Source organism: Empedobacter stercoris (genome assembly GCF_020281205.1).
GTDB lineage: Bacteria > Bacteroidota > Bacteroidia > Flavobacteriales > Weeksellaceae > Empedobacter > Empedobacter stercoris.
The window spans coordinates 1-57671 of the sequence record NZ_JACXZC010000015.1 but is presented as its reverse complement, the minus strand read 5'-3'; the positions used below and the strand labels follow the sequence as shown (position 1 = coordinate 57671).

Below are 57671 nucleotides of genomic sequence, written 5' to 3'. Positions count from 1 at the left end.
AATGATGGAATTCGAATTGATGCTGATGCACGCGATGATTTCTTCGTTGCTACACAAATTGCAAAAGCTGCTAAAGACGGTGGTTTCGATTTGGTATTGACAGGAAAAGAATCAATTGATTACAACGGAGGTTCTGTACCAGGATTAGTTGCAGCAATGTTAGATTACGGTTTTGTAAACGGATGTATCGGTCTTGATGTAGAAGGTTCTTCTGCAAAAGCAGTTCGTGAAATTGACGGCGGAAAAGAAACTGTAGAAGTTGCTTTACCAGCTGTAATCGCAGGGCAAAAAGGTTTGGTAGAAGAATCAGCTTTACGTATTCCTAACATGCGTGGAATTATGCAAGCTCGTACAAAACAAATCAATGTTGTTGCTGCAGAAGCGACAGAAACAAAAGTTGAGGTTGTTGGTTATGTAAAACCTGCTGAAAGAGGTAATGTAACATTAATTGACAAAGACAACGTAGCAGAATTGGTAAGATTATTACACGAAGAAGCTAAAGTAATCTAATTATTCACCTAAAAAGAAATTAAAAAATGGCAATTTTTGTATACGCTGAGTCACACGACGGAAAATATAAAAAAGCAGGATTAGAAGCAGTTTCTTATGCTAAAGCTACTGCAGACGTTGCAGGAGATACTGTAACAGCAATCGTTTTCGGAAATGCTGCTGCTGACGAATTATATCAATATGGAGCATCTAAAGTAGTTAAAGTTGATAATGCAGCTTTAGCAAAATTTGATGCAAATTCTTACGCAAAAGCTTTGGCTGAAGTTGCTCAAGGAGATGTTGTGGTATTACCATCAACAAATGAAGGAGCAACGGTAGCGCCAGTTCTAGCATTCAAAACAGGAGCGTCCTTAGTAACTAACGTAGAAAAAGCACCTACTGCAGTTTCTCCTTTTACAGTTGCACGCAAAGCATTTTCTGGTAAAGGAATCGAAACAGTTGCAGTTTCAGGAAAAGTAGTTGTAACAGTTTTGCAAAATGCTTTTGGAGCTAAAGAAAATGCAGTTTCTGGTTCAGAAGAGTCAGCTACAGTTGCAGTTTCTGATGCAGATGTAAAAGTAAAAGTTGTTTCAACAGAAATGGCTTCTTCTGATAAAATTGATTTGAAAGAAGCGGATATCGTAGTTTCTGCTGGCCGTGGAATGAAAGGTCCAGAAAACTGGGGAATGATCGAAGATTTAGCAAAAGTTTTAGGAGCGGCTACAGCTTCTTCTAAACCAGTTGCAGATATCGGCTGGAGACCTCACGAAGAACACGTAGGACAAACAGGTAAAGCAATTGCACCAAATCTATACATCGCAGTTGGTATTTCAGGTGCAATTCAGCACTTAGCTGGAGTAAACGGGTCTAAAACGATTGTTGTCATTAACAATGATCCAGAAGCACCTTTCTTTAAAGCTGCCGATTACGGAATCGTAGGTGACGCTTTTGAGATTGTACCTAAATTAACAGAAGAGTTAAAAAAATACAAAGGTCAAGCTTAATCATTTTAAAGATTATAAATTCAATCCGAATCATTTAGGTGATTCGGATTTTTTTTATCTATTAAAAAAATATTAAATATTCGTCAGTTTTTCATAGATTTACGCCCAAATGGACAATTTAATTAGATTAAATATTAAGGGAATTTCTTACAGTCAAACTCAAACCGGAGCGTATGCTTTGATTTTAGAGGAAAGTGTAGGAGGAAGAAAGTTGCCGATTATTATTGGGAGCTTCGAGGCACAGTCGATCGCATTAGCTTTAGAGAAAGATATTAATCCACCTCGTCCATTAACACACGATTTGTTTGTCTCGTTAGGAAAAGAATTTCGTTTGAATGTTGATTCAATTTATATTTATAAATTAGAAGATGGCGTTTTTTATTCGAATATTGTTTTTTTGAATGAAGAGGGAGGTCGTGCTGAAATTGATTCGAGAACATCTGATGCAATTGCATTAGCAGTTCGCTTCAATGCACCTATTTATGCCTACGAAAATGTTGTAGAAAAAGCTGGAATTCATTTGGACGTTATTGAAGAAGAAGAAAATATACGTCGCGCAGCAAATAACTTCGAAGATGATTTAGATATCTTAGCAGGTTTGGAAAGTGATTTGTCTGATATCAACGAATATGAAGGTTGGACAAAATCTGAGCTTGAAGCTGAGATGGAAAAAGCTGTGAAAAATGAAGATTACGAATTGGCAGCTCGCCTTCGTGATCAGATAGATAACATGGAAAACTAATAACTATTTCAAATAATTATGTCTGTAAAGCTTAGACTTACAATCATGAGTTTCCTTGAGTTTGCGGTATGGGGAGCATACCTTACTTCGATGGGAAATTACTTAGGATCAGTTGGCTTAGGTCCAAAAATTGGTCTTTTTTACGCGATGCAAGGTATTGTATCAATTTTTATGCCCGCCATTATGGGTATTGTAGCGGATAGGTGGATTCCTGTACAACGTTTGTTGGGATTAAATCATTTATTAGCTGCTATTTTTATGTTTGCAGCAGGTTATTATGGAATGACAGCTGGAAACAATGTAGATTTTACGACGATATTTACACTTTATTCAGTTAGTGTGGCGTTTTTTATGCCAACAATCGCCCTTTCTAACTCTACAGCTTATACAATTTTAAAACAAAATAATTTAGACACAATCAAAGCTTTTCCACCAATCAGAACGTTTGGTACAATTGGGTTTATTGTAGCGATGTTATTTGTTAATTTTTCTGGATTTAAAGACGGTGTTTTTGGGTTTAATTTTTCAAATGATCCTACATTCGTTAGTTTTCAATCCAATTATTTTCAATTCTTTGTTTCAGGAGTTTTAGGAGTTGTATTGTTTCTATTTAGCTTTTTATTGCCAAACTGTCCTATAAACAAAAGTTCAGAAAAACAATCACTTTCAGATGCATTTGGCTTGAAGGCCTTTGCATTATTCAAAGATAGAAAGATGGCAATTTTCTTTATTTTTTCAATGTTGTTAGGGGTTTCATTGCAAATTACCAATGGATATGCAAATCCGTTTATTACAACTTTTAAGGATATTCCAGAGTATGCTAATACATGGGGAGCAAGTAATGCTAATGCATTAATTTCCTTGTCTCAGGTTTCTGAAACGTTGTGTATTCTGTTAATTCCATTCGTATTAAAACGTTTCGGAATTAAAATCGTTATGTTAATGGCAATGGTAGGCTGGGTGTTACGTTTTGGATTATTTGGATTAGGTGATCCAGGACCAGGTGTTTGGATGTTTATTCTATCTATGATTGTTTATGGAATCGCTTTCGATTTCTTTAATGTTTCAGGTTCATTATATGTTGACAAGGAAACAGATGAAGAGATTCGTTCCTCGGCACAAGGAGTTTTTATGATGATGACAAATGGATTTGGGGCAACAATAGGTATGTTGATTGCACAGTATATTGTCAATCATTATGTATACAGCCAAACAGATCTGAATTTGCAATTAGAAGGATGGAGGCATTCTTGGTTTATTTTTGCTGGATATGCTTTAGTTGTAACAATTTTATTTGCAATTGTGTTCAAGTACAAACACAATCCAAACGAATTAGAAGAAGTTAAACACTAAGTTGTAACTTAAGAAATAAAATAAAAAAGCAAGAATGTTAATTCTTGCTTTTTTTTATGGATAAGAGTTTATTATTTTTCAATTCTATTATACGTCACAAACGAATAAGCATAAGGGTGTTTTTCGTCTTTCTTAAAATCTTCTCGTTTTACTTCTTCCCATTCATCCAAATCAATTTCTGGAAAATAAGTGTCACCATCAAATTCATAATGAACCTCTGTTACATATAAAACATCTGTAAATTCCATCGCTTGTTTGTAGATGTTTCCACCGCCAATTATATCAATCTCATCATTTAACTTTCGAGCTTCTTCTAAGGCATTTGTTAAAGAGTTCACTTTTACAATTCCATCTGCATTCCAATTTAAATCTCTTGTGACGACAATATTGGTGCGATTAGGTAAAGGACGTCCAAGTGATTCAAACGTTTTTCTTCCCATAATGATAGGGTGTCCAGTTGTTAAATTTTTGAAATGTTTCAAGTCATTAGGTAAATGCCAAATCAAATTATTTTTTGCGCCAATAACGTTGTTACTTGCTTTTGCTACTACAATGTTTATCATAAGCTTTAAGGTAAAAAAAAGCTATCCTTTTGCGAGGATAGCTTAACAAATATAATAATTTTAAAGAATTATTTCATTTTATTTATTGCTTCTTGTAATTGTTCTACTTGTTTTACAATAGATGCCGATTTCATTGTTTTAGCAGTGTTCGTTTTAATTTGAAGTGCTTTTTCTGCCATCATCTTTATCGCTTGTCCAGCTTGTGGATTTTGCTCTTTCAAATACGGATAGTAACGAGCATACGTTTTTGCAATTTCAGCAGTTGCATCGGGTGTGTCATTATTCATAATCCAATTAAAAGCTTGTTCTGCAACTTTTCCTTTTTCTATATCTTGGAATTTTACGAATTCATACATCGCAGCAGATTCTGAAATTAAAACTGCTTTATCAAATTGATTATTTTTTATCCAAGTCGGAACTAAAGCCATTGCTAAATCAGGTGAATTTTTGATCACTTCGTTTTCAAGATTTGTTGTTATTTCATTAATTTTTGAAGGATTATTTTTTAATATTCCTGTTAATGCAGCACCTTGTACACTGAACGATGGACTTTTAGAAGCTTTTTCAAAAAGTGCTGCTTCATATATCGATGCGTCATTTAACGCATTTAACGCAGCAGATTGTACCAATGTTTTTGGATCGTTGGAAGCCAATTGTTTTAATTTCGAAGTGGCTTTATCTATGATTGTTTTCGATTTTGTATCTAATCTCTGAATGGCATAAATTCGTAACCCATCAAATGAATCGTCTAATGCATTAATCAACGCATCAGCCGCTTTTGGATTAGTTGCTTGTGCATTTGCCATTGCTTCAATCGCTAATAAACGCGTTGTGTAATTTCCTTTTCCAGCTTTGTATTGCGTAATAAAATCTTCAACAGGTTTTTTATCGTCGATATCTGCTAATAAAACTTGATCAGCATTTGGAATAACAACTTCAGGCTTTTGATTTACATCAAATTCAAACACAGTTTCGGCTTTTTTCGGAACCCAAACTTGTTGACGAGTTGTTTTTCCATTTTCAACGATGTCAATTGCGAACGGAAATTCAAACAATTTCGAAGTATCTTGACGAACAACCACTTTTACCTTTTTATTTACTGAAGAATAATCTGATACAAACGTCAATTTTGGATGTCCATTTTCGAAATACCATTGATTAAAAAACCAATTCAAATCACGTCCTGAAACTTCTTCTAAAGCTAAGCGTAATTGTACAGCCTCTGCTTTTCCGTATTCATTGTCTTTTAGGTATTTATTCAATCCATTGAAGAAAGCGTCATCACCTAAGAAATTTCGTAACATATGTAAGATTAACCCTCCTTTATTGTACGAAACACCATCAAACATATCTTCGCGCGAATTGTAGTGAATTCGAACCAATTTTTTTGTTGGTCCATCGCCTTGTTTGTAGCCAAACATTTCGTTGTAGCGATGTTCATCTGCTTTCTCTTTCCCGTATTTATGTTCAAACCACAAATATTCTGAATAGTTTGCAAACGATTCATTAACAGTTAGATTTCCCCAACTTTCAGCCGTTACTAAATCACCAAACCAATGGTGAAATAATTCGTGGGCAATTACATATTCAGCCGTGTTTTCGTCGATTAATTGCCCCGCTTTTTGTTGAACACCATCATGAAACAACGATGCAGTTGTATTTTCCATTGCTCCAGAAACGTACTCGCGAGCGGTCATTTGTGCATATTTGTCCCAAGGATAAGGATAGTTTAGTTTATCAGAAAAGAACTGGATCATTTCTGGCGTATTTCCAAAAATTTGCTTCGCAACATCTTTATATTCAGGCTCTACATAATAATCAACATTGATATTTTTCCATTTATCGTTGATTACTGCATAATCTCCAATTCCGAAAAAGAATAAATAAGGCGCATGTTTTTTATCAAATTTCCAATAATCAGTTTTTGTTCCGTCTGTATTTTTCTTCGAAGATTTCATCGTTCCGTTTGATAATGAAACGTATTTATCAGGATATGTTAAGGTAATTTCTTGCGAAGTTTTTTGATTTGTTTTGTCAATTGTTGGGAACCAACAAGAAGAAGATTCAGTTTCGCCTTGTGTCCAAATCTGAGTTGGATAGTTTGCACGATCTCCCTTAGCATTGATAAAATAAACTCCTTTTGCATCATTTATAGCTGCACTTCCTTCTTGTTTTACTTCATTTGGTCGCGCTGTATAGTTGATGTAAAGAGTGTATTCTTGATCTTTTTTGTATTCTTTGTCTAAATCGATGACTAATTGTAAATCGTCGTATTTGTAATTTAATTTTTTCTTTGTTGCACCATTTACCAAAGCAACTTCGTGAATCAACATTGCTTTTGCATCCAAAGTAACCTTAGAAGTTGAATAGAAATGTGGTTTTAACGTAACCCAAGCTTCACCCAAAACGTGTTCTTTCGCATAATCAAATTTCAAATCTAATTTTGTATGAACAAGGTTATTGATACGTTCTGCTTCTGCACGGTAAATATCGATTTGATTCGTTTGTTTTTCGTTGTAGCTCGGTGGTGGAGTCATGACTTGAGCATGAGTAAGACTTGATATAATAAAGGCTGATGTAAGCCAAAGGATTCGTTTTTTCATCGTAAAATTTTATTTTTATTGGTTGATAAATTTCTCAAAAAGTTACAAAAAAAGCCTCCAAATAGGAGACTTTAAGTATATTTTATGATTATACAGCTACAATCCCTTTGATATGTGGGTGTGCTTGATAATTTTCTAATTCGAAATCTTCGTATTCAAAATCAAAAATGTTTTTTACATTCGGATTTATTTTCATTGTTGGTAATGGATAAGGTTCACGAGTTAATTGTAATTCAACTTGTTCGAAATGATTTTTATAAATATGCGCATCTCCAAATGTGTGAACAAAATCGCCTACTTCTAAATCACAAACCTGCGCTACCATCATCTGTAATAAAGCATAAGATGCAATATTAAATGGTACACCTAAGAAAATATCTGCACTACGCTGATACAATTGCAAAGATAATTTATCGTCATTTACATAAAACTGGAAAAAGGCATGACAAGGTGCCAAAGCCATTTGGTCTAATTCACCAACATTCCAAGCAGAAACTATAATTCGGCGCGAATCTGGATTGTTTTTTATTTGATCAATCGCAACTTTTATTTGATCGACAACTTCTCCGTTTTCTTTTCCCCAAGAACGCCACTGATGTCCATAAACAGGACCTAAATCTCCATTTTCGTCTGCCCATTCGTTCCAAATTCTTACGCCATTATCTGTTAAATATTTGATATTTGTATCACCTTTCAAGAACCACAACAATTCGTAGATAATCGATTTTAAATGTAATTTTTTTGTCGTCACCAAAGGAAATCCTTTCGATAAATCGAAGCGCATTTGGTAACCAAAAATACTTTTCGTTCCTGTTCCTGTTCTATCTTCTTTGAAAGAACCTTCTGCTAAAACCTTTTTACATAAATCTTGATACTGTTGCATTTCTCATTATATTTAACCTTTCAAATTTAAGAATTTTTTTTAGAATGAAGTTTAGCTTGATCTTATCGATTTTAGTGATTTTTATGTTTTTTGCTTCGTATAGCAAATCAGATTTTGGACGAAAAATTGCGCAACATTTTTATTTTCAAACGTTATTCAACGTTGTTTTGGTTGTCGTTTTTGTATCAAAAATCATTCACATCAAGCTAAATTTAATGTCAATGATTTCACTTGTTATCATTGGATGTATGTTGTATATGAGCTTTCCAAATTATTTACAACAATTGAGGAGAAGGATAGGTAAATAGTTACGTATAATTTTTTTATCTTTGCAGTTATGAAAAACGAAGCAGGAATTTTTGGTTTAAGACCAGTAATAGAAGCGATTGAAGCAGGTAAAACAATCGATAAAATTTTTATTCAAAAAGGTTTACAAGGAGAGATTTTTTCAGAATTGAGAAAATTGGTGACTGAGTACGAAATTCCTGTAAGTTATGTGCCTGTAGAAAAACTAAATCGTTTTACAGGAAAAAACCATCAAGGCGTTTATGCGTTTGTTTCTCCAATCGAATTCGATTCAATTGAAAATGTATTGCCTCAAATTTGGGAAAAAGGAAAAACACCATTTATTTTAATTTTAGACCGCGTTTCTGATGTTCGTAATTTTGGAGCTATCGCTCGTACAGCGGAATGTGTTGGTGTAGATGCGATAATTATTCCAACAAAAGGTTCAGCTTCTGTAAATGCAGATGCAGTTAAAACTTCGACAGGAGCGTTATATAATATTCCTGTTTGTAAAGAAGGAAATTTAGTTAATATAATCAAGTATTTACAATCATCAGGAATAACTATTTTTAGTGCTTCAGAAAAATCCGCAGAATACATTTATGATGCAGATTTTGCCGTTCCAGCAGCAGTTGTAATGGGAAGTGAAGAAGATGGAGTCTCGGATTCTATTTTGAAAATTTCAGATAAAATTGTTAAATTGCCTATGGCTGGACAAACAGCATCATTGAATGTTTCTGTTGCGGCTGGTGCAATCTTATACGAAGCTGTTCGTCAAAGAATGTTACAAGATTTATTTTAACGAAAAATATAATTTATGAGCTATTCTACACTTATCGGAATTTTATTGATCGCATTGAGTGCGGCAATGTACTACTTTACAAATTTGGATGTTTCGAGATTATTTTCGGACAAAGAATTTCTAGTTGGAATAACAGGAGGTGCTGGAATTGGATTTATTCTTGGAGGTTTTTTGGGATGGTTGTACAAATATAAATCTGTGAATAAAGCAAATGCTAAAATCGCAGAGGAAGAAAAACGTAAAGTTGCAGAACAAAAAGCGCAAGAAGAAGCGGCAAAAGAGCAAGCTAAATTGGATGCTCAACGCGAAAAAGAAGAATCGGGATTACTATAATTCTAATTTACAACATAAAAAAGCGGTCGAAAATTAATTTTCGACCGCTTTTTTATGTTGTATTTCTTGGTAATAAAAACAAGGAATCAAAATCAATAAAAACAAGGGTTGAATGAGAAATCGTCTGACGTAAAAGAAAACCATTTCACCTGAAGAAAATTGTGTTGAAATAAGGTAATTGTAAATTGGTAAAAGAACGATTAATCCAATAATCATAATAATGATAGAGAATTTAACATAATTCTTTTTCCAGAAAATAAACCAAACAATTAATACTGTTAATAACGTATTAATAAGGTAACGAAACATAAGACTTGCATTTATTTGAGCCATATCCAAATCAGGAAACTTAGAATGTCCAACAAGATGAAAGTATTGAATAAAAGGATCGTAAAACAACGTATCTTCAAATTTTCTGACCAATACTAATCCAAAAACCAATAAAGCTGCAATTCCGTAGCGTAAGTATTTATTTGGCATGTTGTTTATTGTATTTTGTAACGAAAAATTTAATCCAAACAATCCAAAGAACAACAATAGATCCATAAATTATAGCAGGAAATAAATAGTCATGCGCCATTTTTCCGTATTCGTTGTGGTATCTAAATATATAGTTGAGTAACATAATTCTCGAAATATTCATCACAAATAATATGACTAATCCAGCTAAAATAAATAAAATTGTTTGTTTTAAATTGGTATAAAAAGCAACGATAAATGAGACGAAAATAATCAAAATTGAAATTGCATTGCACCCTTCATTAACAATTGAGGCGACTTGTCCATCAACAATCAAGCGCATCCAAGGTTGATTTTCTGCGATGTTTGAGAAAGAAAAGAAACCAAACTTATTTAAGAAAAAAGCGGTGATATCTGAAGTGAATTTTGTAAATGGATCTGGTATATTGTGTGGTAAATATTGATCCAAATATAACTTGTACGCAATGCTTAGAATAATGTAGGTTCCTAAAAATCGTGCAAGGAATAACAACAATGGTTTAAATTCTTTCATTAAGGTTAAATAATTTCAAACAAATATAAATGAAAATCATCATCTTTTGATTAAGTAATGATTAATCAATAAATTTGCTTCACAAGATTTTTAAATAAATGCAAAATTTACATAAACGCGTAGATGTCATTTTTGATAGCGCAATTTCGACAGAAGATAAGTTACAAAAGATTTGTCAATTGTTGAGTGATGAAGTAGACTATTACAATTGGGTTGGGTTTTACTTCAGAAATGGAGATAAGAACGAGTTGAAACTTGGGCCTTATGTTGGTGCAGCAACGGATCATACAATTATACCTTACGGAAAAGGAATTTGTGGTCAAGTAGCTGAATCGAATCAAACATTTGTTGTTCCAGATGTATATGCACAAGATAATTATTTGGCATGTTCTATCGAAACAAAAGCCGAAATAGTAATCCCAATCTTCAAAAATGGTGTAAATATTGGGCAAATTGATATCGATTCGCATACAATAGATCCTTTTACGGAAGAAGATATCAAGTTGTTAGATTATGTTTGTAATCGTGTTTCAGAAATTATTTAATCGATGGTAGAACTTATTTTAAACTATTTTCCAGATTTGACAGAAAAGCAAATCGAGCAATTTTCAAAAGTGGGAGATTTGTACAAAGAATGGAATGATCAAATAAACGTGGTTTCTCGCAAGGATATCGACGCAATTTACACCAATCATATTCTACATTCTTTAGCAATTGCCAAAGTGATGGAATTTGCAGATGGTTCTGATGTGTTGGATGTAGGAACAGGAGGAGGTTTACCGGGGATTCCGTTGGCTATATTATTTCCTAATGTTAATTTTCATTTAGTCGATTCGATTGGTAAAAAAATCAAAGTGGTACAAGGAGTAGCAAAGGGTTTAGGATTAACGAATGTAAAAGCAGAACAAAAACGCGCCGAAGAATTAACAGAAAAGTACGATTTTGTAGTTTCACGTGCGGTTACAGCAATGCCAAGATTTGCAGAATGGATTCGTGGTAAATTCAAGAAAGAAGCGATTAATCCTTTTCCAAATGGCTTGTTATATTTAAAAGGAGGCGATTTAACAGAAGAATTAGCAGATTTTCCAAATGCTGTACTGTTTGATATTCAAAACTTTTTTGAAGAAGAGTTTTTCGAAACAAAAAAAGTAGTTTACTTAGAAAAGAAAGATATTTAATTTAAGTATTTAATAAATAATTAACCGAAATCAGATTAAAAATGATTTCGGTTTTTTTTATGAGTTCAATTATTAGATTTTAAGAAAAAAGTGCATAAAATCGTTATTTTATCCAATACTTTAAGTTCTTTTTAAGAGGTTTTTTCGTCAAAATTCACTATATTTGTTTGTTTTAAAAAGTTAGAGACATATTATGAGTAATAACACATATACGGCGGATAATATCCAAGCGTTAGAAGGAATGGAGCACGTACGTCTTCGTCCATCGATGTACATTGGTGACGTCGGAGTTAGAGGATTACACCACTTAGTTTACGAGGTTGTTGATAACTCTATTGATGAAGCTTTAGCAGGATACTGTGATACAATCAAGGTAACAATTTTAGAGGGAAACTCGATTCGTGTCGAAGATAACGGACGTGGTATTCCAGTCGACTTACATAAAAAAGAAGGAAAATCTGCATTAGAAGTTGTAATGACAAAGATTGGTGCAGGAGGTAAGTTTGATAAAGATACATATAAAGTTTCTGGAGGTTTGCACGGTGTTGGAGTTTCGTGTGTTAATGCACTTTCTAACCATTTATCGGCAGAAGTTTTTAAGAACGGGAAACAATATATTCAAGAATATTCGAAAGGTAAGCCTTTGTATGATGTAAAAGAAGTCGGAACAACTGATAAAAGCGGTACGACTGTTACTTTTACTCCAGATGATACAATTTTCCAAGAGATTAGAGAGTATAACTATGCTACTTTAGCAAATCGTTTACGTGAGTTAGCTTTCTTGAATAAAGGAATTAATATTGTATTAGTTGACGAACGTCAAAAAGATGAAGAAGGAAATCCTTTCTCAGAAACTTTTCATTCAGAAGAAGGATTAAAAGAATTTGTTGAATTTGTTGATGGAAACAGAGAATCTATCATGGATAAAGTCATCTTTATGGAAGGTGAGCGTGATGGAATTCCTGTTGAGGTTGCAATGCGATACAATACGTCATATAACGAAAATGTACATTCGTATGTAAATAATATTAATACACACGAAGGAGGAACGCACTTGTCTGGTTTCCGCCGTGCATTGACGCGTACGCTGAAAAAATACGCTGAAGAAAACTTTAATCTTGCAAAAGAAAAAGTTGAGATTGTAGGTGATGATTTCCGTGAAGGATTAACAGCTGTAATTTCGGTGAAAGTTATGGAACCTCAGTTCGAAGGTCAAACTAAAACGAAATTAGGAAACTCTGAAGTTTCTCCTGCGGTTGATAAAATCGTTGCAGAAATGTTAACAAATTTCTTAGAAGAAAATCCAGCTGAAGCGAAAATAATTGTTGATAAAGTAATTTTAGCAGCAAAAGCGCGTCAAGCAGCTAAGAAAGCTCGTGAAATGGTACAACGTAAGAATCCTATGGGAGGAAGCGGATTACCAGGGAAGTTAGCAGACTGTTCTTCTCGTAAACCAGAAGAATCGGAATTATTCTTAGTCGAGGGTGATTCTGCCGGAGGAACGGCAAAACAAGGACGTGATCGTCATTTTCAAGCAATTTTACCATTACGTGGTAAGATCTTAAATGTTGAAAAAGCGATGGCGCATAAAGTTTTAGATAACGAAGAAATCAAAAATATTTATACAGCTTTAGGGGTAACAATCGGAACTGAAGAAGATTCGAAAGCACTTAATATTGCAAAACTACGTTACCATAAAGTAGTAATTATGACCGATGCCGATGTCGACGGTTCTCACATCGCGACATTAATTTTGACTTTCTTCTTCCGTTACATGAAAGAATTAATTGAAAACGGACATATTTATATTGCAACACCACCTTTATATTTAATTAAAAAAGGAGCTAAAGCAGAATATGCTTGGGACGAAAAAGATCGTGAACGTTTAACGGCTGAATTCTCTACAGATGGTTCAGGAAAAGGTGTAACGATTCAACGATACAAAGGTCTTGGGGAAATGAACGCCGAGCAATTATGGGAAACGACTCTTAATCCAGAACATAGAACGTTACGTAAAGTAACAATTGATAATGCGACAGAAGCAGATCGTGTATTCTCTATGTTGATGGGTGATGATGTACCACCTCGTCGTGAGTTTATCGAGAAAAATGCACACTACGCAAAAATTGATGTTTAATCAGTTTTAAAATAATACAAAAAATAAATCCAGCTTTTTTTAAGGCTGGATTTTTTTTGTTAATAATTTATTTAGAAAATTTAATGAATGTATAGCAAGGAATTGTATAGTTCATATTATCTATGAATAAATAATAGGTACTGAAAAGGTTGTTCTATTGAATTATAAATTGTAAAATCAATTGAATAAGAATAAAAAAATCCAGAAAGTAGAACCTTCTGGATTTGAGAAATATTGTGTAAGAAATCTTAAGCGTAATATTTTGCTTTTAATTCTTTTACCTTAGGATCGTCTAAGAATTCATCATATGTCATATAACGATCGATGATTCCGTTTGGCGTCAACTCGATAATACGATTACATGTTGTTTGAATCAATTCGTGGTCATGAGAGCCCATTAAAATTGTTCCTTTGAAATTAACCAAAGAATTATTTAATGCTGTAATCGATTCTAAGTCTAAGTGACCTGTTGGTTCGTCTAATAATAATACGTTTGCACGTAATAACATCATGCGAGAGAACATACAACGCATTTTTTCACCTCCAGATAAAACAGAAGATTTTTTCAATGCTTCGTCTCCAGAGAATAACATTTTACCTAAGAAACCACGCATAAATTCTTCGTGACGTTCTTCATCAGAATCAGTATATTGACGTAACCAATCAACCAAGTTGATATCTTCTTTGAAGAAATCTGTATTATCTAATGGTAAATACGCTTGTGTTGTTGTAATACCCCAAGAGAAATCACCAGAATCTGGTTGAACTTTACCTGATAGAATTTCGAAGAATTGAGAAACAGCTTTCGAATTACGAGAGAAAACACCAATTTTATCACCTTTTTTCAGGTTGATGTTTGCATCTTTAAATAAAACTTCTCCATCTACAGACGCAGATAAATCGTTCACTTCTAAGATTTGATCTCCAGCTTCGCGTGATTGTTCCCAAATAATTGCAGGGTATCGACGAGAAGATGGTTTGATGTCTTCAATATTTAATTTCTCGATCATTTTCTTACGAGAAGTTGTTTGTTTTGCTTTAGCAACGTTAGAAGAGAAACGAGCAATGAAATCTTGTAATTCCTTTTTCTTTTCCTCTGCTTTTTTGTTTTGTTGAGCACGTTGTTTTGCCGCTAATTGAGAAGATTCGTACCAGAATGTATAGTTACCAGAATAAAGATTTAATTTAGAGAAATCTAAATCACAGATATGTGTACAAACCGCGTCTAAGAAGTGACGGTCGTGTGATACTACAATTACTGTATTCTCGAAATTACCTAAGAAATCCTCTAACCATTGAATTGTATTAACGTCCAATTCGTTGGTAGGCTCATCTAAGATTAACACGTCTGGATTTCCAAATAAAGCTTGCGCAATCAAAATACGAACTTTCGCTTTATTATCTAAATCTCCCATTAAAGTATAATGCATATCAGAATCAATTCCTACATTAGATAATAATGTAGCTGCATCAGATTCAGCATTCCATCCATTCATTTCTTCATAGACAACGCCTAATTCTCCTGCTTTGATACCATCTTCTTCAGAGAAATCTTCTTTTGCATATAAAGCATCCATACGTTCTTTAATATCGTATAATACTTTATTTCCACGTAAAACAGTATCCAATACTGTGTACTCGTCGTATTTAAAGTGATTCTGCTCTAAGACAGACATACGCTTCCCTTTTTCTAAACTAACTTGTCCAGAAGTAGGATCGATTTCACCAGATAATATTTTTAAAAAAGTTGATTTTCCTGCTCCATTGGCACCAATTATCCCGTAACAGTTGCCATTTGTAAATTTTATATTAACTTCGTCGAAAAGAACACGCTTTCCGAATTGAAGCGATAAATTAGAAACATTTAACATAATTTTTGGTATGATGTTTGTTTGACCTTCCGGCAAAGTTACAAATTTTAATTGGAATAAAATAAAGTGCAAAAAGAAGTTACGATAAAGAATAAACGTGCAAGGTTTGAATATGAACTATTAGATTCATACGATGCCGGCATCCAATTATTTGGGACTGAAATAAAATCTATCCGAATGGGAAAAGCTTCTATTACAGAAAGTTTTTGTCAAATGAAGGATGGTGAACTCTATATCATTAACATGTTTATAGATGAATATGATTGGGGAACATACTTTAATCATAAGACAAGAAGAGACAGAAAACTTTTATTGCAAAAATCTGAATTGCGAAAATTAGAACGTAAAACTAAAGAAACAGGTTTGACAATTGTAGCAACAACGCTGTATATAAACAACAAAGGGTTGGCAAAATTGAAGATTTATTTAGCAAAAGGGAAGAAACTTTTTGATAAAAGAAATACAATAAAAGGAAAAGATTTGAAAAGAGATTTGGATAGAATGATAAAGAATTCTTAAATTTGTCTTATAATTGTATAGAATTTATATAAAATTTAATATATTTAAAACGCTAAATATTTGATAATGAAAAAGTTTAATCTATTATTATCTGCAGTAGCATTATTCGTAGCGGGTAATTCTTTTGTAGACGCTCAGAATTCTAAGAATCCTTGGGCTATTACAGTTGGTGCTCACGCAGTTGACCACAACTCGGTAACTGGACCATTCAACCAGTATTTCAAAACAGATAACTGGGATATCGTTCCTCCTTTGTCTAAATTGTCTATTATTCGTAACTTAAACAGATCTTTCGATGTTGATTTAACTGCTTCTGTAGGTGAAATTGATAACAACAGATTAGCTGTTAAAGATGAATTATTCATCAACGCTGGTTTAGGTTTACGTTATAAATTAGCTAATGGTTATATCTTAAAAGAAGATTCTTGGTTTGATCCATATTTACGTGTAGGTGCTGGATACCACAGATATGATTACACAGGGTTACAATTCCCATTAACTGCATACTATGGTAATGAGAATGGAGGTACTTACCAAATTACTGAAGCTGAAGACTTAGAAAAAAATCATTTTGCAGCTTCATTAGGTGCAGGTATTAATTTTTGGTTTACTAAAAACTTTGGTTTAAATGTAGCTACAGATTATAACTGGTTACCAGCTTACGGAGGAAACAACTATTTTGACTTCTTCCAACATACAGTAGGAGTTACTTTCCGTTTCGGAAAACAAGATAGAGATAATGATGGTATTCCAGATGATGAGGATGCATGTCCAGATACTCCGGGTATTGCTACAGGTGATCCTGCAACAAACGGATGTCCTGATACAGATGGTGACGGTGTATTTGATAAAGATGATGCTTGTCCAGAAGAATTTGGTTTAGCTGAGTTTAACGGATGTCCTGATACAGATGGTGATGGTGTTCCAGATAAAGATGATGCTTGTCCAGAAGTTGCTGGTCCAGTAGAAAACAACGGATGTCCATGGCCTGATACAGATGGTGACGGAATCTTAGATAAAGACGATGCTTGTCCAAACGAGGCTGGTTTAGCTGAGTTCCAAGGTTGTCCTGATACTGACGGAGATGGTATTCCAGATAAAGATGACGCTTGTCCAACTGAAAAAGGACCAAAAGAAAATAACGGATGTCCTTGGACAGAAGTTCACGTAGCTAAACGTTTATCTAACATTTTATTCGAATACAACTCTGATAAAATCGTTCCATCTTCTTATGATGATGTACAAGTTGCTGCTCAAATTTTAAACTCTGATGATTTAAAAACTAAAAGCTTCTACTTAGATGGACATGCTGACCAAAGAGGTTCTGCGGCTTACAACAAAACTTTATCTTTAAAACGTGCTAAAGCATTAGTTAAGATTTTATCTGAAAGAGGTGGAGTTGACGCTAACCGTTTAACTGCTCGTGGATTAGGAGAGTCTCAATTATTATGTACTGAGGAAACAGAAGAATGTTACCAAAGAAACAGACGCGTTGAAGTTTTACCTAAAAACGCTACAGTTACTGAAACTAAAGTTGTAAAACCAGCTACAAAAAAGAAAAAATAATTCTTTAAAAAGCTTACAATAATGAAAGCCACCTCATTTGAGGTGGCTTTTTATTTATATTCTATCAGAATTAGTAAATTATTTTATATAAAAAATATAAGCTTGATGTTTAAAATTGGCAATGATTTTTAGTAAATTAAAATACTTTTCGTTAGATTAGTCTTTCAAAGATTTATTACTTTTGCTTCAATTATACTCAACCTTAAAATGGCTATAAAAAATACTCAAGAAACACCTAAAACTTCTAAGAAACAAATTATTAAAACAATTGTAGGTATTATATTTTTAGTACTTGGATTATTGTTGTTTGTTTCGTTTTTATCTTATTTTTTTAATGGTTTAATCGACCAGAGTCAAATCTCCGATTTATTGGATAAAAGTGAAACTGCTGAAAATATTTTTGGTAAGTTCGGCGCTTTATTGGGAGAAACTTTCATCTTACAAGGCATTGGTATTGTGTCTTTTTTTATCCCAATTTTCTTTATGTTGTTAGGAATAAAAGTGGCTACGAACTGGAAAAAAATTAAACCATTTAAAACACTTTATCAAAGTATATTTTTTATGATTTGGCTACCGATCTTCTTCGGATGTATTCTTCCACAACAACATATGCTTTCAGGTGTAATGGGGTTTGAAGTCAATGATTTTTTAAATAGTTTCATCGGTAAGTTGGGTGTTGTTTTATTGTTATTTGTTAGTTTATTGATTTATTGTGTGATTCATTTTAGAATGACATATCAATTTATCCAACAAAAAATGGAGGAACGCGCGAAACAAAAAGAACTTGATCGCATTGAAAAAGAACAAGAAAAAATTAAAAAGGAGCAACTCGAATTAAGAAAACGTAAAGAAGAAGAAGAGCAAGAAAAAATTAATAAATTCAATCAAGAAGTTGAAAAACAACAAGAAAATGAATCGATTGAAGAGTTGAAATTGGTCGAGAATTTTGAAAAAGAAGCAATCAAATCACATACAGTTAGTCCAAATGAATCTTTTTCGCAAGAGTTTACTATAAATCAACTACAGGAGGAAGAGCAAATTGAAGAAAGTCCTGTTAATATAACCGAATTGGTGGTTGATGAGATAGAAGAAAATAGTGAAATTGAACCAATATCAGAAAATTCAGTTACAAGTTCTAAACAAGAAGCTTCTAATGATTTAGAATTGAAAGTTCAAAAAATTGACGAAGAAGAAGAATTTGAAGCTACTTCTGCACGATTGGTTCAAGAACAAGGCGAATATAACCAACGTTTAGATTTACCAAATTTTCAATTTCCACCGATTTCATTATTGAAAAAATATGATTCAGGAAATACATTAATCGATCAAAAAGAATTAGAATCCAATAAAAATAAAATTATCGAAACTTTAGGTAACTACGGAATCGGTATTTCACAAATTACGGCAACGATAGGTCCAACTGTAACACTTTACGAGATTGTGCCGCAAGCAGGAGTTCGTATTTCTAAAATTAAGAATCTTGAAGATGATATAGCATTAAGTTTAGCAGCACTTGGTATTCGTATTATTGCACCAATTCCAGGAAAAGGAACCATTGGTATCGAAGTTCCGAACTCTAATCCATCTATGGTTTCGATGCATTCTGTAATAGCTTCTCAAAAATTTCAGAATTCTGATATGGAATTACCTATTGCTTTTGGTAAAACAATTACGAATGAAACGTTTGTTGCTGATTTAGCTAAAATGCCTCACTTGTTAATGGCGGGAGCAACTGGACAAGGAAAATCGGTAGGACTGAATGCAATTATTGCATCGTTGTTGTACAAAAAACATCCATCAGAATTGAAATTTGTAATGGTCGATCCAAAGAAAGTAGAGTTGACACTTTACTCGAAAATAGAACGTCATTACTTAGCTAAATTACCTGATGCAGAAGAAGCAATTATCACAGATAATACGAAAGTAATCAATACACTGAATTCGCTTTGTATAGAAATGGATGATCGCTACGAATTACTTAAGAATGCTTTCGTTCGTAATTTGAAAGAATACAATGCGAAGTTTAAAGAACGTAAATTAAACCCAGAAGCTGGACATCGATTTTTACCATATATCGTTTTAATCGTAGATGAGTTTGCAGATTTGATTATGACAGCTGGTAAAGAAGTAGAACTACCTATTGCTCGTTTAGCTCAGCTGGCTCGTGCTGTTGGAATTCACTTGATTGTTGCTACACAACGACCTTCTGTAAATGTTATTACAGGTACAATTAAAGCTAACTTTCCAGCGCGTGTAGCGTTTCGTGTAACATCTAAAATAGATTCGAGAACAATTTTAGATTCTCCTGGAGCTGATCAATTAATTGGAAAAGGAGATATGCTATTTACGACTGGAAATGATTTAGTGCGACTACAATGTGCTTTTGTGGATACACCAGAAGTTGATAAAATCACCGAGTTTATTGGAGAACAACGAGGCTATCCAGATGCTTTACATTTACCAGAATATGTTGGCGAAGATGGAGGTTCTAATTTAGATATTGATTTATCTGATCGTGATGTGTTATTTGAAGATGCTGCACGATTGATTGTAATGAATCAACAAGGTTCTGCATCTTTATTACAACGAAAATTAAAATTAGGATATAACCGAGCAGGACGATTAATTGATCAATTAGAAGCTGCTGGAATTGTTGGACCTTTTGAAGGAAGTAAAGCACGTCAAGTATTGATACAAGATGACATGAGTTTGGAACAGTTGTTGAATAATTTGAACTAAAATTTATTAAAAACAGATAGAAATTTAAATTGTATGAAAAAGATAATTTATTCTTTCATACTCTTATTAGTAGGGGTTGGAACATTAAACGCTCAATCAGCAAAACAAATCTTAGACAAAGTTTACGCAAAATATACCAACGCAAACTCGTATTATATTAAGTTTGATTTTAGTCATTCGACTAATGGAAAATCGATGAATCAAACAGGAGAAGTTTTCTCGATGAAACAAAAATTTAATTTGAATGTAGGAGACATCAATCAAATATACACAGGAACAAAGTTATATACGATAGCAAAAGATGACAAAGAAGTAACAGTTTCTGATGCGTCAAATACAGATGATTTTTTAACTCCAACTAAAGTTTTGAATACCTATCGCACAGATTTTAGTTATGCGTTAACAGATAAAAAAACAGTAGGAGGTAAATCGATTCAGTATATAAAATTAACGCCAACTAAAACATCTTCAATTAAATATTCGATTTTAGGAGTTAATACAGCAAATAATCAAATCCATGATTATAAAGAATATGGTAAAAATGGAGATACAATGTCTATCGTTGTAAAAGATTACGTTCAAAATTTACTTATTCACAAAAGTTACTTTAACTTTGACCAAAAGAAATATAAGTCGCAAGGCTATATTATTACACAATTATAATCAATGTTAAAAAAGCTTGACTGGTATTTAATTAAGACCTTTTTAGGTCCATTTTTTTTCATTTTTAGTGTTCTATTTTTCATCTTTATTGTGCAGTTTGCATGGCAAGAAATGGAAAAATTTATTGGAAAAGGTTTAGAATGGTACACTGTAGCGGAATTACTTTTTTATTTTGGTATTAACGTGGTGCAACTTGTACTGCCACTTACCATTCTTTTGGGGTCGATTATGACAATGGGAGGATTTGGTGAGCGTTACGAGTTGGCAGCAATGAAAGCGTCTGGAATCTCTTTAACAAGAATTCTTGCCCCACTTTTTGGATTAATTATGTTAATGTCAATAGGGTTGTATTATTTTGGAGACAAAGTAATGCCTTATTCTCAACGAAAAGCAAGAACAATGCTCTATAGTATTTTACAGACAAAACCTACTGTAAATATGAAAGAAGGTGTTTTTATTGAAACGGTTCCTGGTTTTCAGATGAAAATTAATAAAGTTTCTGGTGAAAATTCTGAAAAGTTAGAAGATGTTTTTGTTCATCAAAATGCAGCTTTTGGAGAAGATGGAATGACAATAATTGCCAAAAGAGGAAATCTTGCTCCTGATAAAAACGATAACCATTACATGAAAATGGAACTTTTTGATGGAATTGCTTATACAGATAATATTAAGAATAAAAATTTAGATCAACGATTACGTCAAGAAAATCAATATACAAAGTTTGATACGCTTAATTATTACATTGATATTTCGGATATTTTAAATTCAGGGAAAGACGAAGATCCAGGAAACTCGTATAAATATTTGGATGGAAAAGGTCTGAGACATTTGATAGATTCGTTAAATGTAGACTATAAAAAGTATTATTCAGATTTAAAAACAAATATGTTCAATCAGAATTATTATTACTTTCATAAAATGAAAGAGATTGATTCTGTAAATACCAAAATGATTTTCGATATAAAAGAACATTCTGCTCAAGATCAAGACAGAATTATCAATCAATCGATACAAATGGTAAATCGAGATCAAGAAAATATGTTATTTTCTGAACAAGAAATTATAGGTCGAGAAAAACTATATGCAAAAGTAAACATTCATTACAACCGAAACTTTTCGTACGCAGTAACGTGTATTATTTTCTTTTTGATAGGATCTTCGTTAGGAGCAATTGTTAAAAAAGGAGGAATTGGAATGCCGGTTGTTATTTCTATTGTCATATTCGTTATCTATTTTATTCTAAATTTCTCCGCAGAAAACATGGCGAAAAATGGTAAATTAGACTCAACTTTTGCTGCTTGGGCAGCGAATATTATAGCACTTCCATTCTCTATTTTATTTAGTTATAAAGCCAACCAAGACTCAGGATTATTTGACATAAGTATTTACATCGATCCGATTATAAAATACTTTAATAAGTTTAAGAAAACAAACAAAAACGAGGAGCATTCTCGTTATCAATAATATAAAACAATGGAAAATAGATCATCTCAATTAAACACAATTGAAGAAGCTTTAGAAGATTTAAAACAAGGAAAAGTTATCATTGTAGTTGACGATGAAGATCGTGAAAATGAAGGAGATTTCCTATGTATCGCCGAGTTTGCTACACCAGAAGTCATCAACTTTATGGTAACGCATGGACGCGGATTGGTTTGTACACCACTTACACAACAAAGATGTAAAGCTTTAGGCTTAGATCTTATGGTTGGTCACAATACAGCGATTTATGAAACGAATTTTACCGTTTCTGTCGATTTACAAGGACATGGTTGTACAACAGGAATTTCGGCTTCGGATCGTTCAAAAACTATTCAAGCCTTAATTGATGAAAATACAAATCCTGATGATTTAGGTAAACCAGGACATATTTTTCCTTTAATAGCGAAAGATGGAGGGGTTTTAGTTCGCATGGGACATACAGAAGCAGCTGTTGATTTGGCGCGTATGGCAGGACATTATCCTGCTGGATGTATTGTTGAAATATTGAAAGAAGATGGAGAGATGGCTCGTCTTCCTGAATTATTGGAGATTGCGAAAAATTTTGATCTTAAAATCGTTTCGATTGAAGATTTAATTGCATATAGATTAGAAAACGAATCGTTGGTAAAACGTATTGAAGAATTTCCTGCAAAAACTAAATTTGGAGATTATGATTTAGTTGCTTATCAACAAACAACAAACAACCAAATTCACTTTGCACTAAAAAAAGGAAAATGGTCAAAAGATGATGTTGTTCCTGTACGTGTAAAATCGACAAACAGTTATTATGACTTATTTAGCGCTTTACAAAATGGAGAAACGCCATTGTTAGAAAAAACAATGAACATTATCAACGAAGAAGAAAAAGGAGTTATTATTTTTATCAATAATATTCAGAATTCTGAATTAGTTGAACAGAAATTAGAAATTTTCAAAAGCTATTCTGAAGGAAAATCTAAATCGGGGATTTTACCAGCAGACGAAAAAGATCATGGAATTGGATCGCAAATTATCAAAGATTTAGGTATCCAAAAAATGAATTTAATTACACGAACAGTCGAAGAGCCTCATACTACACAATATGGTTTAGAGATTGTAAAATGTACAAAATTGTAAGAAAATAATATAGAACTAAAAAAAGCTTCTCACAAGAGAAGCTTTTTTTATTAATCATCATAATATTTAATGCGCATAATGTTTACGAGAAACAAGATGCAGAATTTTTTGAACTGATTTTGTATTTTTGTAAAGATTCCAATTCATTAATAAAACACTGAATAAAATTACTGCTAATCCATAGATCTGCAAATGAGTTATGACATCATCTGAGAAAAAATAACTTAACGCTACTGCTACAATTGGATTAACGTAAGCATAAGTAGAAACTTCTACGGCTGGACGATGTTGTAACAGCCAAACATAAGATCCAAATGCAAGAATAGAGCCAAAAGTTGTTAAATAAGCCATTGCTAACCAATCTTCTGTCGTTACATTCGCAAGATTGAAATTGGCATACTCTCCATTGAATATGGCAACAGTATTGAATAATACACCAGCAGTAATCATTTGCCAAGCTGTTTTTACCATGATATGCAACTCTTCTTTTGGTTTTGTAACTTCTTTTTTCTGTTTGTCCGTCACATATTTAGAATACAAAGAACCCAATGTCCAAGCGATAGAACAAAAGATTAAAACAATCAATCCAATCATATTTAAGAATTGCTGATCTGCGTCTGCGTGTACAGTAGTCGTTTGTTCGTAGAATAGCATCAAAACACCTATAAAACCAAACAGTACACCTAATACAGTGGGAATACTTGAAAAATTTTGTTTCCATTTTGGTTTATCTAATACAATGAACCAAATAGCTGCCGAAGCTGCCATAATCGCAACAATTCCACTTGGTAAAAATTGCTCAGACCAAATAATTCCGGCCATATCAATAAAAAGTAACATAAATCCCGTAAAAATGCATTGTTTTACGATTTGTTTATCCCAAAGTTTATAGCCTTTTAATTTGCAATACCCCATCAATAATGTACTCGCTCCAATAAAACGAAACGAGCCCAAAATAAATGGACTAAAGCCATGTAATGCCTTATCTATAAAAAAATAAGTTGACCCCCAAACGACATAAACCACGAAATACGCTGCAATAATCAGCCACTTGCTTGGTTGATTCCCTTTCATTCAATCTTCAATTTTAATTCGTTGGTATAACGATATTTTGTTCTTCTTTTATTGTTTGTAATACGATAGTTGTTCGTGTAGAAGTGATTCCACCAATTTTGCTAAGATGTTTACGCATTAATTCTACTAAACCTTCGTTATCAGAAGTTCTTACTTTGATTAGATAACCATCATCTCCAGCGATATCATGAACTTCTAAAACTTCTGGAATTTGAGCAAGCTGTTTTCCTACTGTTTCATCTCCGATAATATCTACCGTTTTGATAAACATGTATGAAAGTAATTTTTGACCAACTGCTACTGGATTTATTTTTGCATGATAAGCTAAAATAACTTGTTTGTTTTCAAGCTTCTTTACTCGTTCTAATATACCAGAAGGTGCCATTCCCAATTCTCTTGCAATATCGGCATTGTTAATACGCGCATTTTCTTGCATTAATCGCATGATTTTCAAATCGGTAGCATCTAAATTGAATTCTATTTTTTCCATTTCGACTGCAAAATTAAAGTTTTTTGAATAATATTCAAAAAATATATTAATAATTGTATTTTGTTCTTGATATGAATTTAAACCATAAATTAAATTCAGTATTTTACCAAGTGTTAAACCTTTGTTCATAAAAAAAAGCTGCCCAATATTGGACAGCTTATGTTATTTAAAAATTTCCGTTAGAGAATTAGTTTCCTCCTTCTTCCATTTTCTTTTTCAATGCAGCTAATGAATCGATATCTCCTAATGTAGATGTTTCAATTGTGTTAGATGAATTGTTGTTGTTATTGTTGTTAGAAGTTCTTTCAGCTTTAACTTCTTCCTCACGGAAAGTTGCTGTATGAGAAACTACTACACGACGGAATTCTTTATTGAATTCGATTACTTTGAAAGATGTTTCTTCACCTTTTTTGATACGAGATCCGTCTTCCTTCTCTAATGTACGAGCTGGAGCGAAAGCTTCAACGTCAGCATCTTCGAATTGAACTGTAGCACCTTTGTCAAATACGTCAACTGCAACACCTGTGTGAGTTGTACCTACAGCATATTTAGCTTCGTACTGATCCCATGGGTTTTCAGTTAATTGTTTGTGACCTAAAGATAAACGACGAGCTTCTACGTCTAATTCTAAAACTACTACGTCTAAGATATCATCAACTGCACAGAATTCTGATGGGTGTTTGATTTTCTTAGTCCAAGATAAGTCAGAGATGTAGATTAATCCGTCAACACCTTCTTCTAATTCTACGAATACACCGAAGTTTGTGAAGTTACGAACTTTACCTTTGTGAGTAGAACCTACTGGGTATTTAGTTGTAATATCTGTCCAAGGATCTGGCGTTAACTGTTTGATACCTAAAGACATTTTTCTTTCTTCTCTATCTAAAGTTAAAACTACTGCTTCAACTTCATCACCTACTTTTACGAAATCTTGAGCAGAACGTAAGTGAGTAGACCATGACATTTCAGAAACGTGGATTAAACCTTCTACACCTGGAGCAACCTCAACGAATGCACCGTAGTCAGCTAAAACAACTACTTTTCCTTTAACTTTATCACCAACTTTGATATCTGCATCTAAAGCATCCCATGGGTGAGCTTCTAATTGTTTAATACCTAATTGGATACGAGATTTATCTTCGTCGAAATCTAAGATTACAACGTTGATTTTTTGTCCATCTTCTAAGATTTCAGATGGGTGGTTGATACGAGACCAAGATAAGTCTGTAATGTGGATTAAACCGTCAACACCTCCTAAGTCTACGAATACACCGTAAGATGTGATGTTTTTAACTTCACCTTCTAATACTTGTCCTTTCTCTAATTGAGCAACGATTTCTTTTTTCTGAACTTCGATATCAGCCTCGATTAACGCTTTGTGAGAAACAACTACGTTTTTGAATTCTGGGTTGATTTTAACAACTTTGAACTCCATAGTTTTTCCTACGAATTGTTCGTAATCACGGATTGGTTTAACATCGATTTGAGAACCTGGTAAGAAAGCTTCAATTCCGAATACGTCAACAATCATACCTCCTTTAGTACGAGCTTTGATGTAACCGTTAACGATTTCTTGAGAATCGTGTGCTTTGTTCACAGCATCCCATGCATTTAATGTACGAGCTTTTTTGTGAGATAAAATTAATTGTCCATTTTTATCTTCACGTTGATCAACCATTACTTCAACGATATCTCCAACTTTTAAATCTTGGTTGTAACGGAATTCGTTTAATGAAATAACACCTTCTGATTTGAAGTTGATGTCAACGATAGCTTCTTTATCTGTAATACGTACAACTTGTCCTTTGAATACTTCATTCTCATGTAAGTCTTCTAAAGTTGTATCGTACATTTGCTCTAATTCAGCTTTTTCTTTACGATCTTCTTCGTTTAATCCTGATTCGAAAGATTCCCAATCAAATGATTCTGGCGCTACGTTTGCATTAGCAGACGCATCTAATACTGGAGTGTTTAATACAACTTCTTTTACCTCCTCTTGTTTTGTTTCTTTAGACATAATTCTAAAAATTTGTATCTCAATCAATTTTATTTTTGGAATCTTAAAATGCAAATAAATGACCGAGAGATGTTTAACTTAATAATTAATCGCTTGATTCCTAATTCATTTAAGCGAGTGCAAAGATAAACAATAAAAATTAATTTTTTGGAATAATTTTCGCTTCAACTCAAAGAAATTTAAGTTTTTATAAACTCAATACACGTTTGTTTATTTGTAACTTGTAAACGAATCTAAATCTTATGGATAGTTTAAAGAAAATAAAACGCTTTTCGAAAATCGTAAAAGTCGTTTCTAAATATGGTTTTGAAGAAATCCTTTCTCGTGGAAATGATTTGTTTCATTCTGACCAAAATACTGATTTCTTCAATAGTTCTTTCAATCAAAGGTTTCGAATGGCTTTGGAAGAACTCGGACCAACCTATATAAAATTTGGTCAATTATTAAGTAATCGAAAAGATTTGGTTCCTGAATCATTGGTCGAAGAGTTGAAAAAATTACAAGATAATGTCCCGCCTGAAGAGATTGATATTTATCAAAGAATAAAAGATGAATTTGGAATAGAACCAGACGAACATTTTCTTTCAATAGAACAACAACCTTTTGCTGCAGCCAGTATTTCACAAGTTTACCGCGCTACATTATTGAATGGTGAAAAAGTCGTGTTCAAAGTGAAGCGATCAAACATTCAACATATCATCGAATCAGATTTGGCCTTGATTCGTGATATCGTTCTTTTTTTAGAAAAGAAATACGAGAAGTTACAAAAGTTATTCATTTCTGAAATTGAAAAATCATTCGAAAATTCGATTCTAAAAGAACTTTCTCTAACGAACGAATTTCAAAATATCGAACGTTTTAGAAAAAATTTCGAGAAAAGTAAAGATGTTTACGTTCCTAAAACATACGAAGACTATTCGAATAATAATTTTCTTTGTATGGAATTAATCGAGGGTTTTAAAGTAAATGATGTTGAGCAATTGGAAGCGTTGGGACTTGACCCAAAAAAAATCGTGCAAAAAGGGTTTGATATTTATTTGAAACAATTGTTAGATGATGGTTTTTTTCATGCCGATCCTCATCCAGGTAATATTTTTATTTTGCAAGACGGTCGAATAGCTTTCATCGATTTTGGCTCGATGGGAATTTTAGCAATCAACGAAAAAGAAGCATTAGAAAATGTTGTCATTGATTTTGGTTTGAAAAATCCAAAACGTATTGTTCGTTCACTCAAAAAAATGGCGATTAAACATTATATCGAAAATGATAAACAATTGGAACGTGATATTGCTGATATTTTTGACTATTTAGAATACAATACAGTTGACACCATTGAAGTTCAGGTCATCATCAAAAAATTTAATCATATTCTACAGCGTAATCATGTGTTATTACCTGAATATGTTTATATCTTATTAAGAGGAATTGCGCTTATAGAAGGGATTGGTCAACAATTGCATGCTGATCTTAATGTACAACGTTCGATGCGTCCGTATGCAATAAAATTAGCTCGTCAGAAATTTCATCCTAAATATTTGAGTAAAAAGACGATTGATAATTTCAAGGATATTCAAGATTTAATCAACGATTTACCAGAAGATACATTAAAGCTAATCGAAAAAATAAACAACGATAAATTAGCGCTTAATTTTAAGATTGATGAAATCGATAATATTCAGAAACTCATAAAAGACAGTGTCAATAAAATAGTGTTAGCTTTATTAACATTAACTTTTGGAATTGGTGGAAGTATGTTAGCCAATACAACCGTTCGTCCTATGATTTTAGACATGCCAATGCTTTCTTGGGTTGGGTATTTATTATCTGTTTTTACGGCGAGTTGTATTATTATTTTAGTCTTTAGAAAAAAGTAGATTTAAAATTTAGCTTTAAAATTAAGCATCAAAAAGAAAGTATTTTTATAAGAAACTTAAAACTATTATATTTGCATTTGTATGGAAAATTTTGTTGTTTCAGCCAGAAAATATCGCCCACTAAATTTTGAAGATGTAGTTGGACAATCGTCTATTACAAATACTTTAGAACAAGCGATAAAGTCTAATCAATTGCCACAAGCACTTTTATTTTGTGGTCCAAGAGGTGTTGGGAAAACAACATGCGCCAGAATTTTAGCACGTAAAATTAACGAAGAAAATGGAGTAGAAGGTGATCAAGATTTTGCTTTCAATATTTTCGAGTTAGATGCAGCATCAAATAATTCGGTGGATGATATACGAAATCTAATAGATCAAGTACGTATTGTTCCTCAAATTGGAAAATATCGTGTGTATATTATTGATGAGGTTCATATGTTATCAACAGCAGCTTTTAATGCTTTTTTGAAAACATTAGAAGAGCCACCAGCGCATGCTATTTTTATTTTGGCAACTACAGAAAAACATAAAATTATTCCTACGATTCTTTCTAGATGTCAGATTTATGATTTCAAACGAATAGGAGTTGAAGATATCAAAGGACATCTGAAAAATGTTGCAGATAAAGAACAAGTAACTTTCGAAGATGATGCACTGCATTTGATTGCGCAAAAAGCAGATGGAGCTTTGCGTGATTCGTTGTCGATTTTTGATCGAATGGCAACTTTTACAAATAAAAATTTGACGTATTCCGCTGTTGCAGAAAACTTGAATGTATTGGATTACGATTATTATTTCAAGATGACAGATGCGTGTTTGGAAAATGATATTCCACAAGCAATGTTGCAACTGAACGATATTTTAAATAAAGGATTTGATGCCCATCTTTTTATTTGTGGCTTAGGTGCACATTTCCGCGATTTGTTGATGGCTAAAACAGCTAATACCGTTAGTTTGTTAGAAGTCGGAGAACGTATCAAAGCGAAATACTTAGAACATGCTCAAAAATGTTCGGCTTCATTTTTATTTGGTGCGATAGAAATCTGTAATGAAGCAGATTTAAATTACAAATCGAGTAAGAATCCACGTTTAACAGTTGAAATTGCTTTGATGCAATTAGCTTCTTTAACTGCTGAAGAAAACGGTCTTAAAAAAAAAAAGTATAGGATAGTTCCTCCATCTTTTTATTTGTCAAAAGAACAACAAACGACTACAATTGCGGTACCTTCAGTTCATCAAAACAACATGGTACAGCAAAATGAAGAGTCTCAATCGCAGGTACATTTTAATGTGAAAAAATCGGTGATTTCGGAAGAGGTCAAAGCATATACACGTGCTTCAAAACCAATTAAAACCAGCGGTAATTCATCATTTAGTTTGAAAATGGCTTTACCTGGAGCAAAAGTACAAGAACATCAAGAAGAAATACTACGAGATGATTTGCCACGAGAAAAATTTACATTAGAACAAGTAAATGAAGGATGGAAAAGATTTTTGGATCGTTTGAAAATCGAACATAACATTCCGTCTTATAATGCATTGATGACAACAGAGCTTGGTTTGGAAGGGGATGAAATTATTTTCGAGTTTTCTTCACATTCATCTGAACAGGAATTTGAGGAATACCGTGATCGAATTAGAAATAGTTTAAGAGCATTTCTAAAGAATCATTATTTCACGATTCAAATCAAATTTTCGGAGAAGGAAGCTACAAATCATATCTTATCGAATAAAGAGAAATTCAAACTATTATCAGACAAAAACCCTGTTTTGTTAAAATTAAAAGAAGAATTTGGGTTAGATTTGTATGATTAATGAAAGTTTCTTATTAAACTTGCAATAAATTTTTATAAATAATGAAAAAAGTTCTTTTAGGGATTTTTGTTGTTGCGTCGTTAGTGTCTTGTAACAAAGGAAAATCTGTAGACAAATTAGAAAGCGAAGATCAAAAAGCTTCTTATGCTTTCGGTACTGGTCTTGGTGAGCAAATCAAAGGTCTTGGAGGACGTTTAGTTGAGACAGATAGTATCAACTACGATCAATTGGAAAAAGGGATCAGAGATTATTTAAAAGCTGGAAAAGAGAGTAGAGAATCTTACGCGATTGGACAGCAAGTTGGTCAGCAAATTGAGACGGTTATTAACCAACAACAATTAGATCAAATGGACAAGGATATTATTGTTCAAGGGATTATGGATGTTGTACGTCACAAAAAATTGTTGATTACACAAGAAGCGGGAATGGGAATTTTAGATACGTATGCAAAAAATCACCAACAAAACTTGGTGAAGAAAAATGCAGACGAGTCTAAAAAATTAGTAGACGAGAAGAAAAAAGCTTCTGGTGCTAAAACAACTGCTTCTGGATTAGTTTATGTTGTAGAAAAAGAAGGAACAGGTGCTAAACCAAACATTAATAGTATTGTTAAAGTAAAATATACTGGTAAAATTTTAGCTACTGGTAAGACTTTTGATAGTACAGATAAAAACCCTGAAGCTAAAGGAGGTGTAGAATTTCCTTTGAACCAAGTTATTCCAGGATGGTCAGAAGGTTTACAATTAATGTCTAAAGGATCTAAATACAAATTCTATATTCCAGCTAACTTAGGTTACGGTGAAATGGGAGCCCCTGGAGGACAAATTGGACCAAACCAAGCATTAGAATTCGAAGTAGAATTAGTAGACTTTAAAGAAGGTCAAACAGCTCCACAAGGTCAACCAGGTGCGCAAGGACAAGGTTTATCAGAAGAGCAAATGAAAGAATTACAAAAACAATTCGAAGCGCAAGCTCAACAAGGTAAATAATCAATAGGTTACATACAAACTAAAAATCCCACTCATCGAGTGGGATTTTTTTATGCATTATATTTTAATTTATTTCAGATAATTAAAAATTTTATTGGCTTCAACAGAGCCTTTTCTAATCGTTACAAGATTTTTATTCTTGTCGAATAAATAGAATGTAGGAATTGAAGTTGGTTGAAAAATAGGACCAAACTCATAATTAGAATCGTATAATAATTCTACATTTTTATTGTTTACAAATTTTGGTGCATGTTGATTTAAAAATGGAATAGCATCTTTTGCTTCGTATTCGGAAACTAAAATAATTTGTGTGTTTTTGAAATGATCTTCGTAATTGTTGTTAAAGTGATTTAACGCTAATTGACAGTGGATACATGTTGGTGAGTATAAAACAATCAAAGTTTGTTTTCCTTTTTTGATTTCTTTTGAATCGAAAATTCCATCGGATTGCATTTTTACAAAAGAAAATTCTGGAATAGTTGTTAATGTATTTTCAGTTTGTGCGAATGTAAAAATCGAACAAAAGAATATGACTAAAGCAGTAAGTTTTGTTTTCATGTTGTTAAGAAAAATTTTGACGGAAGTTAATCAATTCTATTCAAAATAAAAACGACAGTTAATAAAACTGTCGTTTTCCTATTTTAAAAATGCTAAAAATATGTTTAACTCTGAGAAAATTAGAATTTAAATACAACTTGTGCAGCCATGTTAAATGGATCGATTTGGTTGATGTAACCTCCTCTGTAGTATGAGTTGTATCCAATTTCGTCTGTAATATTATTGAAGAATAAACGGAAGTCAAATTTACGAGTAGAATATCCAATTTGTGCATTAAGCGTTGTATATTCAGGCATCATAAATGGTTTTACACCAGGAGTAGTGTTATGAATAATTGTTTTCTTCGTGTATTCATTTACAGGTCTTTCTCCGACATAGTATGCTCCAACAGATAATGATATTCCGTCAACAAATGTATTTGTATTTTGGAATTTGTATTGAACCCATGCGTTTGCAGTATGTTTTGGAGCATTCATTGGAGCTGAACCATCCATGTAAGCAGGTGAGTGCTCATATTGTGCGTCTAAATATGCGTAACCTAATAAAACTTGAACATTTGGTAATGGACGACCAGAAATATCTAACTCAACTCCTTGACGTTTTAAATTACCTGCTAAACCATATAAGTTTTCTTTTGTAACAGGATCTGTTGCATTACTTCCATCTTCATTATAAATAGTATAAGAAAGATTTTTATTGTTCATATTGAAATAAGTAAGGTTAGCACGTAAACGGTCATTGAACCAAGATGTTTTAACACCTGTTTCGAATTGATCAGTTTTAGAAGAACCTACACGTCCACCATTTTCTAATAAGTTCATTGCAGATCGTAAACTTGTACTAGTAGTCCATGAAGCAAAAAGATTTACACTTTTTGTTGGGGAAACCATTAATCCAATCATTGGATCAACTGCATTATCATGGTTACTGATTGAATACGAATAACGTAAAGATCCAATTACTTTAATGAAATCTTTATAAGATAAATGTTGTTGAGTCATGAACCCATAATAATAGTTATATGTTGGGGTTCCAAAAGATCCTAATTCTAAATTTTTAAGTAAATCCGAAGATAGACTTACATTGTTTTGAATATCTTCAAAGATATTTGCTTGAGGTAAATAATATTTAGTCACCCCATTTTCTTTGTAACTTCCTATTCCTTTTGCACTTCTTGAAGTACTTCTATCATAAGAATAATCATATCCAACTTGCCATGACCATTTGAAATCACTAAAGTTAAAATCTTTTCCCATTAAATCAGCTTGAATAGCTGTACTTCTATCATCATTAAATGAGCGACCTAGTGTTCTATCAATAAGATTCAAATTCTTCTTATCATTTTTCACTAATGCAGTTGATGTATTGTCATTTGTAAAGAACGAACCAAAATAAGCTACGCGAAAGTTAATTTTATCAGTAATTTGACGATTAATCCAAGCAGAATATGTTAAATTTTCCATTTTGGTTTTATCGTATTGAGTACCTAGAAATTTATGTCCCATATCAAATAGAGCTTCTGTATCATTTGCTGCTAAATTAACAGTACCACGATCAGGAACACCATTTAAATTTAAATAGTCCATTTGTACCACAACTTCTGTTTTATCATCTGGTCGCCATGCAAAAGAAGGGTTTATATAATGTCTTTTTGTTTCAATTACATCTCTATAGCTTTCACCATATTGATATGCTCCATTCAAACGAAAAGCAAATTTCTTATTATTATCTAATACTTGTTGCATATCAAAAGTTGCTCTAACATTGTTCCAACTTCCATAACGTAAACCTACTTCTTTTTCGTTATTGAATCGAGGAGTTTTTGTGACAATATTGATTACACCACCAGCAGAACCTAATCCTGTAGCAATACCTTGTGTAATAGAGGCTGCACCTTTTATAACTTGAATAGATTCCACTCCTTGCATATCACTTATTGCAGAAGCTGTACGGAAATCAGAGTCCATACGAACACCATTTTTTAAGACTGGAGTTCCTCTATATCCACGAATAGACATAGATTCTTTATAACCACCATAGTTTCCAAATAATGTAACACCTGGGACATTACGAGCAGCATCCGTAATAGTAAGAGCCCCTTGTTCTTCAATTAATTTTTCTGAAATAATTGAAATTGATTGCAATTGATCTTGAGGTGAACCAGGGAAACGCGTGATTGTTTCTAATCCTCTTTGATTCTTATTTCGATCTCCAAAAATTTCAACTTCTTGTAAAGTGTTGATAGAATCTTTTCTTTCTTTTTTAGTTTCTTGTGCAAAGGCAGTTGATAAACTAAGTAGTGTAAGAGTTGATAATAAATATATATTCTTTCTCATGCGTTATCTATATTTAATCTAAATAAAATTAATTACGCAAATTTAATTAGACTTAATCTAAATAAAAAAAAGAAATCGACTGATAGATGTCATCTATTAGTCGATTTTGTTAAATATTTTAAGATTTTTTTGTCTTACTCGAAAAAAGAGAAGTGTACGTTTCCGTATTTTTTGTGTTGTATAAAATTTGGATGATCTACAAAAGAAATATTAGAAGGATGTTCTAATATAAAATTTCCTCCTTCTTCTAACCATTGGTTGTTCATTACCAAATCAGGAATTTTTTTGTAAGCTTCTTCATCTAAATCGTAGGGTGGATCAGCAAAAATAATATCAAACTTTTTGATAGGTTGTTTATCTAAATATTTCAAAACATCACCTTTTACAGTTGTAATGATATCATCTAATTTTAATTGTTTAGCCGTTTCATCTAAGAATTTTACACAACCATAGAAGTTATCTACAGAAGTTACTTTTTTAGCTCCACGAGAAGCAAACTCTAATGAAATACCACCAATTCCTGAAAATAAATCCAGCACAGTAATTTCATCAAAATACCATTCGTTGTTTAATATATTAAATAAAGCTTCTTTTGCGAAGTCTGTTGTAGGGCGCACCGGTAAATTGTTTGGTGCAGTGATTCGTTTTCCTTTTAATGTTCCTGAAATGATTCGCATTCGAATAATTTATATAATGTAAAATATTGTCCAAGTTGTTTATCATCTTCGTTAAACGAAATATGACGAACATATTTTTTTAAGGTTTCGTAGTAATTTGGTGAAGTTAAAACGTCTCCAAAAGCATATAATGAAACTTCGTTTGAACTAATATTTAATTGATTTAATGTGTACAAAATGTAAAACAAAAAGTCTTCTTTCGTTTTTGTTTCAAATAGATTATAAAAAATAAATTCTCCATTGCTTAACACACAAACTTCTAATTTTTGGTGCATCAAATTGATGTAAACTTCATTGTTTTTCGAATTAATCAACCCATAATCAATCAAGAATTTGCCCGAATGATACAAGCGAGCATTTTGCAAATTGGGTAAAGAAAGCAAAATATCTTTTAACGGATAATGAATGTTGTATACAATAGAAGCATCTACATTTTCTAATGGACAATCAATTGCTAATTTGATAGGACTATAATCCGAAAGAGATAACAAATCTTCGAAAGGCTTGTGCGAAAGATGTGAGGGAACGACATTGATTGTAGTCGATAAAAAACAAATGTGCACATGGTCGTATTCTTGCAATAGAGTCAAATTAGAACGCAATTCATGTTCAATTTCAATCTCCGTTTTGTTAAGATTTGTAAAATCCACCGAATAGTCATACACATCCGAATACGAAGTCGATATTCCGTCGGTTGTTTTGGTAATATAACTAAGCATATCGTGTGATAATAAAATCGCTAACGAACGTTGAGTTGGTTTTGACATAAATTTTTCTTTATCCTTGAATTTTTAACTCGCTGATTAAGATGAAAATCAATCCTAATGAAATCAAAAATAACAAAATTTTGAAAGCAATCTTCATACAGAAAATTTATTTCTGTAAAGATACTACAATTATTTTGTTGATTAAAAATGCATTTCAGCCGAATCTACTTAAATTTACAGAAATTTGAAATAAAAAATAGTGAAAAAAATAGCCGTTATTCCAGCACGATATGCAGCTTCTCGTTTTCCTGGGAAATTGATGCAACAATTGGGTAATAAAACTGTCATTCGAATGACTTACGAAAATGTTGTGGCAACCAATTTGTTTGATGATGTTTTTGTGGTGACAGATTCTAAATTGATTTTTGATGAAATTGTAAACCATCAAGGGAAAGCAATTATGAGCATTAAAGAACACGAAACTGGAAGTGATCGAATTGCCGAAGCTATCGAAAATATAGAATGCGATATTATTTTGAATGTTCAGGGTGACGAACCATTTGTTAATGAAAAAGCGTTGGCTGATATTCTTTCTTCTTTTGATGGAGAAATAGGAAAAACTGTAGATGTAGCGACATTAAAAGAGTCAATCTCGGAAGAAGAAGAAATCAATAATCCAAACTTTGTAAAAGTGGTAACGGATATCAATGATTTTGCACTTTATTTCTCTCGTTCAGCGATTCCATTTGCTCGCGAATCCAATTTTACACCAAATTATTTTCGTCATTTAGGAATATATGCGTTTAGAAAGAATGCCTTATTGAATTTTTCTAAATTAGCAATGCGTCAAAATGAAAAAGCAGAAAAATTGGAACAATTGCGTTACTTAGAATATGGGATGAAAATCAAAGTAATCGAAACAGAATCAATTGGAGTTGGAATTGATACACCTGAAGATTTAGAACGTGCAAAAGAATATTTATCCGTTATTGTTAAAAAATAATCTAACTCGTTATTATCCGTTATATTTGCACTCAAATCGACTATTCTGATTGATGAAAATGAAATAATTAAGTTAATTAACTTTAAAATAATTATTTCGGTATGAATGTTGTTGTAAAATGAAGAAATAAGTTAAAATAGTGATTATGAGTGATTCATGGAAAGAATACGAAGTAGAAGGATTAATTGACAAAAGATCTTTCTTGGTATCAAAAGATGGTCTTGTTAAAAAATTATACACAGGACAAGATAAATATAAAATTTTAGAAGGAGCTATCAATAATGGTTATCGCGCAATTTGGGTAACAAAAGCAGACGGAAAACGTACAGCAAAATATGTCCACAAAATGGTAGCGGAAACTTTTTTGCCTAATAAAGAAAATAAAGAATATGTCGTTCATTTAGACCATAATAAATTAAACAATGCAATGAATAATTTGCAATGGGCAACGTTGGAAGAATGGAAAGAGCATAACAAACATTTATTTAGAATGATGAAGGGACGTTCTCGTTTAGACAGCATTCCGAATAGTAAATTAACAGAAGCACAAGTAATTCGTTTGAAAAAGAAATTACTCGATCCTAATAGAAAGACTAAAATTTCTACTTTAGCCAAACAATTTAATATTTCTCAAGGACAAGTTTACCGTATTTTAAGAGGTGAAAACTGGTCACATATAGAAGTTAAAAAAGACTAAAAATCATTCTCTCATAATAGAACTTTAAATTAGTTTTTATATCTTGTTCAACAGATTCAAAAAAAAATGAAAAAAGTTCTTATGTTGAAATTGACATTTAGTATGCTTATGATTTCGTTATTTTCTGTAGCAACATACGCACAAGAAGCAGAACAAATTATTGAAAATCATATTCAGAAAACAGGAGGAGAAGCAGCTTGGAATAATTTGAACAGTATTATCCTAAAAGGAGAAGCCATCATTAATGTAGGAGATTCTTATCCTATGATTGTTTATCACCAACGGCCATACAACAAGAAAGTGGTGTTTGTGATGAACGGAAAAGAAATATTAAATGAAGGTTATGATGGCAAAATAGGGTGGACTTATAGTGAAGTTGCAAAGAAAAATGTAGCTGTAAAAAATTATAAACCAGATTCTTTTGATTCGGATATTTTAAAGTATAAACAAAAAGGATTTAAGATAAAATACTTAGGTATAGATAAATATGATCAAAATAATAGCTGTTATAAAGTTGAATTAACCAAAAATACAAATTCAACAATTTATTGTTTTGATAAAAATTCTTACGAAATTGTAATGGAGAAGAATAAAGAAGAAACCCTTTATTACTCTAATTTTAAAACATTCAATGAATTGTCCTTTGCGACAAAAGTGGTTGGAAAACCTACCGAAGGAGGAGAATATATCATAAAATTCAATGATATTAAAATTAATCCAGCCATTGATAAGAAACATTTTAAATTCTAACTAAAAAAGTGATTCGTAACAAAGGATCACTTTTTTATTTCGATTAATTTATACAACTTAGTAACATAAGTTTTTTATTTTTGTACTCTTAAAAAGAAATTAAAATATGGCTTTAGATTCTATATTTGATCAAAATAGAAAATACGAGAAGAGGTTTTTACTAAGGTTATTAGAAAAAGCAAGAAAAGATTATCCAGATTCAATTTCTTTTATCGATGATTTAATCTCAAAACTTCAAAATAACTCAAATTATCGTTTAATTTTTCGAGAGGAACTTCAAAAAACGTTCGGAAAAATTAATATCGTAAGCTATTTAGTAGACAGTGGAATTCATTTAGAAGATAATTTATTTTCTATTTTTCGTAAAAAAATTATGGATTCGCTTTTGCCAGATATCGAGGATAACAATGAATTAACTTCTGTTGTGAACGAAATTTTTTACAATTCAAAAAATCTACAAGCAATTCGAATAATTCCTCGTGATCGATGGAAAAAACTTTTCGAAGTCTTGTATCAAGATGTTGAAATAGAGAATTTTAAAGGGAATACCAATAATGTACAAAACCAACTTTTACAAGCTATTTCTATTCTTACAGTTCGTATTACGGGAGGGTTTTCGGACAAAGAAATGATGCGTTATAGTAATGAAGTAAATTATTTGAACAATCCATTCTCTAAACTTTCAATGCAAATTAGTAACATTATTGAAAGTCCACAAGCTGGATTTGATATGTTAGAAATTAAAGAAAGTATTTCCAAATGTAAACATTTGTTAAATGACATTTTAACTCAAAAAGATTACAAAGGAATCTCCTTGAAAGTAGCTTCGAAGATAAATCGTTTGCAACAACAATTGGCACGTTTGCAAATAATACTTAATAGTTTCAATGAGTTAAAGCTTCATGGTTTGATTTCTTTTTACAGTTTTGCTACTAAGAAATGGGTTGAATTTTATGCGCCAAAGAATTTTATGAGCAATCAATTGAGTTCTACGGTATATTTGATTACGTTTTTAGTAACTTACCATAATGGAAAAACAGGCGAGAAGTATATCACGCAAACAGCCAAAGAATACAATAAAATGTTTTGGACGGCTTGTGGTGGAGGTTTAGTCGTTTCTTTTTTGTGTTTTATTAAAACAGGAATAGGGAATATACCTGACACTTCACCGCTATTTAAAGCATTTTTCTTTAGTATAAATTACGCTGTTGGTTTTTGTACAATTTACCTTACTCATATGACACTGGCTACAAAGCAACCTTCTATGACTGCTGCCCGACTTGCTCGTGCGCTCGTGCCAACATCAGGATCGGAGCTAAATGTCAAAGATTTTACAACCTTATTTGCACAATTGGTAAGAAGCCAAATGATTGCTTTTTTAGGAAATGTTGTAGCAGGTTTCGTAGTTTCATTGGGGATTTTTTATTTGTTGAATCAAATTTTAGGCTTCGAGGTAATTAAGTATTCTAAGGCTTATCATTATTGGGAAGAAGTAGTGATAATGGATTGGCATATTTTCTATTTTGGAGCTATAGCAGGTGTTTTCTTGTTCCTTTCTGGATTAATTTCAGGAATGACGATTAACAGTCAACGCTTTCATAATATTCCTGAACGTATTTACAATCATCCTATTCTAAAAAAATCATTCTCAGAACGTAGAAGAAGAAGAATTTCGAATTGGTTTGAGAAAAATTTGGGTGGAGTTGTCGGAAATGTAGCTTTTGGTTTTATGATGGGATGTGCTTTTTTGATAGGTGATTTCACTGGACAACCATTCGATATTCGACACATTACTTTCGTATCAGGTAATTTTGCTATTGGTATTGGAGGAATGGGATATCATTTTGATATTGGACCTATGATTATTGGTTTTATTGCAATCTTTATGGTTGGTTGGAGTAATTTCTTAGTCAGTTTTATTTTATCTTTATTGATGGCCATGAGATCTAATAACATACCTTTTTATAAGATCTTTATGATGATAGCACATACATTAAAAGCTTTTTTCAGTAATCCTTTACCATTTTTTGTTCCACCTCTTTGGACAAAAAGAAAAGAAGAAGCATAAGTTGAAAATGGAAACAAATTTAGACAAACAATTACGATACGATAAAGCTTATCTTAAAATGGCTTTTGAGTGGGCAAATTTATCCTATTGTGAACGTAAAAAAGTTGGTGCAATTATTGTTAAAAATCGAATGATTATTTCTGATGGTTATAATGGTACACCAAGTGGATTCGAGAACAAATGTGAAGACGAAGCAGGAAACACCAAATGGCATGTTCTGCATGCTGAAGCAAATGCAATTCTGAAATGTGCAACGTCAACTCAATCTGCTGAAGGAGCAACTTTGTACATTACTCTTTCGCCTTGTACAGATTGTAGCAAATTGATTTTACAGGCAGGTATAAAGCGTATTGTCTACATTCAACAATATAAAGACCTTTCAGGGTTAGATTTTTTAGAAAAAGCAGGAATAACAATTCAACAGATTACAGAAGAAGAATTATACAAGTAAATGAGAAGTTTTTTCAAAGTTATTAATGTCGTATTAATCGTACTGATTATTTTCTTGATCGGATTTATGGTTGGGAAAAAATACGACTTTGCGTTCGATGAAAACAAGGATATTGTAGGTTTGCAATATTCGGATAATGAACAGAAAATTCGTCGATTAGTTTCTTTGATAGACAACGAATATGTAAACGATGTTAATTCGGATAGTTTAGTGGATGATGCAATCAACTACATGGTTGGTAAATTAGATCCTCACAGCAAATATATAGACAAAGCTTCTGTACAAAAGGCTGAAGAACAATTGAAAGGTGAATTTGTAGGGATTGGTGTGCAATTTCGAATGTTGAATGATACAATTGTAATCGAACGAACTTTACCTGGAACTTCAAATTTTGGAAAACTTCAATTTGGGGATCAATTAATAGCTGCAGACAATCAGTCGTTAATTGGCAAAGATAACAAAACGATAGAAAATCTATTGAAAGGTAAAAAAGGGACTGAGGTTAAACTTTCTGTGATTAGAGAGGAGAAACCTCTTACAATTTCGATAAAACGGACAATTGTTCCGTTGCCAACTGTTACAGGAAAACATATGTTGACAAACGAAATTGGGTATCTAAAATTAACCCGTTTTTCTGAAAATTCGGCTAAAGAAGTTCATCAAGGTTTAAATGATTTGTTAGATCAAGGGATGCAAACCTTGGTATTCGATTTACGAGGTAATCCTGGTGGTTTGATGCATATTGCAGAAGAAATAGCGGATGAGTTTCTGACTAAAAATGAATTGATTGTTTATACACAAGACAAACAAAAACGAAAAAAATACATTTACGCAACCAATAAAGGTCTTTTTGAAGAAGGTAAAATTTATGTCTTAATGGATGAAAATTCGGCTTCTTCGAGTGAGATTGTTGCAGGAGCTTTACAAGATTATGGAAGAGGAATTATTGTGGGGCGTCGCTCTTTTGGTAAAGGTTTGGTGCAGCGCGAAATTAATTTAGGTGATGACACAAAAGTTCGGTTAACGGTTGCTAATTATTACACACCTTCGGGACGATCTATCCAAAAACCATTCGATAAGAAAACAGCAAAATACAGCGATGACTTATACAAACGATTGAAGTCAGGAGAGCTATACAATAAAGATTCAATCAAAATCAATAAAGAGTTAGAGTTTACAGCGCCATCTGGTAAAAAAGTGTATGGTGGCGGTGGAATTATACCTGACGAATTTGTTGCTTTAGATACAAATTCTGTATCAAATTGGCTGTATTATAACCAAGACTCCAATTATTTTAATGATTTTTTATTTAAAAAAATCTATTCAATTCGCGATTTCTTTATGTTTCATAACGAGGCGATTTTTCTAAAATATTTTAGTGCCGGAATGTATAGAAATGAGTTTTTAGGTGTTTTAGGAATTCCTTCTAATGAGTTCAATCCTGTGTTTTCAACAACTGTTGATAACTACATGAAAGCAACAATCGCAGGTAGTTTATATGGTTCGCGTGCATTTTATCAAGTTTGGATGCCCGAAGATGAAATGATAAAGCGTATTTTTGAACTTGAAAAAATAATGAAGTAAATGCTGTGGAAAGATGCTTTGTATGACTATCAAATGTATCTGAAATTAGAAAAAAGAGTTTCTGACAATACGATTGAAGGTTATCTACGCGATATTCAAAAATTAATTAATTATTCGGATAAACAACCATTAGATTATTCACAAGATGATTTGAGGGATTTTGTGCACGATTTTGCCTCGAGCGATTATAGCGTTCGTTCGCAAGCACGTGTAATATCTGGCCTGAAAAGTTTCTTTGGTTACTTACAACTTGAAGATTTTAGAGAAGATAATCCAACTTCTTTACTCGAAACACCAAAAATAGGAATGAAACTTCCTGATGTACTATCAGAAAAAGAAATTGATAAAATGATCGAAGTAATTGATTTATCAAAACCAGAAGGACAGCGAAATCGTGCTATTATAGAAGTGCTATATGGTTGTGGTTTACGTGTTTCGGAATTGATTAATCTTAAAATTTCTGATCTTTTTTTTGACGATGGTTTTATTCGTGTCATAGGAAAAGGAAACAAACAAAGACTTGTTCCGATAAGCGATTATACGATAAAATATATTAACTTGTACAAGGATAGTATTCGTATTCATATTCCTATTCAAGTTGGATACGAAGATTTTTTATTCCTAAATAGACGAGGGAAAAATCTAACACGTGTCATGATTTTTACAATTGTAAAAGAGTTGTCGATAATTGCTGGAGTTAAAAAGACAATTAGTCCACATACATTTCGTCATTCTTTTGCCACTCATTTATTAAAAAATGGAGCAGATCTTCGTGCAATTCAGCTGATGTTAGGACATGAAAGTATTACGACGACAGAAATTTATACGCATGTTGATCAAGAATTTATTCGAGATGCGATTATCAAATTTCATCCAAGAAATAAATAACCATCAACCTAAATAAGATGATAAAATCATTCAAATTTTGTCCCAACTGTGGACATGCAATCAATCACTTTGATTTTAGAAAAATGACATGCAACAACTGCGATTTAGTTTATTATCAAAACGTAGCTGCGGCTGTGGCAGTTATTCTAATAAGAGAAGATAAGATTTTATTTACCGTTCGTAATAAAGAGCCAAAGAAAGGAATGTTAGATTTGGCAGGAGGGTTTACAGATCCTGATGAATCGGCAGAAAGAACATGCCAGCGCGAGATAGAGGAGGAGTTAGGAATTACAATTCCAATCGAAAAATTCAACTATTTTATTTCACAACCCAATGATTACGAATACAAGGGAATCCCTTATAAGACGTGTGATTTAGCTTTTATTGCTGATTTTCCTGACGAAGATATTATTCTTGAAAAAGAAGAAATTGCAGCTGTAAAATGGATTGCTATTAAGGATATTAATTTAAATGATATCGGTTTTGATTCATTACGAAAAGTAGTTGAAACGTATATAAATTCTTTGAAATAACTAACATAATGTGATATTGAAACATTTAAAAATAACATTTCAACTTCACATCTTAAAAAAATAAACAATGAAAAAAATACTTTTATTAAGTGCTATTTTCCTAACAATAGTTTCATGTAGTACGCAAAATGTAGCGGTTGATTATGACCGAAATTTTAACTTTGAACAGAACAAGACCTATACGTTTTCTCAATCAGTGGATTTAGGTTTAAATGATTTAGATTCTGCTCGATTATTTTCTTCAATCGAAAAAGGAATGTTGTATAGAGGTTTTCAGAAAACCAATGAAGGGAATTTAATGGTTGATATTAAACCAGAAGAATTCGTTTCGACACAACAAAATTCTGATGTAGGTATCGGTATGGGAACAGGTGGTTACGGTTTTGGTGGAGGAGTTTCTGTCGGGATTCCGATTACCTCACAAAAGTTAAATCAAAACTTTATGATTTCGATGACTAATGCTGGTCGATTGGTATGGGAAGGAACACTTAAAATTCAAATGCCTTTAAAGGCTTCTCCAGAAACGCGTGCAGCAAATATACATAAAGGGGTTAATAAGTTATTACAAAAGTTTCCACCGAAAAAGAAATAAAGAGACTGTATCACAATTTGAGAAAACAGTCTCTTTTGTGTTTTTTCTTAGACTCCAATCTGAGTAAAGTTTTAAATAGAAGATTTTTACCTAACATCATTAAGTTGTGAGACTTCTTCTTTTAAATGATTTAATTCAAGGATCGAATTATCAATATCATTTTAGCTTAACTTTTACTTCTTCTCCGTCAGATTTAACTTCTACAAATAACTCAAGAAATTCGCTACTATTTTTATAATATTCATAAGGTTTATAATAATCTGTTCTACCTCCATATCCGTTATATGCACTTCCAGTATATTGATTTCCTGAAAAAGTTGTAGTATAATTTAAAGTTCCATATAAATAATACTTACCAGGTTTCATATTCGGAAATGTAAATTCTCCACTACTATTGGTAATAGCCTCTATTCTATATCTGTAAGCAGCAGGTTCCATATAAACAAATCTATTTTTTTTTGGATTATGTTTAGCTTTATCTTTCCATAAGGTATAGTAATCATTAAAATAAGGTGTTACAGGAAATAAGATTACTTTGATTTTATTTGCATATATTTTATTTCCTGTTTTAAGACCAAAATGAGAATTAGATCGTGCTCTTGTAAATGCAACTCCAGTAATTTTTCCATTACCAATTGCGAGCATATTTTTAGTGGCTATAGAATCAAATTTTGTTTTGGGTTGAGTAATAATCTCAGTTTGCTTTTTTAATTGAGCATCCTTTACAGATTTCTCGGGTTCAACATATTGAGCATTAATAAAAAAACTAAGGTGTAGAAAAGCTCCAATTAATAAAGTGTTTTTCATAATCATTATGATTTTTAATTAATTTTAAAAATACTATAATTTATTTAATTTCGTTATATGTTTATGTAAAACTGATTAACTTATACTAATTCGTGATTAATAGAGATTTTTTTATTTATAAATTGAAAATCAATTCGTTTTCCTCTGATTGTTGAAGTTTAGATTGTTGTAATAGTTTCAATGTTTCAGGTTGATTCGCATTAGCTTTAGCAGCAATTTTATCCAATTTTAATTCATTTTTTGCGTAATCTACAATAGCATTTAGCACTTCTGTTCCATAACCTTTGTTCTGAAATTTACGTTTCAAACGAATGTTAATAACAGGACCATATTTAGTTTGGCGTAAACCGCCCCATCCAACAAATCGCCCGCTCTTTTTTTCATGCACACCCCAAAGACCAAAACCATGCTCTTGGTAATGTTTTTCCATGCTTTCTATAAAAAACTTTGCTTCCTCTTCAGATTTATAAGGTTTTTCATTAACGATTTTCATCAATTCTTTGTCCGAATTTAATTGAAATAATTCGAACGCATCAATTTCGAAGAACTCTCGTAATACCAAACTTTTTGTTTCGCAAATAACTTTCATTAAAACGTTTTAGTTGATGCAAAGTTAATTCGATTTAGAGAATAAAAAAAGTCTTACCAATTCAGATAAGACTTTTATAGTTACTTTTTATTCGGTGTTTTAGTTTTTGGAGGTGCTGCTGTTGCTTCCGAAACTTTTTGGTTAATCTCCAGTGTCAAGATTTGTCTTTTTAGATTGAAAATTTCTGTATCTTTTTGATCAATCTTAGCATCTAAATCGTTTACTTTTTGCGTTAATTCGGCAACTTGCTTTTCTTTTTCGTTTAATTGCGCATAGAAAAGTTTAGATTTTTCTCCAGTACTATTTAAAGCTGAATACAATTCTTGCAAATTCGTATCGTGTTCTTTTTGAGCAATTCTAATCATAGATTGCGCATTCGATAAAGCGGTATCTTTGATGTGCAACTCACTCTTCGTTTTAGCTAAATCTTTTTCAAGAGTTTCTATTTTAAGATTTGCTAATTTCAACTCTTTCGATGTATTCGACTGATCGTCTAAAGCTTTGTAGTAATTAATTTCTAATTCTTGGTGTTGTTTCTGAGGTACGCAACTTGTAATTGCGAAAAGGGTAAAACAACAAAGTACAATTTTTTTCATTTCTATAATCTTAAACGTCTAACTCTAATAAAACAGGACAATGATCCGAGTGCTTTGCATCTGGTAGAATTGTAGCACGCGTCATTTTTTCTTCTAAAGTAGTACTTACCATATTGTAATCTATTCTCCAACCTTTATTATTGTTACGAGAATTTGCTCGATAAGACCACCATGAATAATGATGAGGTTCTTTTACAAAATATCGGAAAGAATCAATCATGTTACACTCATCAATAAAAGCTGACATCCATTCTCTTTCGATGGGTAAAAATCCCGAAACTTTTGCGTTACGAACAGGATCATGAATATCAATTGCTTCGTGACAGATGTTGTAATCACCACAAATTACTAAATTAGGATGTGATATTTTAAGCTCTTTGATGTAATCCTTAAAATCATCACAAAACTGTAATTTAAAATCTAATCGTTCAATATTAGTTCCACTTGGTAAATATAAACTAATGACGGAAACATTGTCAAAGTCAAGCCTCAAAACACGTCCTTCTCTGTCAATATAATCTATTCCAGTTCCGATTTGTACGTGATTAGGTTTTATTTTAGAAAAAATTGCGACACCGCTATATCCTTTTTTCTCTGCAGCATGCCAATAAATATGGTAGCCCAAATCCTCGAAGGGTTTTGTGTCTACTTGTTCTTGCATCGCTTTTGTTTCTTGAATACAAAAAACATCTGGTTGTGCGGCTTCTAACCAATCAACCAAACCTTTGGTTATCGCAGCGCGAATTCCATTTACATTGTAACTGATGATTTTCATAGAAAGCGAAATTAATAAATATTTATGACGGATTGATTTAGAATGATAAATAAAGTGAATATTTTTTGTAACTTTTTAGAAATTAATACGTCTTAATAATAAAAAGCATCAATATGAAATACATTGTTCTTCCTATTTTAATAGTCAGTTCGTTTGGATTAGCGAGTTGTTCGGTAGATTTAAATTCTAAATCTCCTGCTTCTAATTATTTAGATCGTGCAGAAGCAAGTGATAATACGATCAAAGAGATACGAAAAATTTCTTCTTTTGAAGGAATTGATGTCAGTAGTGCAATAAATGTAACGGTTTCTGATGGTAATTATGATGGCGAAATTTCTGTTGAAGCCCCAGATAATATCTTGGATAGAATTGTAACCGAAGTAGAAAAAGGTATTTTAGTGATTAAAATTAAAGGTACTGTTAATCTGAAAAATGCTACGATTAAAGTTAACTTTCCACATAAAAAATTACGTTCATTCAATCTTTCTGGTGCAACGAATGTAACCGTTATTCCAACCCAAAAAGTAGAAAAATTAGCAGTAGATTTATCGGGAGCAAGTAATTTGAAATTAGATGTAGTTTCTAATTCTATTTCTGTTGATAATTCTGGCGCTTCAAGCATGAAAATTACTGGAAATGTACAGGATTTAAACATCTCTGTTTCGGGAGCATCATCGTTTATTGGAAAAGAGCTTAAAGCTGCAAATGTAACAGTAGATTGTTCTGGAGCAAGTTCAACAACTGTTTGGGCTGTGAATAGCTTGACTGCCGATAGTTCTGGAGCAAGTTCTGTTCGCTATGTAGATGAAAATGGATTGAAAACGAAAGTAAGTACTTCTGGAATGTCTTCAATAAAAAAGATGTAAGTCTTTTATAAATGTAAAATATTAGCATAAAAAAATCGGATGAATTTCATCCGATTTTTTATGCTTTTAAATGTTTTATATTAAAACTGCCAACCTAATGTCAACAAGAATAAATTGTTGTCTAATTTAACTTTTGGGGCATATGTATTAGGTAAAGAAACAAAATTGTAGCTTGTGTCAATATAATCTGTTCCACCTATTAACTGTTGGTATTTTTGAGTTTGGTATTGATAAGCAGCGTCAATATAGAATCCTCCAAAATCGTATCCTAAACCAAAACTTGCACGGTTAATATCTCCTTGAAAAGCTTTAGATAAAACAGCAGCGTTTGTTACCACATTGTTTTCATTTGCTAAATCGATAGAGAAATCTTTGTAAGGAGAAGTGACATAGTTGTATCCGGCTCTTACTTTGAAACGATCTACACGATACTCTGCACCAACTCTAACTTCGCTCGAGTTCTTTACAAAATCATTGATGAAGTTGTTTGTATTATTGAAATATTGAGAAGGTTTTAATTTTGTGTCGTTATTCATGTGGTACGTATAATCAGCACCAATTGATAAGTTTTTACCCACAACAAAACCTAAACTTCCTACTAAACGCCCACCACGAGTCATGTCATAATCTGAAGAATACATATAGTAAGAATCAACTGCTCCATCATTGTTAAAGTTTGCAGCATAATAATCTTCAGCAACATTGTACCAAACAGGAGAATGATAAGCTGCTCCTAAACGTACATTGTGGTTCACTTTGTAAATAGCTCCTAAAGAGAACGAAAAGCCTTGTCCTATTTCACTATAAGGTGCACCATCTGCGTTATAAACATAGGTTTGACCATTGTTATCATCACGTTCGGCATATTGTTCAAATCCTGAATAATTTGTTTCATGAAAATTTAATCCTGCACCTAAATAGATTTTATCATCATAACTTGTACCTAAATTAACCGAGAATTTAGATTTGTATCCGTCAATATCTTTAATGTAACCATTAAAAGTTCCATCAGGATTATTAAATTTAATCCCTTCGTTCGTGCCAATTGTTGAATAATTGTCTAAGCGTTGATTAAGAAAAGCTACTCCAACAGAAAACCTGTTCCATTTAGAACCAGGGTTTTCGAAAACAAATGTTCCTCCGAATTGTTGAAAATCAAAATTACTATCAGATTCTTTTATTTTTGTTCCAAAAGTAGTTGTGTTGTTAAATGTAGAAACTCCAGCTGTAAATTGTACATCAGAATTAATTGCAACACCTAATCCTGCAGGGTTTTGTTCTACAGAGTTTATATCACTTCCTAAAGCTCCAACAGCTCCACCAACACCAATATATTTGGCATTTCCACTATTGATATCTTGAGAGTATAAATTAATTGCGTTTGTAGAGTACTGAGTGTCGTAACCTGTACCTTGTTGTGCAAAAGCAAATGCACCAATTAAGGTGCAAAGGCTTGTAATTATTTTTTTCATTATTAATTATCTAAATCAAATTATCTTCTTCCTCCACCACGAGAGCCTCCGCCTCCCATGCTTCCACGAGATCCACCTCCCATGCTTCCGCTGCTCATGCTACTTCCTCTACTTGGAGCGGGAGTTGAGTATGAAGGACGAGAGTTATTCATACTTCCTCTGTCGTAACTTCTACTTGGTTGTTGATATTGTTGTGCTTCTCTCGTTGGTCTTGTGTTGTATGTTGGTTGCTGTGTTTGAGCTGGTCTTACTTCACGAGTTGGACGAGTTGTGTTATTTTGTCCCTGATTAACAGAAGGTCTAACTTCTCTTGTTGGACGTGTATTGTTTATTTGTCCTTGATTGATCGTTGGTCTTACTTCACGAGTTGGACGAGTTGTGTTATTTTGTCCTTGATTAACAGTAGGTCTAACTTCTCTTGTTGGACGAGTTTCTCGAACAGTACTTGTACTTCCTGGTCTCACTTCACGAGTAGGACGAGTTGCAGAACCGTTAATATTACTAACTCTTGAAGGTCGAATTCCGTTAGAGACATTTCCTCTTCCGTAACTTCCTATTGGACGTGTTGAATTGATTGAGTTATTAAAACGACCTCCGTTTCTATATCCTGGCTGAGAATAAATCCCTCTTGGACGATAGTATCCATAATATCCATTACCATAGTAACCAGGATATCCATACCAATTATTCCATCCATAATATCCTGAATAGTAAGGTCTGTTCCAACCCCATCCGTAGTAACCATTGTACCAAGGGCTGCTCCAACCCCAACCGAATGAGATCCCAAATCCATTTCCGTACCATCCGCCATACCAAGGGTTATAATAACCCCAACGATATGGATTATAAAATCCACCCCAGCCATAGCTGTACCAAGGATAGTTGTTCCAAATGTTAATTTCTACACCGTCATTTCTTCCCCAATTATAACTGTTAGTTCCGCTTAGTGAAAGCGTATAATCATTGTTTCCGAAATAGTTGTATCCACCTAAATCGTATCCGTTAATTTTAACTTTTGTTGTCGATTTTTCAGAAGTACCATTTTGTGTACTATCCAAATCATCTTGGTAATAAAATTGCTCTGCTCCATTTCCTTCGGCATCAAAGTATGGACTACCAATTTTTATTTCTCCAGGATTATCTTGTTCATTATCGTCTTGTGGTTGAGCTTGTTGATATGTTTTATCTGTTTTCGGGTTGTAATAAACACCGTCGCTTTCGTAACCACTTGGTTGATAAGTCGAACAAGAAGAAATTCCTAACGCGGCTACCAGTAATAGAGTAGTTGAAGAAATTTTATTAGAAATTTTATAAACTTTGTTCATAATTATAAATTTACATCGTTTGTAATAATTAAATTTGCATAAATTTAATGGCAATAATAATGCCAAGTAAAGATACGAAACTTATCAACAAATATAAAAGATTATGGCAAAATTAACAACTCGTGCTGAGGATTATTCTAAGTGGTACAATGAGCTTGTTGTAAAAGCGAATCTAGCTGAAAATTCGAAGGTTAGAGGTTGTATGGTGATTAAACCATACGGATATGCTATTTGGGAAAAACTACAAGCAGAACTAGACAAAAGATTTAAAGAAACTGGTCATCAAAATGCTTATTTCCCCTTATTTGTTCCTAAAAGTTTATTCGAGGCCGAAGAAAAAAATGCAGAAGGTTTTGCAAAAGAGTGTGCAGTTGTTACACATTATCGATTAAAAAATGATCCAGATAACAAAGGAAAATTGATCGTGGATCCCGAAGCAAAGTTAGAAGAAGAATTAATTGTTCGTCCGACTTCCGAAGCAATCATTTGGAGTACTTACAAAGGTTGGATACAATCGTATCGTGATTTACCAATCTTAATTAATCAATGGGCAAATGTTGTTCGTTGGGAAATGCGTACACGCTTATTTTTAAGAACAGCTGAATTTTTATGGCAAGAAGGACATACTGCTCACGAAACACAAGAAGAAGCAATTGCAGAAGCACAACAAATGCAGGAAGTGTATGCTGATGTGGTAGAGAATTTTATGGCTATTCCAGTTGTAAAAGGTAGAAAATCAGATTCTGAACGTTTTGCTGGTGCTGATGATACGTATACAATCGAAGCATTGATGCAAGATGGTAAAGCCTTACAAGCGGGAACTTCTCACTTTTTAGGTCAAAATTTTGCGAAAGCATTTGATGTGAAATTTGCAAGTAAAGAAGGTAAACAAGAGTATGTTTGGGCAACTTCTTGGGGTGTTTCTACTCGTTTGATGGGGGCATTAATTATGACTCATTCTGACGATTTAGGATTGGTTTTACCTCCGAAATTGGCACCAATTCAAGTGGTGGTTGTTCCAATTTATAAAACTGAAGAACAATTAGAAGAGATTCGTCAAGTGGTTGATAAATTTACGTCAGAATTGAAATCGAAAGGAATTTCAATCAAATTTGATGATGATGATAAAACGAAACCAGGATGGAAATTTGCTGAATACGAACTGAAAGGTGTTCCTGTACGAATTGCAATAGGTCCAAAAGATTTAGAAAAAGGTCATGTTGAGGTAGCGCGCCGTGATACGTTAGAAAAACAATTTATTGCTTTAGATCATGTTTCAACAGAGGTAGAAAAATTATTAGAAGATATTCAAAATAATTTATTCCAACGTGCAGTAGACTTCCGCGATACGCATACAACAGAAGCTTCAACTTTCGAAGAATTTAAAGATATTATCGAGCAAAAAGGAGGTTTTGTTTCTGCCTTATGGGATGGAACAGAAGAAACGGAAGAAGCAGTGAAAAATGCAACAAAAGCAACTATTCGTTGTATTCCTCAAGCGTTCGAAATACCAACAGAAGGAGTGGATGTTTTCTCTGGAAAACCTGCAAAATACAGAGTTTTATATGCGAAAGCGTACTAAAAATTAAATCTTACTAATAAAAAAAGAAGCTATAAATAGCTTCTTTTTTTATTTTGTCTTATGTTATTCTGATGTAATTGCTGTAGTAGGAAAACTATTTTTTTTAGTTTTTAACACGTTTAAAATAAATTCCTTGAATCTGGATACTCTTAAATATTTTGGAAATGAAGTTTCCTTTTTTTAGAGTAATATGTATTCATTCTTCAACGTTTTATGCGAGTACCCTCCCACTTAGACCGAATAAACCTCCCTATTTATTCGGTATAGATGCGATAAAAACGCACTATAGAGGTAGTATAAAGGCGTTATAGAAGGATGAATGTAAGCAATCGAATTGAAAGAATCTTGAAAAAATAGAAGCGTTTCTAATTCATTGAAGCTGAGTGATAAATATAGTATATTATGGTCGATTTCTATCAATCTTTTATTAAAATTAATTGAACAAATTTTCCAATAAATTCTCAAACAAAAACTGTTCTAATTGTTATAATTAACTATGGTAGAGCGAAGAAAGGAAAGATTTAAACAAAGGAATAACAAAAATTACCTATAATTTCTTAAATTTACCAACAGAAGTTCTTTGGAATGCATCCAAAAAGATCAATTATACCTACGATGCAAGTGGTGTAAAGTTAAGAAAAATCGTAACAGATGGGACTACCATTACTACAACCGATTATTTAGGTGGTTTTCAGTACCAAAACAATGTATTACAGTTTTTCCCAACAGCAGAAGGATATGTTAATGTGACCAATGGTACAGCATTTAATTATGTGTACAATTATACTGATCATTTTGATTCATGAATGAAAAACTTTAATAAAGTTTTTCGTGAAATGACCCGAGTGAAGCGAGTGTACGCGTAAGTTATGCGTGGGACGATGTCAATAGTAAATTAAAAACCGTAAACGAAGATCATTATTATCCGTTTGGATTACAACATAGAGGGTATAATAAACCTCAAAAAAGTATAATAGGAGAAGTAGGTAATGTAGAAATTGGTGTAGGTATTGGAAGTTTAGGTTCAGGTTCAGATAACTATAAGTACAAATACAACGGCAAAGAACTGCAAGAGGAATTGGGATTGAATATGTACGCTATGGACATGCGACAATATGATCCTACTATTGCAAGATGGGTTGTTCAAGATCCCGTTGTACATCATTCTATGTCTCCTTATATTGCTTTTGATAATAATCCAGTTTATTGGGCAGACCCTAGTGGAGGAGATGCTACTAGTTGGTTAAATGATTTATATAATAAATCTCAAAATGGAGATACATGGAATAATAACGGTGATAGTACATTTACAAATGAACGAAATGGAGATACTTCAAAATGTAATGATTGCAAAGATATAAAACCTTCTAAACCTCAAATGAGAGGTATGAAATTTTGGAATGAAGAAACAACATGTGTTGATGGTAAAGGAGGTGCGTATAATATAGGTCTTGATTATATTGATAAAAAATCTCATAAATTATATACTTCTGAATGGGTTGATGATAAACAATCACAATACTTAATAGAGAAAGGACAATCATTTATATTTGATAATATAATAAAAATGTTTGGTCTTGAAGATTTACCAAGTGAATCTATTAAAGCTATTGTTGATAAATTAATGTCTGGTAAATATGTAATTAAAGAAAGAAATGTCAATATCAGTACTTATTCCATATACTCATGGAATGGAACGATATCTTCAAATATTTTTACTGGCGAAATTAATGGTGTTGATTTTAGAGGATTATCAAATAAACGTATAAAAACCGCATACAATAAATCTTCATATACAGAAATGGGCATATTTTCTAATACAGGAAAATTAATGCATAGTTATAAGGATTATTCAGGAATTAGGCAGATATATGAAAATGGTAATATTCTTAAATTTAATAACACTCCTGTAAAATCTTTTGGAACAACTTCAACAACGAGATAATATGAAATTCTGGAAAGTATTAAAATTTATAATTTGTATATTAATGTCGAGTTTTTTAATAAAAAATATATTTTATTATTATTCTCTATATATTGAAAATAAATCATTAATTGAAAACAGTAGCCATGTTAATAATATATCTATTATATTAATCATCATGCTATTAATTAACGTATGTTACAAATTTTTAATAAAATATAAAAATGAATATTCTTTAACATTGTTTTCATATAATTTTTTGTATCTAATGATTTTATGTCTATATATAAAATATATCTTAAAAATAGAAAATCCAATCACTCAAGAATATTTAAGTATTAAAATTTTAATTTATTCTTTTTTAATACAGATATTAGTATTGTTCTTTTTTTATTTAATAAAGAAAAAACAAAAAAAATATAACATAAAATTAAATTCTTTTTATGGAAGAATTTTTATAATAGTTATAATTATATTGTATTCTTCTTTTAACATGAATAAGTCAAATAATTTTGAGATAATATATTTCTTATTATTCTTGTTAAGTGGATATAGAGAATTCTATTCCAGTAGTATTATTTCAAATACAAATTCACAATAACACAAAGGTAGTGTTCCAAATGTGTTGTTTTTACACAATACTCACAAAAACAATTAATTAACTATAAAATAATTTTACTCAATAGTGGACTAATCTCTACTATTGGGTATTTTTATGCGTTTAAAACAGCTAAAGTCAATTCATTTGATAAGTTTGTGTATTAGATGTGTTGGTAGAAAATTTTAACACAATTTATCATTAACAATGTATGACAAAATCAACTTTTACGATAGAAAATCAAGCAAAAATGTGTTCCAATTGATCACTAAATTAATTAAACACGGTAAAACGAAGAATGGAAACCAACACTATAAATGTAAAAATTTTCAAAAAACGAGTGTAGAAAATTATAACAATTGTAGGTGTTATGAGGCTTTGAACAACCTTACACCTTCGGATGTTTATTTTGGTAGAGCAGATAAAATTTTGGAACAAAGAGCAATTATTAAACAACAAACAATTGCAAAAAGAAGGCAGTTGTATTTTCAAGAAAAAATAATAAATTTATAAACCAAACACTCTCTTAATTTTTAGAAAGAGGTGTCCAAATCATTTTGACAACGTACAGTGTATGATTATGAAAATGCAAATAAAAGTAATAAGTTACAGAAGGTAACCGATTCATCTCTAACTTTAGGCTTCAACGATGGAAACAAAACAGGAAACGATTATACGTATGATGTCAACGGGAATCTAACCAAAGATTTAAACAAAGGAATAGCAGGAATTACCTATAATTTCTTAAATTTACCTACAGAAGTTCTTTGGAATACGTCCAAAAAGATCAATTATACCTACAATGGAGCAGGTGTAAAGTTGAATAAAGTTGTAACAGACGGAACTACTGTAAGCACAACAGAGTATCTAGACGGATTTCAGTATAAAGATGGTGTATTGCAGTTTTTCCCAACAGCAGAAGGTTATGTCAATGCGATAACAGCAGGAGCAGTAGGTTACAATTACGTCTACAACATGACCGATCATTTTGATTCATGAATGAAAAACTTTAATAAAGTTTTTCGTGAAATGACCCGAGTGAAGCGAGTGTCCGCGTAAGTTATGCGTGGGACAATGTAAACAGTAAATTAAAAACCGTAAACGAAGATCATTATTATCCGTTTGGATTACAACATAGAGGGTATAATAAACCTCAAAAAAGTATAATAGGAGAAGTAGGTAATGTAGAAATTGGTGTAGGTATTGGAAGTTTAGGTTCAGGTTCAGATAACTATAAGTACAAATACAACGGTAAAGAGTTACAAGAGGAATTAGGGCTTAATCTTTATGATTTTGAAGCAAGAAATTATGACCCTGCAATCGGACGTTGGGGAGTTCATGATCCTGCAAGTGAATATATGGTTGAATGGTCTCCTTATACTTATGCTTATAACGACCCTATATCTTTTATAGATGAAGATGGAGAAATGCCTGGACCTGTAGGAGCTATTATAGGTATCTTTTCTGATTATGTAACACAAGTTGGAGTCAACTATTTTTTAGAAGGTAAAAACTTTAAAACTTCTTTAACAGATATTAGCGGTTGGTCTTTAGCAATTTCTGGTGCTTCTGGTTTTGCTACTGGAGGAATAAGCGCATTAACTAAAGTAGCTACAAGTGGTATAGGAAAACAAGCAATTATAAAAACTATAGATTTTGGTGTAGATGTTTTAGTAGGAACTATAGAAAATGCCGCTACAGATTATGCCGAAAAAGGAGAGTTTGATATTTGGAAATCAATTACAGGCGGATTGCTTGAAGCAGGAATTGGTAAATTTATACCTCTAAAATATGTTGATAAATTAGAGAATAAGCTTGCAAAAAAAATGAATATCAGCGCAGAAAAGATGAATCGCTTTAAAAATAGAATGCAAAATGATTCTAACAGAAGTAGAAATACAAGAGCTAGAAACAAACGAAAATTTGCTGAAAACAAAAAAGCTTATGAAAATTATACAAAAGCTTATTCTGGTGTAAAAATAGTAAATGACGCATATAAAGCAGGTGGTTCTGAAGCTCTACAGAATATAGATTTATTTAAAACAACACCAGAAGAAAAGAAAAAAGTTACTATAACGGTAGGTAATGTAACACAAGAATAATTTTATGTATAAAAATCAATATATTTTAACAATTTGTACTGTTTTAGGCTTTTTATACACCTTATTTTTTTACAATCAAAATACAAAATTAGAAAATATAGCTACATTAAAAGCTTATTCTGTAATAGAACAAGGATGTAAAAAATCAAAAGGAGGATCATCTGTACATATTAAATATAATAATAAGATATATTATATTAGATTATCAATAGCTACATGTGAAAAATACCCTATTGGTTCTAAAATAATGCTAAACTACAACGATCAGTTTGATTATTTTTACATGCCAGATGGACTAAAAAGAGATAAAAATAGATTATTAATAATAAGTGGAATTTTTATTTTATCCATTATACCTTGGAAAAAAATTATTAAAAGATAAGGTAGGAAAGTGTATCAGATGTGTTGGTAAAATTCCAACCCAACATTAACAATAGCACAAAAGGCAAACTGTGGTTTGCCTTTTGTTATTTTATCAGTTTTATAAATCAGTGGAAATTCCTTGTGTTTTCATCGGTAGTGTTCCAAATGTGTTGTTTTTACACAATACTCACAAAAACAATTAATTAACTATAAAATAATTTTACTCAAT

Annotated in this window: 53 protein-coding genes (1 of these 53 running past the window's edge); 34 read left to right on the top strand and 19 right to left on the bottom strand. The window is 32.2% G+C overall.

Annotation, left to right across the window (positions count from 1 at the left end; genetic code table 11):
* The 4 genes from IF125_RS08585 to IF125_RS08570 all read left to right on the top strand — a co-directional run.
* Positions 1-510: the 3' portion of an electron transfer flavoprotein subunit beta/FixA family protein gene (locus IF125_RS08585; protein WP_171621824.1), read on the top strand. 237 nt of this gene lie to the left of the window's left edge; the window shows 510 of its 747 coding nt (coding positions 238-747); its start codon lies beyond the left edge, outside the window; its stop codon occupies positions 508-510.
* Between the two features lie 26 nt (positions 511-536).
* Positions 537-1493: an electron transfer flavoprotein subunit alpha/FixB family protein gene (locus IF125_RS08580; protein WP_171621825.1), complete on the top strand. Its 957-nt coding sequence runs from the start codon at positions 537-539 to the stop codon at positions 1491-1493.
* A 109-nt stretch (positions 1494-1602) separates the two neighbouring features.
* Entirely contained in the window at positions 1603-2235 is a 633-nt protein-coding gene (locus IF125_RS08575) for a bifunctional nuclease family protein (RefSeq protein WP_225539727.1), read from the top strand.
* A gap of 18 nt (positions 2236-2253) precedes the next feature.
* Positions 2254-3588: an MFS transporter gene (locus IF125_RS08570; protein WP_188319221.1), complete on the top strand. Its 1335-nt coding sequence runs from the start codon at positions 2254-2256 to the stop codon at positions 3586-3588.
* Positions 3589-3659: 71 nt separating this feature from the next.
* On the opposite strand, the gene IF125_RS08565 is transcribed toward IF125_RS08570, so the two are convergent.
* The 3 genes from IF125_RS08565 to IF125_RS08555 form a co-directional block, all read right to left on the bottom strand.
* Positions 3660-4151 carry a dihydrofolate reductase gene (locus tag IF125_RS08565; RefSeq protein ID WP_188319220.1) on the bottom strand — a complete coding sequence of 164 codons (492 nt, stop codon included), beginning with the start codon at positions 4149-4151 and terminating at the stop codon, positions 3660-3662.
* A gap of 68 nt (positions 4152-4219) precedes the next feature.
* On the bottom strand, positions 4220-6754 hold the full coding sequence (locus IF125_RS08560; protein ID WP_225542194.1) for a M1 family metallopeptidase: 2535 nt from the start codon (positions 6752-6754) through the stop codon (positions 4220-4222).
* Between the two features lie 88 nt (positions 6755-6842).
* Complete coding sequence (locus IF125_RS08555; protein WP_225542193.1) at positions 6843-7637, bottom strand: thymidylate synthase; 795 nt, start codon at positions 7635-7637, stop codon at positions 6843-6845.
* Between the two features lie 337 nt (positions 7638-7974).
* Between IF125_RS08555 and rlmB the strand changes: the two genes are divergently transcribed.
* Positions 7975-8724 carry a 23S rRNA (guanosine(2251)-2'-O)-methyltransferase RlmB gene (gene rlmB, locus IF125_RS08550; protein WP_171621831.1) on the top strand — a complete coding sequence of 250 codons (750 nt, stop codon included), beginning with the start codon at positions 7975-7977 and terminating at the stop codon, positions 8722-8724.
* 15 nt (positions 8725-8739) lie between these two features.
* Positions 8740-9057 carry a hypothetical protein gene (locus tag IF125_RS08545; protein WP_171621832.1) on the top strand — a complete coding sequence of 106 codons (318 nt, stop codon included), beginning with the start codon at positions 8740-8742 and terminating at the stop codon, positions 9055-9057.
* Positions 9058-9090: 33 nt separating this feature from the next.
* Here IF125_RS08545 and IF125_RS08540 read toward each other — a convergent pair whose 3' ends face one another.
* A complete protein-coding gene (locus IF125_RS08540) occupies positions 9091-9537 on the bottom strand; it encodes an exosortase F system-associated membrane protein (RefSeq protein WP_225542192.1) in 447 nt (148 codons plus the stop codon).
* Complete coding sequence (gene xrtF / locus IF125_RS08535) at positions 9527-10069, bottom strand: exosortase family protein XrtF (protein ID WP_225539730.1); 543 nt, start codon at positions 10067-10069, stop codon at positions 9527-9529. Before xrtF ends, IF125_RS08540 begins: the two co-directional genes overlap by 11 nt.
* 98 nt (positions 10070-10167) lie before the next feature.
* Between xrtF and IF125_RS08530 the strand changes: the two genes are divergently transcribed.
* From IF125_RS08530 to gyrB, 3 genes are all read left to right on the top strand, one after another.
* On the top strand, positions 10168-10614 hold the full coding sequence (locus IF125_RS08530; protein ID WP_225542191.1) for a GAF domain-containing protein: 447 nt from the start codon (positions 10168-10170) through the stop codon (positions 10612-10614).
* Positions 10615-10617: 3 nt separating this feature from the next.
* Positions 10618-11247, top strand: a complete 630-nt coding sequence (gene rsmG / locus IF125_RS08525; RefSeq protein WP_171621836.1) for a 16S rRNA (guanine(527)-N(7))-methyltransferase RsmG — start codon at positions 10618-10620, stop codon at positions 11245-11247.
* Positions 11248-11440: 193 nt separating this feature from the next.
* Positions 11441-13384, top strand: a complete 1944-nt coding sequence (gene gyrB, locus IF125_RS08520; protein WP_171621837.1) for a DNA topoisomerase (ATP-hydrolyzing) subunit B — start codon at positions 11441-11443, stop codon at positions 13382-13384.
* 248 nt (positions 13385-13632) lie between these two features.
* Here the strand turns inward: gyrB and IF125_RS08515 are convergent, their stop codons facing one another.
* Positions 13633-15255, bottom strand: coding sequence for an ABC-F family ATP-binding cassette domain-containing protein (locus IF125_RS08515; RefSeq protein ID WP_188319217.1), 1623 nt, complete (start codon positions 15253-15255; stop codon positions 13633-13635).
* A 66-nt stretch (positions 15256-15321) separates the two neighbouring features.
* On the opposite strand from IF125_RS08515, the gene smpB reads away from it, so the two are divergent.
* From smpB to ribB, 6 genes are all read left to right on the top strand, one after another.
* On the top strand, positions 15322-15774 hold the full coding sequence (smpB, locus tag IF125_RS08510; RefSeq protein WP_171621839.1) for an SsrA-binding protein SmpB: 453 nt from the start codon (positions 15322-15324) through the stop codon (positions 15772-15774).
* 66 nt (positions 15775-15840) lie between these two features.
* Complete coding sequence (locus tag IF125_RS08505; protein WP_225542190.1) at positions 15841-17340, top strand: OmpA family protein; 1500 nt, start codon at positions 15841-15843, stop codon at positions 17338-17340.
* 207 nt (positions 17341-17547) lie between these two features.
* Positions 17548-20079 (top strand): FtsK/SpoIIIE family DNA translocase, encoded by a 2532-nt coding sequence (locus tag IF125_RS08500; RefSeq protein ID WP_225542189.1) that lies wholly within the window; start codon positions 17548-17550, stop codon positions 20077-20079.
* Between the two features lie 33 nt (positions 20080-20112).
* Entirely contained in the window at positions 20113-20742 is a 630-nt protein-coding gene (locus IF125_RS08495; protein WP_225542188.1) for a LolA family protein, read from the top strand.
* Between the two features lie 3 nt (positions 20743-20745).
* A complete protein-coding gene (locus IF125_RS08490) occupies positions 20746-22206 on the top strand; it encodes an LptF/LptG family permease (protein ID WP_225542187.1) in 1461 nt (486 codons plus the stop codon).
* 9 nt (positions 22207-22215) lie between these two features.
* The gene (ribB, locus tag IF125_RS08485; protein WP_225539734.1) at positions 22216-23340 is read left to right on the top strand and encodes a 3,4-dihydroxy-2-butanone-4-phosphate synthase; all 1125 of its coding nucleotides are present in this window, start codon (positions 22216-22218) and stop codon (positions 23338-23340) included.
* Between the two features lie 66 nt (positions 23341-23406).
* Here the strand turns inward: ribB and IF125_RS08480 are convergent, their stop codons facing one another.
* The 3 genes from IF125_RS08480 to rpsA all read right to left on the bottom strand — a co-directional run bounded on the left by IF125_RS08480 (position 23407) and on the right by rpsA (position 26921).
* Positions 23407-24414 carry an EamA family transporter gene (locus tag IF125_RS08480; RefSeq protein ID WP_171621845.1) on the bottom strand — a complete coding sequence of 336 codons (1008 nt, stop codon included), beginning with the start codon at positions 24412-24414 and terminating at the stop codon, positions 23407-23409.
* Positions 24415-24427: 13 nt separating this feature from the next.
* Positions 24428-24895 carry an Lrp/AsnC family transcriptional regulator gene (locus IF125_RS08475; RefSeq protein WP_210766915.1) on the bottom strand — a complete coding sequence of 156 codons (468 nt, stop codon included), beginning with the start codon at positions 24893-24895 and terminating at the stop codon, positions 24428-24430.
* A gap of 196 nt (positions 24896-25091) precedes the next feature.
* Positions 25092-26921 carry a 30S ribosomal protein S1 gene (rpsA, locus tag IF125_RS08470; protein ID WP_171621846.1) on the bottom strand — a complete coding sequence of 610 codons (1830 nt, stop codon included), beginning with the start codon at positions 26919-26921 and terminating at the stop codon, positions 25092-25094.
* Between the two features lie 242 nt (positions 26922-27163).
* Between rpsA and IF125_RS08465 the strand changes: the two genes are divergently transcribed.
* The 3 genes from IF125_RS08465 to IF125_RS08455 all read left to right on the top strand — a co-directional run bounded on the left by IF125_RS08465 (position 27164) and on the right by IF125_RS08455 (position 31599).
* Positions 27164-28795, top strand: coding sequence for an ABC1 kinase family protein (locus tag IF125_RS08465; RefSeq protein ID WP_225542186.1), 1632 nt, complete (start codon positions 27164-27166; stop codon positions 28793-28795).
* A gap of 81 nt (positions 28796-28876) precedes the next feature.
* Positions 28877-30610 (top strand): DNA polymerase III subunit gamma/tau, encoded by a 1734-nt coding sequence (dnaX, locus tag IF125_RS08460; RefSeq protein WP_225542185.1) that lies wholly within the window; start codon positions 28877-28879, stop codon positions 30608-30610.
* Between the two features lie 41 nt (positions 30611-30651).
* Positions 30652-31599: an FKBP-type peptidyl-prolyl cis-trans isomerase gene (locus IF125_RS08455; RefSeq protein ID WP_225542184.1), complete on the top strand. Its 948-nt coding sequence runs from the start codon at positions 30652-30654 to the stop codon at positions 31597-31599.
* 69 nt (positions 31600-31668) lie between these two features.
* Here IF125_RS08455 and IF125_RS08450 read toward each other — a convergent pair whose 3' ends face one another.
* The 4 genes from IF125_RS08450 to IF125_RS08435 all read right to left on the bottom strand — a co-directional run bounded on the left by IF125_RS08450 (position 31669) and on the right by IF125_RS08435 (position 35937).
* On the bottom strand, positions 31669-32157 hold the full coding sequence (locus IF125_RS08450; protein WP_225542183.1) for a TlpA family protein disulfide reductase: 489 nt from the start codon (positions 32155-32157) through the stop codon (positions 31669-31671).
* A 119-nt stretch (positions 32158-32276) separates the two neighbouring features.
* On the bottom strand, positions 32277-34493 hold the full coding sequence (locus IF125_RS08445) for a TonB-dependent siderophore receptor (protein WP_225542182.1): 2217 nt from the start codon (positions 34491-34493) through the stop codon (positions 32277-32279).
* A gap of 134 nt (positions 34494-34627) precedes the next feature.
* Positions 34628-35170 carry an RsmD family RNA methyltransferase gene (locus IF125_RS08440; protein ID WP_188319213.1) on the bottom strand — a complete coding sequence of 181 codons (543 nt, stop codon included), beginning with the start codon at positions 35168-35170 and terminating at the stop codon, positions 34628-34630.
* A complete protein-coding gene (locus IF125_RS08435) occupies positions 35146-35937 on the bottom strand; it encodes a DUF3822 family protein (protein ID WP_171621854.1) in 792 nt (263 codons plus the stop codon). The genes IF125_RS08440 and IF125_RS08435 overlap by 25 nt, the downstream gene beginning before the upstream one ends.
* A 199-nt stretch (positions 35938-36136) precedes the next feature.
* Here IF125_RS08435 and kdsB point away from each other — a divergent pair, with 199 nt between their 5' ends.
* The 9 genes from kdsB (at position 36137) to IF125_RS08390 (ending at position 44443) form a co-directional block, all read left to right on the top strand.
* The gene (gene kdsB, locus IF125_RS08430) at positions 36137-36880 is read left to right on the top strand and encodes a 3-deoxy-manno-octulosonate cytidylyltransferase (RefSeq protein ID WP_225542181.1); all 744 of its coding nucleotides are present in this window, start codon (positions 36137-36139) and stop codon (positions 36878-36880) included.
* A gap of 145 nt (positions 36881-37025) precedes the next feature.
* Entirely contained in the window at positions 37026-37577 is a 552-nt protein-coding gene (locus tag IF125_RS08425) for an HNH endonuclease (protein ID WP_225542180.1), read from the top strand.
* A 66-nt stretch (positions 37578-37643) separates the two neighbouring features.
* Positions 37644-38327, top strand: coding sequence for a LolA family protein (locus IF125_RS08420; protein WP_225542179.1), 684 nt, complete (start codon positions 37644-37646; stop codon positions 38325-38327).
* Between the two features lie 106 nt (positions 38328-38433).
* Complete coding sequence (locus IF125_RS08415; RefSeq protein ID WP_225542178.1) at positions 38434-40395, top strand: site-specific recombinase; 1962 nt, start codon at positions 38434-38436, stop codon at positions 40393-40395.
* A 7-nt stretch (positions 40396-40402) separates the two neighbouring features.
* Positions 40403-40846 carry a deoxycytidylate deaminase gene (locus IF125_RS08410; RefSeq protein WP_171621859.1) on the top strand — a complete coding sequence of 148 codons (444 nt, stop codon included), beginning with the start codon at positions 40403-40405 and terminating at the stop codon, positions 40844-40846.
* Entirely contained in the window at positions 40847-42430 is a 1584-nt protein-coding gene (locus IF125_RS08405) for a S41 family peptidase (RefSeq protein ID WP_171621860.1), read from the top strand.
* Positions 42431-43318 carry a site-specific tyrosine recombinase XerD gene (gene xerD / locus IF125_RS08400; protein ID WP_171621861.1) on the top strand — a complete coding sequence of 296 codons (888 nt, stop codon included), beginning with the start codon at positions 42431-42433 and terminating at the stop codon, positions 43316-43318.
* Positions 43319-43335: 17 nt separating this feature from the next.
* Positions 43336-43851, top strand: coding sequence for an NUDIX domain-containing protein (locus IF125_RS08395; RefSeq protein WP_225542177.1), 516 nt, complete (start codon positions 43336-43338; stop codon positions 43849-43851).
* Between the two features lie 67 nt (positions 43852-43918).
* Positions 43919-44443: a DUF4136 domain-containing protein gene (locus IF125_RS08390; RefSeq protein ID WP_225542176.1), complete on the top strand. Its 525-nt coding sequence runs from the start codon at positions 43919-43921 to the stop codon at positions 44441-44443.
* Positions 44444-44599: 156 nt separating this feature from the next.
* On the opposite strand, the gene IF125_RS08385 is transcribed toward IF125_RS08390, so the two are convergent.
* The 4 genes from IF125_RS08385 to IF125_RS08370 all read right to left on the bottom strand — a co-directional run bounded on the left by IF125_RS08385 (position 44600) and on the right by IF125_RS08370 (position 47210).
* The gene (locus IF125_RS08385; RefSeq protein ID WP_225542175.1) at positions 44600-45250 is read right to left on the bottom strand and encodes a peptidase associated/transthyretin-like domain-containing protein; all 651 of its coding nucleotides are present in this window, start codon (positions 45248-45250) and stop codon (positions 44600-44602) included.
* Positions 45251-45365: 115 nt separating this feature from the next.
* Positions 45366-45839 carry a GNAT family N-acetyltransferase gene (locus IF125_RS08380; RefSeq protein WP_225542174.1) on the bottom strand — a complete coding sequence of 158 codons (474 nt, stop codon included), beginning with the start codon at positions 45837-45839 and terminating at the stop codon, positions 45366-45368.
* An 80-nt stretch (positions 45840-45919) separates the two neighbouring features.
* Entirely contained in the window at positions 45920-46435 is a 516-nt protein-coding gene (locus IF125_RS08375) for a hypothetical protein (RefSeq protein ID WP_188319208.1), read from the bottom strand.
* A gap of 10 nt (positions 46436-46445) precedes the next feature.
* On the bottom strand, positions 46446-47210 hold the full coding sequence (locus tag IF125_RS08370; RefSeq protein WP_225542173.1) for an exodeoxyribonuclease III: 765 nt from the start codon (positions 47208-47210) through the stop codon (positions 46446-46448).
* Positions 47211-47323: 113 nt separating this feature from the next.
* On the opposite strand from IF125_RS08370, the gene IF125_RS08365 reads away from it, so the two are divergent.
* Positions 47324-48076: a head GIN domain-containing protein gene (locus IF125_RS08365; protein ID WP_225539846.1), complete on the top strand. Its 753-nt coding sequence runs from the start codon at positions 47324-47326 to the stop codon at positions 48074-48076.
* An 80-nt stretch (positions 48077-48156) separates the two neighbouring features.
* On the opposite strand, the gene IF125_RS08360 is transcribed toward IF125_RS08365, so the two are convergent.
* Entirely contained in the window at positions 48157-49548 is a 1392-nt protein-coding gene (locus IF125_RS08360) for an OmpP1/FadL family transporter (RefSeq protein WP_225542172.1), read from the bottom strand.
* Positions 49549-49568: 20 nt separating this feature from the next.
* Positions 49569-50873: a hypothetical protein gene (locus IF125_RS08355; protein WP_225542171.1), complete on the bottom strand. Its 1305-nt coding sequence runs from the start codon at positions 50871-50873 to the stop codon at positions 49569-49571.
* 103 nt (positions 50874-50976) lie between these two features.
* On the opposite strand from IF125_RS08355, the gene proS reads away from it, so the two are divergent.
* From proS to IF125_RS08325, 6 genes are all read left to right on the top strand, one after another.
* Positions 50977-52455 carry a proline--tRNA ligase gene (gene proS, locus IF125_RS08350; protein ID WP_188319204.1) on the top strand — a complete coding sequence of 493 codons (1479 nt, stop codon included), beginning with the start codon at positions 50977-50979 and terminating at the stop codon, positions 52453-52455.
* Positions 52456-53425: 970 nt separating this feature from the next.
* Positions 53426-54400, top strand: a complete 975-nt coding sequence (locus IF125_RS08345) for an RHS repeat domain-containing protein (RefSeq protein WP_394369883.1) — start codon at positions 53426-53428, stop codon at positions 54398-54400.
* 784 nt (positions 54401-55184) lie between these two features.
* Positions 55185-55490, top strand: coding sequence for a hypothetical protein (locus tag IF125_RS08340; RefSeq protein WP_225542202.1), 306 nt, complete (start codon positions 55185-55187; stop codon positions 55488-55490).
* A 57-nt stretch (positions 55491-55547) separates the two neighbouring features.
* Positions 55548-55976: a hypothetical protein gene (locus tag IF125_RS08335; protein WP_225542170.1), complete on the top strand. Its 429-nt coding sequence runs from the start codon at positions 55548-55550 to the stop codon at positions 55974-55976.
* 164 nt (positions 55977-56140) lie between these two features.
* Positions 56141-57079: an RHS repeat domain-containing protein gene (locus tag IF125_RS08330; RefSeq protein ID WP_317197135.1), complete on the top strand. Its 939-nt coding sequence runs from the start codon at positions 56141-56143 to the stop codon at positions 57077-57079.
* Positions 57080-57083: 4 nt separating this feature from the next.
* On the top strand, positions 57084-57461 hold the full coding sequence (locus tag IF125_RS08325; RefSeq protein WP_225542169.1) for a hypothetical protein: 378 nt from the start codon (positions 57084-57086) through the stop codon (positions 57459-57461).
* The last annotated feature ends 210 nt before the right edge of the window (positions 57462-57671 follow it).

Bases quoted from the DNA above. Each gene is read 5' to 3' on its own strand.
- rlmB (WP_171621831.1), top strand. From the start codon at position 7,975: ATGAAAAACGAAGCAGGAATTTTTGGTTTAAGACCAGTAATAGAAGCG.
- IF125_RS08325 (WP_225542169.1), top strand. From the start codon at position 57,084: ATGTATAAAAATCAATATATTTTAACAATTTGTACTGTTTTAGGCTTT.
- rpsA (WP_171621846.1), bottom strand. From the start codon at position 26,921: ATGTCTAAAGAAACAAAACAAGAGGAGGTAAAAGAAGTTGTATTAAAC.
- IF125_RS08385 (WP_225542175.1), bottom strand. From the start codon at position 45,250: ATGAAAAACACTTTATTAATTGGAGCTTTTCTACACCTTAGTTTTTTT.
- rsmG (WP_171621836.1), top strand. From the start codon at position 10,618: ATGGTAGAACTTATTTTAAACTATTTTCCAGATTTGACAGAAAAGCAA.
- IF125_RS08545 (WP_171621832.1), top strand. From the start codon at position 8,740: ATGAGCTATTCTACACTTATCGGAATTTTATTGATCGCATTGAGTGCG.
- IF125_RS08405 (WP_171621860.1), top strand. From the start codon at position 40,847: ATGAGAAGTTTTTTCAAAGTTATTAATGTCGTATTAATCGTACTGATT.
- xerD (WP_171621861.1), top strand. From the start codon at position 42,431: ATGCTGTGGAAAGATGCTTTGTATGACTATCAAATGTATCTGAAATTA.
- IF125_RS08465 (WP_225542186.1), top strand. From the start codon at position 27,164: ATGGATAGTTTAAAGAAAATAAAACGCTTTTCGAAAATCGTAAAAGTC.
- IF125_RS08480 (WP_171621845.1), bottom strand. From the start codon at position 24,414: ATGAAAGGGAATCAACCAAGCAAGTGGCTGATTATTGCAGCGTATTTC.
- IF125_RS08420 (WP_225542179.1), top strand. From the start codon at position 37,644: ATGAAAAAAGTTCTTATGTTGAAATTGACATTTAGTATGCTTATGATT.
- IF125_RS08490 (WP_225542187.1), top strand. From the start codon at position 20,746: ATGTTAAAAAAGCTTGACTGGTATTTAATTAAGACCTTTTTAGGTCCA.
- IF125_RS08500 (WP_225542189.1), top strand. From the start codon at position 17,548: ATGGCTATAAAAAATACTCAAGAAACACCTAAAACTTCTAAGAAACAA.
- IF125_RS08375 (WP_188319208.1), bottom strand. From the start codon at position 46,435: ATGAAAAAAATTGTACTTTGTTGTTTTACCCTTTTCGCAATTACAAGT.
- IF125_RS08355 (WP_225542171.1), bottom strand. From the start codon at position 50,873: ATGAACAAAGTTTATAAAATTTCTAATAAAATTTCTTCAACTACTCTA.
- IF125_RS08410 (WP_171621859.1), top strand. From the start codon at position 40,403: ATGGAAACAAATTTAGACAAACAATTACGATACGATAAAGCTTATCTT.
- IF125_RS08540 (WP_225542192.1), bottom strand. From the start codon at position 9,537: ATGCCAAATAAATACTTACGCTACGGAATTGCAGCTTTATTGGTTTTT.
- IF125_RS08495 (WP_225542188.1), top strand. From the start codon at position 20,113: ATGAAAAAGATAATTTATTCTTTCATACTCTTATTAGTAGGGGTTGGA.
- xrtF (WP_225539730.1), bottom strand. From the start codon at position 10,069: ATGAAAGAATTTAAACCATTGTTGTTATTCCTTGCACGATTTTTAGGA.
- IF125_RS08340 (WP_225542202.1), top strand. From the start codon at position 55,185: ATGTATGACAAAATCAACTTTTACGATAGAAAATCAAGCAAAAATGTG.
- IF125_RS08370 (WP_225542173.1), bottom strand. From the start codon at position 47,210: ATGAAAATCATCAGTTACAATGTAAATGGAATTCGCGCTGCGATAACC.
- IF125_RS08515 (WP_188319217.1), bottom strand. From the start codon at position 15,255: ATGTTAAATGTTTCTAATTTATCGCTTCAATTCGGAAAGCGTGTTCTT.
- IF125_RS08440 (WP_188319213.1), bottom strand. From the start codon at position 35,170: ATGCGAATCATTTCAGGAACATTAAAAGGAAAACGAATCACTGCACCA.
- IF125_RS08560 (WP_225542194.1), bottom strand. From the start codon at position 6,754: ATGAAAAAACGAATCCTTTGGCTTACATCAGCCTTTATTATATCAAGT.
- proS (WP_188319204.1), top strand. From the start codon at position 50,977: ATGGCAAAATTAACAACTCGTGCTGAGGATTATTCTAAGTGGTACAAT.
- IF125_RS08380 (WP_225542174.1), bottom strand. From the start codon at position 45,839: ATGAAAGTTATTTGCGAAACAAAAAGTTTGGTATTACGAGAGTTCTTC.
- IF125_RS08390 (WP_225542176.1), top strand. From the start codon at position 43,919: ATGAAAAAAATACTTTTATTAAGTGCTATTTTCCTAACAATAGTTTCA.
- IF125_RS08575 (WP_225539727.1), top strand. From the start codon at position 1,603: ATGGACAATTTAATTAGATTAAATATTAAGGGAATTTCTTACAGTCAA.
- IF125_RS08565 (WP_188319220.1), bottom strand. From the start codon at position 4,151: ATGATAAACATTGTAGTAGCAAAAGCAAGTAACAACGTTATTGGCGCA.
- IF125_RS08360 (WP_225542172.1), bottom strand. From the start codon at position 49,548: ATGAAAAAAATAATTACAAGCCTTTGCACCTTAATTGGTGCATTTGCT.
- dnaX (WP_225542185.1), top strand. From the start codon at position 28,877: ATGGAAAATTTTGTTGTTTCAGCCAGAAAATATCGCCCACTAAATTTT.
- ribB (WP_225539734.1), top strand. From the start codon at position 22,216: ATGGAAAATAGATCATCTCAATTAAACACAATTGAAGAAGCTTTAGAA.
- IF125_RS08580 (WP_171621825.1), top strand. From the start codon at position 537: ATGGCAATTTTTGTATACGCTGAGTCACACGACGGAAAATATAAAAAA.
- IF125_RS08450 (WP_225542183.1), bottom strand. From the start codon at position 32,157: ATGAAAACAAAACTTACTGCTTTAGTCATATTCTTTTGTTCGATTTTT.
- IF125_RS08445 (WP_225542182.1), bottom strand. From the start codon at position 34,493: ATGAGAAAGAATATATATTTATTATCAACTCTTACACTACTTAGTTTA.
- IF125_RS08435 (WP_171621854.1), bottom strand. From the start codon at position 35,937: ATGTCAAAACCAACTCAACGTTCGTTAGCGATTTTATTATCACACGAT.
- IF125_RS08555 (WP_225542193.1), bottom strand. From the start codon at position 7,637: ATGCAACAGTATCAAGATTTATGTAAAAAGGTTTTAGCAGAAGGTTCT.
- IF125_RS08505 (WP_225542190.1), top strand. From the start codon at position 15,841: ATGAAAAAGTTTAATCTATTATTATCTGCAGTAGCATTATTCGTAGCG.
- gyrB (WP_171621837.1), top strand. From the start codon at position 11,441: ATGAGTAATAACACATATACGGCGGATAATATCCAAGCGTTAGAAGGA.
- IF125_RS08395 (WP_225542177.1), top strand. From the start codon at position 43,336: ATGATAAAATCATTCAAATTTTGTCCCAACTGTGGACATGCAATCAAT.
- IF125_RS08530 (WP_225542191.1), top strand. From the start codon at position 10,168: ATGCAAAATTTACATAAACGCGTAGATGTCATTTTTGATAGCGCAATT.
- IF125_RS08365 (WP_225539846.1), top strand. From the start codon at position 47,324: ATGAAATACATTGTTCTTCCTATTTTAATAGTCAGTTCGTTTGGATTA.
- IF125_RS08415 (WP_225542178.1), top strand. From the start codon at position 38,434: ATGGCTTTAGATTCTATATTTGATCAAAATAGAAAATACGAGAAGAGG.
- IF125_RS08455 (WP_225542184.1), top strand. From the start codon at position 30,652: ATGAAAAAAGTTCTTTTAGGGATTTTTGTTGTTGCGTCGTTAGTGTCT.
- IF125_RS08570 (WP_188319221.1), top strand. From the start codon at position 2,254: ATGTCTGTAAAGCTTAGACTTACAATCATGAGTTTCCTTGAGTTTGCG.
- IF125_RS08425 (WP_225542180.1), top strand. From the start codon at position 37,026: ATGAGTGATTCATGGAAAGAATACGAAGTAGAAGGATTAATTGACAAA.